General features: G+C 65.2%; 47 protein-coding genes (1 of these 47 cut by a window edge). 18 read left to right on the forward strand and 29 right to left on the reverse strand.

Annotated features, from left to right (window positions below):
* Nucleotides 1-29 precede the first annotated feature (29 nt).
* The 3 genes from IVB40_RS27245 to IVB40_RS27255 all read right to left on the reverse strand — a co-directional run bounded on the left by IVB40_RS27245 (nucleotide 30) and on the right by IVB40_RS27255 (nucleotide 3204).
* A complete protein-coding gene (locus IVB40_RS27245) occupies nucleotides 30-734 on the reverse strand; it encodes an RNA polymerase sigma factor (RefSeq protein ID WP_247816840.1) in 705 nt (234 codons plus the stop codon).
* Between the two features lie 87 nt (nucleotides 735-821).
* On the reverse strand, nucleotides 822-1691 hold the full coding sequence (locus IVB40_RS27250; RefSeq protein WP_247816841.1) for a sulfurtransferase: 870 nt from the start codon (nucleotides 1689-1691) through the stop codon (nucleotides 822-824).
* Nucleotides 1692-1869: 178 nt separating this feature from the next.
* Complete coding sequence (locus IVB40_RS27255) at nucleotides 1870-3204, reverse strand: dihydroorotase (protein WP_247356977.1); 1335 nt, start codon at nucleotides 3202-3204, stop codon at nucleotides 1870-1872.
* A 101-nt stretch (nucleotides 3205-3305) separates the two neighbouring features.
* On the opposite strand from IVB40_RS27255, the gene IVB40_RS27260 reads away from it, so the two are divergent.
* From IVB40_RS27260 to IVB40_RS27285, 6 genes are all read left to right on the forward strand, one after another.
* Nucleotides 3306-4187 carry a folate-binding protein gene (locus IVB40_RS27260; protein ID WP_247816842.1) on the forward strand — a complete coding sequence of 294 codons (882 nt, stop codon included), beginning with the start codon at nucleotides 3306-3308 and terminating at the stop codon, nucleotides 4185-4187.
* Entirely contained in the window at nucleotides 4184-4810 is a 627-nt protein-coding gene (locus IVB40_RS27265; protein WP_247816843.1) for a DNA-3-methyladenine glycosylase I, read from the forward strand. The genes IVB40_RS27260 and IVB40_RS27265 overlap by 4 nt, the downstream gene beginning before the upstream one ends.
* The gene (locus tag IVB40_RS27270) at nucleotides 4807-5421 is read left to right on the forward strand and encodes an HD family hydrolase (protein WP_027568634.1); all 615 of its coding nucleotides are present in this window, start codon (nucleotides 4807-4809) and stop codon (nucleotides 5419-5421) included. The genes IVB40_RS27265 and IVB40_RS27270 overlap by 4 nt, the downstream gene beginning before the upstream one ends.
* A 131-nt stretch (nucleotides 5422-5552) precedes the next feature.
* Nucleotides 5553-6059 carry a protein-tyrosine phosphatase family protein gene (locus IVB40_RS27275; protein WP_027568633.1) on the forward strand — a complete coding sequence of 169 codons (507 nt, stop codon included), beginning with the start codon at nucleotides 5553-5555 and terminating at the stop codon, nucleotides 6057-6059.
* A gap of 19 nt (nucleotides 6060-6078) precedes the next feature.
* Nucleotides 6079-7047, forward strand: a complete 969-nt coding sequence (locus tag IVB40_RS27280) for an NAD regulator (protein ID WP_027568632.1) — start codon at nucleotides 6079-6081, stop codon at nucleotides 7045-7047.
* Between the two features lie 49 nt (nucleotides 7048-7096).
* Complete coding sequence (locus tag IVB40_RS27285) at nucleotides 7097-9802, forward strand: DUF2339 domain-containing protein (protein ID WP_247816844.1); 2706 nt, start codon at nucleotides 7097-7099, stop codon at nucleotides 9800-9802.
* Nucleotides 9803-9805: 3 nt separating this feature from the next.
* Here IVB40_RS27285 and IVB40_RS27290 read toward each other — a convergent pair whose 3' ends face one another.
* From IVB40_RS27290 to IVB40_RS27330, 9 genes are all read right to left on the reverse strand, one after another.
* A complete protein-coding gene (locus IVB40_RS27290; protein ID WP_247438904.1) occupies nucleotides 9806-11494 on the reverse strand; it encodes a methyl-accepting chemotaxis protein in 1689 nt (562 codons plus the stop codon).
* A 288-nt stretch (nucleotides 11495-11782) separates the two neighbouring features.
* Nucleotides 11783-13753 (reverse strand): HAMP domain-containing methyl-accepting chemotaxis protein, encoded by a 1971-nt coding sequence (locus IVB40_RS27295; protein ID WP_247816845.1) that lies wholly within the window; start codon nucleotides 13751-13753, stop codon nucleotides 11783-11785.
* Nucleotides 13754-13946: 193 nt separating this feature from the next.
* Nucleotides 13947-15689, reverse strand: coding sequence for a methyl-accepting chemotaxis protein (locus IVB40_RS27300; RefSeq protein ID WP_247438899.1), 1743 nt, complete (start codon nucleotides 15687-15689; stop codon nucleotides 13947-13949).
* A gap of 280 nt (nucleotides 15690-15969) precedes the next feature.
* Nucleotides 15970-18126: a methyl-accepting chemotaxis protein gene (locus IVB40_RS27305; RefSeq protein ID WP_247816846.1), complete on the reverse strand. Its 2157-nt coding sequence runs from the start codon at nucleotides 18124-18126 to the stop codon at nucleotides 15970-15972.
* Between the two features lie 329 nt (nucleotides 18127-18455).
* A complete protein-coding gene (locus tag IVB40_RS27310; protein WP_027568627.1) occupies nucleotides 18456-20189 on the reverse strand; it encodes a HAMP domain-containing methyl-accepting chemotaxis protein in 1734 nt (577 codons plus the stop codon).
* Nucleotides 20190-20396: 207 nt separating this feature from the next.
* Nucleotides 20397-20648 (reverse strand): hypothetical protein, encoded by a 252-nt coding sequence (locus tag IVB40_RS27315; RefSeq protein ID WP_247291160.1) that lies wholly within the window; start codon nucleotides 20646-20648, stop codon nucleotides 20397-20399.
* Nucleotides 20649-20810: 162 nt separating this feature from the next.
* Nucleotides 20811-21410, reverse strand: coding sequence for a hypothetical protein (locus IVB40_RS27320; protein WP_247291162.1), 600 nt, complete (start codon nucleotides 21408-21410; stop codon nucleotides 20811-20813).
* Between the two features lie 112 nt (nucleotides 21411-21522).
* Complete coding sequence (locus IVB40_RS27325) at nucleotides 21523-22509, reverse strand: MDR family oxidoreductase (RefSeq protein ID WP_247356991.1); 987 nt, start codon at nucleotides 22507-22509, stop codon at nucleotides 21523-21525.
* 40 nt (nucleotides 22510-22549) lie between these two features.
* Complete coding sequence (locus IVB40_RS27330; RefSeq protein ID WP_247291166.1) at nucleotides 22550-23803, reverse strand: MFS transporter; 1254 nt, start codon at nucleotides 23801-23803, stop codon at nucleotides 22550-22552.
* 330 nt (nucleotides 23804-24133) lie between these two features.
* Between IVB40_RS27330 and nadA the strand changes: the two genes are divergently transcribed.
* Genes nadA through nadC form a run of 3 tightly spaced genes read left to right on the forward strand, consistent with a single transcriptional unit; the run spans nucleotide 24134 to nucleotide 27741 of the window.
* Nucleotides 24134-25240 carry a quinolinate synthase NadA gene (gene nadA / locus IVB40_RS27335; RefSeq protein ID WP_247291168.1) on the forward strand — a complete coding sequence of 369 codons (1107 nt, stop codon included), beginning with the start codon at nucleotides 24134-24136 and terminating at the stop codon, nucleotides 25238-25240.
* Between the two features lie 9 nt (nucleotides 25241-25249).
* Entirely contained in the window at nucleotides 25250-26851 is a 1602-nt protein-coding gene (locus IVB40_RS27340) for an L-aspartate oxidase (RefSeq protein WP_247816847.1), read from the forward strand.
* An 11-nt stretch (nucleotides 26852-26862) separates the two neighbouring features.
* On the forward strand, nucleotides 26863-27741 hold the full coding sequence (gene nadC, locus IVB40_RS27345) for a carboxylating nicotinate-nucleotide diphosphorylase (RefSeq protein WP_247816848.1): 879 nt from the start codon (nucleotides 26863-26865) through the stop codon (nucleotides 27739-27741).
* Nucleotides 27742-27897: 156 nt separating this feature from the next.
* On the opposite strand, the gene IVB40_RS27350 is transcribed toward nadC, so the two are convergent.
* The 3 genes from IVB40_RS27350 to IVB40_RS27360 form a co-directional block, all read right to left on the reverse strand.
* Nucleotides 27898-29352, reverse strand: coding sequence for a cell wall hydrolase (locus IVB40_RS27350; RefSeq protein ID WP_247816849.1), 1455 nt, complete (start codon nucleotides 29350-29352; stop codon nucleotides 27898-27900).
* 479 nt (nucleotides 29353-29831) lie between these two features.
* On the reverse strand, nucleotides 29832-32810 hold the full coding sequence (gene ppdK / locus IVB40_RS27355; RefSeq protein ID WP_247816850.1) for a pyruvate, phosphate dikinase: 2979 nt from the start codon (nucleotides 32808-32810) through the stop codon (nucleotides 29832-29834).
* 96 nt (nucleotides 32811-32906) lie between these two features.
* Complete coding sequence (locus IVB40_RS27360; protein WP_007594951.1) at nucleotides 32907-33062, reverse strand: DUF3096 domain-containing protein; 156 nt, start codon at nucleotides 33060-33062, stop codon at nucleotides 32907-32909.
* 222 nt (nucleotides 33063-33284) lie between these two features.
* Between IVB40_RS27360 and IVB40_RS27365 the strand changes: the two genes are divergently transcribed.
* On the forward strand, nucleotides 33285-33638 hold the full coding sequence (locus tag IVB40_RS27365; RefSeq protein WP_027568617.1) for a DUF1236 domain-containing protein: 354 nt from the start codon (nucleotides 33285-33287) through the stop codon (nucleotides 33636-33638).
* Nucleotides 33639-33905: 267 nt separating this feature from the next.
* Here the strand turns inward: IVB40_RS27365 and glyS are convergent, their stop codons facing one another.
* The 6 genes from glyS to IVB40_RS27395 form a co-directional block, all read right to left on the reverse strand.
* Nucleotides 33906-36005, reverse strand: a complete 2100-nt coding sequence (gene glyS, locus IVB40_RS27370; RefSeq protein ID WP_247816851.1) for a glycine--tRNA ligase subunit beta — start codon at nucleotides 36003-36005, stop codon at nucleotides 33906-33908.
* Nucleotides 36005-36940: a glycine--tRNA ligase subunit alpha gene (locus tag IVB40_RS27375; RefSeq protein ID WP_027568615.1), complete on the reverse strand. Its 936-nt coding sequence runs from the start codon at nucleotides 36938-36940 to the stop codon at nucleotides 36005-36007. The genes glyS and IVB40_RS27375 overlap by 1 nt, the downstream gene beginning before the upstream one ends.
* Before the next feature lie 170 nt (nucleotides 36941-37110).
* The gene (locus IVB40_RS27380) at nucleotides 37111-37302 is read right to left on the reverse strand and encodes a hypothetical protein (protein ID WP_007607173.1); all 192 of its coding nucleotides are present in this window, start codon (nucleotides 37300-37302) and stop codon (nucleotides 37111-37113) included.
* A gap of 118 nt (nucleotides 37303-37420) precedes the next feature.
* Entirely contained in the window at nucleotides 37421-38329 is a 909-nt protein-coding gene (locus tag IVB40_RS27385) for a S49 family peptidase (protein ID WP_247816852.1), read from the reverse strand.
* A 211-nt stretch (nucleotides 38330-38540) separates the two neighbouring features.
* Nucleotides 38541-39311, reverse strand: a complete 771-nt coding sequence (locus IVB40_RS27390) for a methyltransferase (protein WP_247816853.1) — start codon at nucleotides 39309-39311, stop codon at nucleotides 38541-38543.
* Complete coding sequence (locus IVB40_RS27395) at nucleotides 39304-39531, reverse strand: DUF2007 domain-containing protein (protein WP_247816854.1); 228 nt, start codon at nucleotides 39529-39531, stop codon at nucleotides 39304-39306. Before IVB40_RS27395 ends, IVB40_RS27390 begins: the two co-directional genes overlap by 8 nt.
* Before the next feature lie 132 nt (nucleotides 39532-39663).
* Between IVB40_RS27395 and IVB40_RS27400 the strand changes: the two genes are divergently transcribed.
* The 5 genes from IVB40_RS27400 to IVB40_RS27420 all read left to right on the forward strand — a co-directional run bounded on the left by IVB40_RS27400 (nucleotide 39664) and on the right by IVB40_RS27420 (nucleotide 44451).
* Nucleotides 39664-40671 carry a polyprenyl synthetase family protein gene (locus IVB40_RS27400; RefSeq protein WP_007594965.1) on the forward strand — a complete coding sequence of 336 codons (1008 nt, stop codon included), beginning with the start codon at nucleotides 39664-39666 and terminating at the stop codon, nucleotides 40669-40671.
* Between the two features lie 413 nt (nucleotides 40672-41084).
* Complete coding sequence (locus IVB40_RS27405; RefSeq protein ID WP_247816855.1) at nucleotides 41085-41600, forward strand: helix-turn-helix domain-containing protein; 516 nt, start codon at nucleotides 41085-41087, stop codon at nucleotides 41598-41600.
* A gap of 1 nt (nucleotide 41601) precedes the next feature.
* The gene (gene fabF, locus IVB40_RS27410) at nucleotides 41602-42858 is read left to right on the forward strand and encodes a beta-ketoacyl-ACP synthase II (RefSeq protein ID WP_247816856.1); all 1257 of its coding nucleotides are present in this window, start codon (nucleotides 41602-41604) and stop codon (nucleotides 42856-42858) included.
* Nucleotides 42859-42950: 92 nt separating this feature from the next.
* The gene (locus IVB40_RS27415; RefSeq protein ID WP_247816857.1) at nucleotides 42951-43583 is read left to right on the forward strand and encodes a LysE family translocator; all 633 of its coding nucleotides are present in this window, start codon (nucleotides 42951-42953) and stop codon (nucleotides 43581-43583) included.
* Between the two features lie 7 nt (nucleotides 43584-43590).
* Nucleotides 43591-44451, forward strand: coding sequence for an alpha/beta hydrolase (locus IVB40_RS27420; RefSeq protein ID WP_247291430.1), 861 nt, complete (start codon nucleotides 43591-43593; stop codon nucleotides 44449-44451).
* Here IVB40_RS27420 and IVB40_RS27425 read toward each other — a convergent pair.
* The 3 genes from IVB40_RS27425 to IVB40_RS27435 form a co-directional block, all read right to left on the reverse strand.
* The gene (locus tag IVB40_RS27425) at nucleotides 44448-45332 is read right to left on the reverse strand and encodes a 4-(cytidine 5'-diphospho)-2-C-methyl-D-erythritol kinase (RefSeq protein ID WP_247399848.1); all 885 of its coding nucleotides are present in this window, start codon (nucleotides 45330-45332) and stop codon (nucleotides 44448-44450) included. The genes IVB40_RS27420 and IVB40_RS27425 overlap by 4 nt on opposite strands.
* Nucleotides 45333-45360: 28 nt before the next feature.
* Entirely contained in the window at nucleotides 45361-47163 is a 1803-nt protein-coding gene (locus IVB40_RS27430; RefSeq protein WP_027568607.1) for a tetratricopeptide repeat protein, read from the reverse strand.
* Nucleotides 47164-47497: 334 nt separating this feature from the next.
* Nucleotides 47498-49159 (reverse strand): electron transfer flavoprotein-ubiquinone oxidoreductase, encoded by a 1662-nt coding sequence (locus IVB40_RS27435; protein WP_247816858.1) that lies wholly within the window; start codon nucleotides 49157-49159, stop codon nucleotides 47498-47500.
* Nucleotides 49160-49294: 135 nt separating this feature from the next.
* Here IVB40_RS27435 and IVB40_RS27440 point away from each other — a divergent pair, with 135 nt between their 5' ends.
* Nucleotides 49295-50104 (forward strand): uracil-DNA glycosylase, encoded by an 810-nt coding sequence (locus IVB40_RS27440; protein WP_247438862.1) that lies wholly within the window; start codon nucleotides 49295-49297, stop codon nucleotides 50102-50104.
* A gap of 124 nt (nucleotides 50105-50228) precedes the next feature.
* On the opposite strand, the gene IVB40_RS27445 is transcribed toward IVB40_RS27440, so the two are convergent.
* From IVB40_RS27445 to IVB40_RS27465, 5 genes are all read right to left on the reverse strand, one after another.
* Nucleotides 50229-51737 carry a glycosyltransferase family 39 protein gene (locus tag IVB40_RS27445; RefSeq protein WP_247816859.1) on the reverse strand — a complete coding sequence of 503 codons (1509 nt, stop codon included), beginning with the start codon at nucleotides 51735-51737 and terminating at the stop codon, nucleotides 50229-50231.
* Nucleotides 51738-51835: 98 nt separating this feature from the next.
* The gene (locus IVB40_RS27450) at nucleotides 51836-52693 is read right to left on the reverse strand and encodes a ribonuclease HII (RefSeq protein ID WP_247816860.1); all 858 of its coding nucleotides are present in this window, start codon (nucleotides 52691-52693) and stop codon (nucleotides 51836-51838) included.
* Between the two features lie 77 nt (nucleotides 52694-52770).
* Nucleotides 52771-53226, reverse strand: a complete 456-nt coding sequence (locus IVB40_RS27455) for a VOC family protein (RefSeq protein ID WP_247816861.1) — start codon at nucleotides 53224-53226, stop codon at nucleotides 52771-52773.
* Between the two features lie 24 nt (nucleotides 53227-53250).
* On the reverse strand, nucleotides 53251-54414 hold the full coding sequence (locus IVB40_RS27460) for a PA0069 family radical SAM protein (protein ID WP_247438855.1): 1164 nt from the start codon (nucleotides 54412-54414) through the stop codon (nucleotides 53251-53253).
* 30 nt (nucleotides 54415-54444) lie between these two features.
* Complete coding sequence (locus IVB40_RS27465) at nucleotides 54445-54627, reverse strand: hypothetical protein (RefSeq protein WP_197031178.1); 183 nt, start codon at nucleotides 54625-54627, stop codon at nucleotides 54445-54447.
* Between IVB40_RS27465 and IVB40_RS27470 the strand changes: the two genes are divergently transcribed.
* Nucleotides 54626-57040: a phosphoketolase family protein gene (locus IVB40_RS27470; protein WP_247816862.1), complete on the forward strand. Its 2415-nt coding sequence runs from the start codon at nucleotides 54626-54628 to the stop codon at nucleotides 57038-57040. The genes IVB40_RS27465 and IVB40_RS27470 overlap by 2 nt on opposite strands.
* 8 nt (nucleotides 57041-57048) lie before the next feature.
* Nucleotides 57049-57671 carry the 5' portion of an acetate/propionate family kinase gene (locus tag IVB40_RS27475; RefSeq protein ID WP_247816863.1) on the forward strand. Its footprint extends 562 nt past the window's final position, so only the first 623 of its 1185 coding nucleotides appear in the window; its start codon is at nucleotides 57049-57051; its stop codon lies off the right edge, out of view.

The raw sequence follows: 57671 nt of genomic DNA on the forward strand, positions 1-57671 counted from the left end.
AATTCTCGCGCGAACGTTCCCGAAAAACTTCAGCCGCCGATGCCGAGCCGCTTCAGCACCGACACGGTCAGTCGCTCGCAGCGCCACCCGGCGAACGGGAACGCATCCATCACCACCGGACCGATCTCCTTCTCGACGTTCTCGCGCAGCATGGTCCGCGCACGGTGCAGCCGCGTCTTCACGGTCTCGGGCTTGACGCCGAGCAGCTCGGCGGTCTCCTCGATGTTCATGCCTTCCATGACGCGTGCGACGAAGACCATCCGGAAGACATCCGGCAACTCATCGATGGCGCGCTCGACGACGCGCTGGATTTCACGTTGGGCCATGGTCCTTTCCGGATCGCCTGCGGGAGAAGCGGGAAATTTGATGATTTGCCCCTCGAGCATCGCTTCGGGCACCGAGCCGAGTTCGACATGCGGCCTGGCGCTTCGCGCCCGGCCAAGCGCCTCGTTGATGGCGATGCGCGACAGCCAGGTCGACAGCCCGGACTCGCCGCGGAAGCCGTCGAGATGGGTGAAGGCGCGGACATAGGTTTCCTGAACGACATCCTCGGCTTCGCTGTCGCTGCGCAGAATTCCGCGCGCCAGACGATAGAGCCTGCGATTGTTGGCCTGCATGATCTCGCGTAACGCGGCCTCGTCACGGCCCCGCGCCCGCTCGACCAGTTCGGCTTCCAAGGTCCGGATTTCCGATGTTTTGGCGCCGGCGGATAGGCCGGCTGCGGTCCGTGGCATGGCGGTCACCTGCTCGTTTAGCTTCGTCCGGACATTGGATGCCGCCCCAAGGGAAAGGTTCCCAACTTTCTAGCCTCCCCCGAAGGCCTAATCCGTCTCGATCGGGAGCGCCGGATCCCTCGCCCACTCGCCCATCGAGGCATCGTACAGCGTCAGCTTGTCGTAGCCGAGTTGCGTCAGCAACAGCAGGTCGATCGTCGCCGAGATGCCGCCGCCACAATAGCAGATCACATTCTTGTCGCGGGTGACGCCTGCCGCGGCGAATTTGGCTTCGGCATCGGCGAGCGAGGTCAGAGTCTTGTCGGCATTGACGAGCGTTGCCGCTGATACGTTGACGCTGCCGGGAATGCGGCCGGGCCGCCCGTAGCGACTCGGCTCGAGGCCGCGATGAAATTGTGGACCGAGCGCGTTGACGATAACAGTCGCGGAATCGCCGAGCCGTGCCTTCACTGCATTCTTGTCGACGAAGAAGCCAGCGCGCGGTGTGGCCTTGAAGGTCGTCGCCGGATAGCCCTTCGGGGCGCCTGTTACGACCGGCCGTCCCTCGTCCTTCCATTTGTCGAGGCCGCCGTCGAGCACCCGCGCGTCGACGCCGAGCGAGCGCAGCATCCACCAGACCCGCGTCGACCACATCATGGTGCCGATGCTGTAGAGGACGACCGACTTCGATGCATCGAGGCCGTGGCGGCCGAAGGCGGCCTCCAGCTGGGCCACATCAGCCATCATGAAGAATTGCTGCGCGGAGGCGTCAGAGAACTCGCCCTGCAGGTCGAGAAAATCGGCGCCCGGAATATGGCCCGCCTCGAACGTCTTGTCGCCGGGCACCGCGCGATAGGGCACGTCGCTGCCCGGCGGCACCGGCTCGTTGTAGGTCGTGCAGTCGTAGAGGCGCAGGTTGGGATCGCCGAGCTGGGCTGCGAGTTGCTCGGTGGTGATGAGGGGTGTTGGTTGGGTCATTCATTCCTCCCTCAGCGTCGTCCTGGCGAAAGCCAGAACCCATTGCCACAAGATCAAATTGTGGCGCACACGTGTAGCCACCCATCTTCGCAACAAAATGCAGTCGGGATAATGGGTCCTGGCTTTCGCCAGGGCGACACCGGATGTGTAGGAAGTTTGTGCCGCTTACCTGCAATCCCTACTGCTTCAACGTCTCCAGAAACCGCACCGGCTCACCTTGCGAGGCCGTCACGAGCTCGCCCTGCCACATCACGCGGCGGCCGCGGACGAAGGTGCCGACGGGCCAGCCGGTGACGCGGACGCCGTCATAGGGGGTCCAGCCGGCCTTGGACGCGACCCATTTGTTGGTGATGGTCTCGCTGCGCTTGAGATCGACGACAGTGAAGTCGGCATCGTAGCCGGCGGCGATGCGGCCCTTGCAGGCCATATTGTAGAGGCGCGCGGGGCCGGTGCTGGTGAGATCGACGAACCTTGCCAGCGACAGGCGGCCGGCATTGACGTGGTCGAGCATGAGCGGCACCAGCGTCTGCACACCGGTCATGCCGGAGGGCGAGGCCGGATAGGTCTTCTGTTTCTCTTCAAGCGTATGCGGGGCGTGGTCGGAGCCGAGCACGTCGATGATGCCCTGCTCGATGCCGCGCCAGATCCCGGCGCGGTGATCGGCGCCGCGCACGGGCGGGTTCATCTGCGCCAGCGTGCCGAGCCGCTCGTAGCATTCGGGCGCGACCAGCGTGAGATGATGCGGCGTCGCCTCGCAGGACGCGACATCCTTGTGGTCGCGCAAAAATTCGATCTCTTCCTTGGTCGAGATGTGCAGCACGTGGATGCGCTTGCCGGTCTCGTGCGCGAGCTTGACCAGCCGCTGCGTCGCCATCAGCGCCGCGGTCTCGTCGCGCCACACCGGGTGCGAACGCGTGTCGCCCTCGATGCGCAGCGGCTTGCGTTCATTAAGACGGTATTCGTCCTCGGCGTGGAACGCGGCGCGGCGGCGGATCACCTGGAAGATGCGGCGCAGGCTCTCGTCGTCCTCCACCAAGAGCGCGCCGGTCGAGGAGCCGATGAACACTTTGACGCCGGCGCAACCTGGCGCCCGCTCCAGCACCGGCAGATCCTGCACATTCTCGCGGGTGCCGCCGATGAAGAAGGCGAAGTCGCAATGCATGCGGTGATGGGCGCGCTTCACCTTGTCGGTGAAGGTGGCCTCGGTCACGGTCAATGGCGAGGTGTTCGGCATCTCGAACACGGCGGTGACGCCGCCCATCACGGCGCTGCGCGAGCCGGTCTCGAGGTCTTCCTTCTGCTCCAGCCCGGGCTCGCGGAAGTGCACCTGCGTGTCCATCACGCCGGGCAGGATATGCAGGCCCTTGCAGTCGATCACCTCCGCGGCGGAAGCCTGCGACAGCGCGCCGATCTCGGCAATGCGACCGTTGACGACGCCGATATCGCGGGCTCCCTCGCCGTCCTGGTTGACGACAGTGCCGCCCTTGAGGATCACGTCGAAACGCTGGGTCATGGCTGAAGGCCTCTCTCGTCCCCAAGCGCAGGGCTTGAGGTCTTGTCGTTTTTGCCTTGCGGGCTTACGTTCCAGAGCAACATGTCGCAAGAGATTTTCGTATGAAATCAGCGTTTCTTCCGGACCGGGGCGTGATCAAGGTCGCGGGCGAGGATGCGCGCAACTTCCTCAATGGCCTCGTCACGACCGATGTCGACAAGCTGAAACCGGGCCTCGGCCGATTCGGCGCGCTGCTGACGCCGCAGGGCAAGATCATTGTGGATTTCCTGATCACGGAAGCACCTGCCGGCCATGGCGGCGGGTTCCTGATCGATTGCCCGAAGCCGCTTGCCGACGGCCTCGCCACCAAGCTGAAATTCTACAAGCTGCGCGCCAAGGTCACGGTGGAAAACCTGTCTGAGGATCTCGGCGTGCTCGCGGCCTGGGGCGGCAAGCCCGCGGCCCAGCCCGACCTCGCCTTCGCCGATCCGCGCAATGAGGACCTCGGCACCCGCATCCTGATCCCCCAAGATCTCAAACAGAAGCTGTCCGATCTGATCGGCGCCGAGATGGTCGACGCCGCCGCCTACGAGGCCCACCGCATCGCGCTCGGCGTGCCGCGCGGCGGGCTCGATTTCACGTACAGCGATGCGTTCCCGCACGAGACCAACATGGACCGCCTTTCCGGCGTCGATTTCGATAAGGGCTGCTATGTCGGCCAGGAGGTCGTCTCGCGCATGCAGCATCGCGGCACCGCGCGCACCCGTAGCGTCAAGGTGCTGCTCGAGGACTCCTCGCCGGAGCCCGGCGTCAGCGTTCTCGCCGGCGACAAGCCCGTCGGCACGATGGGCTCGTCGGCGAAAGGAAAGGGCATCGCGTTGGTGCGCATCGACCGCGTTGCCGACGCGCTCGATGCCGGCCAGGCGCTGACTGCCGGTGGCCTCGCTGTGAGGCTTGCGGAACCAGACGTCGTGCGCATTCCAACGAAGCAACCCATCGCATGAGCCGTGCTCCCCGCCTGCATCCCGACGGAAAGACGCGTTGCCCCTGGCCCGGCGAAGATCCGCTCTACGTCGCCTATCACGACACCGAATGGGGCGTGCCGGAATACGACGACCGCGCGCTCTATGAGAAGCTGATCCTCGACGGTTTCCAGGCCGGCCTGTCCTGGATCACGATCCTGCGCAAGCGCGACAATTTCCGCAAAGCCTTCGACGATTTCCAGCCGGAAAAGATCGCACGCTACAACGAGAAGAAAGTTCACGCGCTGATGAACGATGCCGGCATCGTGCGCAACAAGGCCAAGATCGACGGCGCGATATCGAGCGCGAAATCCTATCTCGACATTATGGAGAAGGGCCCCGGCTTCTCGAGATTCCTGTGGGACTTCATGGACGGAAAGCCCAAGGTCAATCATTTCAAGACCACCGCGAGCGTGCCGGCCTCGACGCCGCTCTCCATGCAGATCTCCAAGGAGCTGTCCTCGCGCGGCTTCAAGTTCGTCGGCCCGACCATCGTCTATGCCTTCATGGAGGCGACCGGCATGGTCAACGATCATCTCGTCGACTGCCATTGTCACGCGAGCTGCGGCAAGTCGCAGCGCAAGCCGCGCCTCAAGGCCAGATGACGGCCAGGAAATCGTCACGCGATGTGGCGTCTCGTGCCTGGCAGCGCATGCTGTCGGGCCGGCGGCTCGATTTGCTCGATCCCTCCCCGCTCGACATCGAGATTGCCGACGTCGCGCATGGGCTGGCGCGTGTCGCCCGCTGGAATGGCCAAACCATCGGCGCACACATCTTCTCGGTCGCGCAGCATACGCTGCTGGTCGAAACCGTGATGCGGCACGAGAACCCCCGCGTGGATCAGCGCATGCGGCTTGCCGCGCTGCTGCATGACGCGCCCGAATATGTGATCGGCGACATGATTTCACCGTTCAAGGCCGTGCTCGACGGTCATTACAAAGCGGTCGAGAAACGCCTGCTCGGCGCCATCCACATCCGCTTTGGCCTGCCGCCGGTGCTGCCGGACGAGATCACGCTGGCGATCAAGGCAGCGGATCATGGCGCGGCCTATCTGGAGGCGACCGCGCTTGCCGGATTCAGTGAAAGCGAGGCCAAGCGCCTGTTCGGCAAGGACCCCGGCCTGTCCGACAGCGTCCGGCGCGACTATCTCACCCCCTGGACGGCTGCCCGGGCCGAGAAGCAGTTTCTGGAGCGGTTTGGCGCCGTATTTGCGTAGATCCTGCAGGGCGGGCAATAGGGCCCTTGCGCCGCCCCCACTGATTTTGCGCAATGAGACGAAAGTGGTGGGAACGCTTCGCTTTGCCCACCCCGCCAACGCTCGCTATAATCCGCGGAAAAAGGTCCGCCATGATCCATGTCTGTTCTCTCGCCGCCCTTCCCGAAACCGTCCGCCTCACCAAGGCCAGCCACGTGCTGACCGTGATGGCCAATGTCGAGCAGGTGGCCCGGCCGGTGTCGGTGCTGCCGGCCAACCATCTCAAGGTATCGATGGACGACATCACCGAGGAGATGGACGGCTTCGTCGCGCCATCGGAAACGCATATCGAGCAGGTGCTGAACTTCGTGCGCGGCTGGGACCGCGACGCGCCGCTGGTGGTGCATTGCTATGCTGGCATCAGCCGCTCCACCGCGAGCGCCTTTGCCGCCGTGTGCGCACTCAATCCGGATCGCGACGAGACCGAGATCGCGAAGAAGATCCGGGCAGCTTCCCCGATCGCCTCGCCGAACCGCCGCATCGTCGGCCTTGCCGACCGTGCGCTGGGCCGCAACGGCCGCATGCTGCGCGCACTCGACGAGATGGGCCCGGGCGCGATGATGGTCGAGGGCCGCCCCTTCGTGATCGAGCTCGAATGACAGTTGCGATCGCCATCGCATGAGCGAAAAGCTGCTGACGCCGATCGAGATCGGCCTGACTGCCGCGATCGTCGCGATCGAGGATCACGAGCCGCTGATCCTCACCGCGCGCGACAGTGACGGACTGGCGGGCCTGCCGTTCGGCCCGTTCGATGCGCCGAGCCATCGCACTTTCGAGATCGGCCTGCGGGCCTGGGTCGAGGAACAGACGGGGCTGCGGCTCGGCTATGTCGAACAGCTCTACACGTTTGGCGATCGCGGCCGGCATGCCGAGGCCGGCGACACCGGCGCGCACATGGTGTCGATCGGCTATCTCGCACTGACGCGCGCCATCGGCGGCGAACTGGCAGCCACGAGTGCGAGCTTCGCGCCATGGTATCGCTTCCTGCCTTGGGAGGACCGGCGAGAGGGCCCGCCCGCGATCATCGCGGACGACATCATCCCGGCATTGACCGAGTGGGCCGAAGAGGAGACGCCGGAGACGACGCGCGCATTGCCGCGCAAGGATCGGGTGCGGTTCTATTTCGGTCTGGACGGCGCGTCCTGGGACGAGGAGCGCGTGCTCGACCGCTACGAGCTCCTGTACGAGGCCGGGCTGGTCGAAGAAGCGCGGCGCGACGGTCGCCCTGCGGCATTAGCGCGCAAGGCCCTGTCCGCGCTCGGTACATCCATGCGCTTCGACCACCGCCGGATTCTTGCGACAGCGATCGCGCGACTGCGTGCCAAACTGAAGTATCGTCCTGTGGTCTTTGAACTTTTGCCCGCCGAGTTCACACTCACGGAATTGCAGTATACGGTGGAGGCGATCTCCGGCCGACACCTGCACAAACAAAATTTCCGCCGCCTGGTCGAAATGGAAGCCCTGGTCGAACCGACCGGGGTGATGTCGACACAGACGGGCGGACGTCCGGCGGCGCTCTACCGCTTCCGTCGCGACGTGCTCCAGGAGCGGCCCGCGCCGGGCTTGCGCGTACGCTCCCGGCGCTAACCCGATATATGTGTGATCGGCCCCTGCCCGCCGATTGCCTGGAGGCTTTATGTCTGACGGCCCGTTTGACGTCTTCGCGCTGATCATTGCGGTCATCGCTTTCATCATCGCGATTAAGGCCTCCAGCCAAGCGTCTGAGCTGCGACGACGGCTAAGCTCGCTCGAAGAGACGTTCCACGCGCAACGGCCCGTGCAGCCGCCGCGGATCCCGGCAGATGTGTGGGCTGAAGCGTCCGCGACGACTTCCGCAGCGCCGCCGCCACTTGTGCCCCAAGCCGAACCGGGAGCCGAGGCGCCGCCCCCGCTCGTCACCGAGGATGTTTCGCCGCCACCGCTCGCAGCGAACACCGAGGCCGACGCGCCGCCGCTGCCCGCACCCGCGCCCGGCTTCGAGGAACGGCTCGGCACGCGCTGGGTGGTGTGGATCGGCGGCCTTGCGCTCGCGCTCGGCGGCTTCTTCATGGTGCGCTATTCGATCGAGGCCGGCCTCGTCGGCCCCGGCGTGCGCGTGTTCCTTAGCGGCGTATTCGCGCTGGCGCTGCTGGGGGCCGGCGAATGGTCACGCCGCAAAGAGAGCATCTCCAATATCGCCGCGCTGCCGATCGCCAACATTCCCGCGATCCTCACCGCTGCCGGTACGGCGGTGGCATTTGCGACCATCTACGCGGCTTACGCGCTCTATGGCTTCCTCGTCCCCGCGACCGCCTTCGTGCTGCTCGGCCTCGTTGCGCTCGGCACGCTGGCCGCGGCGCTCTTGCACGGGCCCGCGCTCGCGGGCCTCGGCGTGGTCGGCGCGTTCGTGACGCCGATCCTCGTCTCCAGCGGCAAGCCGGACTATTGGGCGCTCTACATCTATCTCGCGATCGTCACCGCCGCGAGCTTCGGCCTCGCCCGTATCCGGTTGTGGCGCTGGCTTGCAGTCACCACCATCGCCTTCGCCGTGCTCTGGATCTTCCCGGGGCTCGATACCAGCGACTTGCAGGTCGCGCCGCACGCTTTCCATGTGATCGCAGGCTTCGTTCTTGCCGCTCTTCTCGTGGTCTGCGGCTTCATGTTCGGCCCGACGATCGAGGACGGCGAGATCGAACCGGTCTCGTCGGGCTCGCTCGGCGCCTATCTGTTCGGCGCGATGCTGATCGTGCTGTCGAGCGCGCATGCGGACCTGGCGCTGATCGCCTTCGCGCTGCTGGTCGGCGCGACGCTGCTTGTCGCCTGGCGCGCGCCGGCGGCCACCGGCGCGCTCGGCGCAGCCGCCGCGACCGTCTTCGTCGTGTTCGCCGAATGGGCGGTGCGCGCCAATCCCGACATGCTGGTGCTGCCGGGCGGCCCCATCGCCGGCATCGCACCGACGGCGACCGATAGCGCGGTGACGCTGCATCTGGTGATGGCTGCGATCTTCGCCGCCGGCTTCGGCATCGCGGGCTTTCTCGCGCAGGGCCGTTCGAACTCGGCGATCATTCCAGTGGTGTGGTCGGTCGCGGCTGTCGCGACGCCGATCGCGATCCTGGTCGCGCTCTACGCACGCATCGCGCATCTCGACCGCTCGATTCCGTTCGCCATCCTCGCGGTGCTGCTCGCCGCCGCCTTCGGCGCTGCCACCGAGGCGCTGGCGCGCCGCGAGACCCGGCCGGGCGCCATGATCTCCACGGCCTTGTTCGCGACCGGCACGCTCGGTGCGCTGGCGCTGGCGCTGACATTTGCGCTGGAGAAGGGCTGGCTCACGATAGCACTCGCGCTGATGTCGCTCGGCACCGCCTGGATCTCGATGCAGCGGCCGATCCCGTTCCTGCGCTGGCTGGCCGCGATCTTCGCAGGCCTCGTCACCGCACGGATCGGCTATGACCCCCGCATCGTCGGCGACGCCGTCGGAACCACGCCGATCTTCAACTGGCTGTTGTGGGGCTACGGACTGCCGGCGGCATCGTTCTGGGCGGCGAGCCTGTTCCTGCGCCGACGCGCCGACGACGCCCCGCTGCGCATGGTCGAGAGCGCCGCGATCCTGTTCACCGCGCTGCTTGCCTTCATGGAGATCCGCCATTTTGCGACCGGCGGCGACGTGACGTCGGCACCGTTGCTGCTCGAATGCGCGCTGCAGGCCTGCGTCGCGCTCGCCATGGCGATCGGGCTGGAGCGTCTGCGGCAGCGCAGCCGCAGCATCGTGCACAATGTCGGCGCGGTCGTGCTCACGGTGATCGGCGGGCTCGTCGGTGTGTTCGGCCTCCTGATCCTGGAGAACCCGCTGCTGTGGCGCACTGACGTTGGCGGCGCCGTGTTCAACCTGCTGCTGCTCGGCTACGCACTGCCAGCGGTGTTGATGCTGCTGCTGTCCTATGCCGTGGTTGGCGAACGCGGCAAGGCCTACGCCAACACGATTGCGGGCGGCGCGCTGCTGTTTGCGCTTGCCTATGTCACGCTGGAGATCCGCCGTTTCTATCACGGCCCGATCCTCTCCGCCGGGGCGACGACGGGCGCCGAGCAATATACCTATTCGATCGGCTGGCTCGGCTTCGGCGTGGTGCTGCTCGGCGTCGGCATTCTCGTCAATTCCGAGCGGGCGCGGCTGGCATCGGCCGTCGTGATCGCGTTGACGATCCTGAAGGCGTTCGTCATCGACATGTCGACGCTGACAGGCGTCTACCGCGCGCTGTCGTTCATGTGCCTCGGCATCGTGCTGGTCGCGATCGGCTGGCTCTACCAGCGCATCCTGTTCCGGCGGCAGGTCGCACCGCCGCCGGCTCCGCAGACGAGCATGTGAGAATCAGGCCGCGCGAACCGATTCCAGGAATTGCGCGACCTCGACCTTGAGACGGGTGCTGTCCGTCGCCAGCGATTTCGCCGCCGACAGCACCTCAGTCGAAGCCTCGCCGGTCTCGATCGCGCCGCGCTGCACGTTGGTAATGTTCGACGAGACCTCCTGCGTGCCGACCGAGGCCTGCTGCACGTTACGCGAGATTTCCTGCGTGGCCGCGCCCTGCTCCTCGACTGCGGCAGCGATGGCTGCAGCGACCTCGGACAGCCGCTCGATGGTGCCGCCGATCTCCTGGATGGCACTGACCGATTCCTGCGTCGCCGCCTGGATGCCCGCGACCTGCGCCCCGATCTCACCGGTCGCTTTCGCGGTCTGCTCGGCCAATGCCTTGACCTCGGACGCGACGACGGCGAATCCGCGGCCCGCTTCGCCGGCACGTGCGGCCTCGATGGTCGCATTCAGCGCCAGCAGATTGGTCTGGCCCGCGATGGTGTTGATGAGCTCGACGACATCGCCGATGCGGGAGGCAGCCTGCGACAGCGCATTGACGCGGTCGTTGGTCCGCGTCGCCTGCTCGACGGCCTCAGCGGCCATTCGCGCCGAGTCCTGCACGCGACGGCTGATCTCGGTGATGGAGGACGACAGCTCCTCCGAAGCGGATGCCACCGCCTGGACGTTGGTCGAGGCTTCCTCGGAGGCGGCCGCGACGACGGTCGCGAGTTCCTGTCCGCGCTGCGCGGTGTTGGTCAGCGTCGAGGCGGAGGCCTCGAGCTCGGTGGAGGCCGAGGACACGGTCCCGACCACCTCGCCGATCATGGCTTCGAATTTGCGGGTGATGGCGTCGACGCGGCGGCCGCGTTCGATCTTGGCTTCGGCATCGCGCGCAGCGGCCTCGTCGGCGGCCTTCTTGGCGATCAGCGCCTCCTTGAAGATCTGCAGTGCATCCGCCATCGATCCGATCTCGGTCTTCTCGCCGCGATGCGGCACCTCGGCCGAAAGGTCGCCCTCGCCGAGCGACTGCATCGGGCGGATGATTGAGGCAATGCCACGAGAAACGTCGCGCACGAGATAATAGGCGGCGCCGATCGCGATCACGACCGAGAGCACGATGATGCCGACCAGCACGCGGAAGATCATCGCGTAGCTATCGGCGGCCTGCTTCGTCTCAAGCTCGGCGCCGCGGTTGTTGAGCTCGATGCCCTTCTGAAGCAGGGGGTCGGCGGCCTGGGCCATCTTCGCAACCTTGGTCTGCAGTAGCTCGTTGGCGTCGGCCGGGAAGCGGCCGACATTCTTGCGCGACAGCGCCATCACGTCCTGCACGCCGTTCAGATACTCGGCCCACGCCGTGCTCCATTGCCCATAGAGCGAGCGCTCTTCGGCGGAGGTGATCAGCGGCTCGTAGACCTTGCGCGTCTGGTCGATACGCGCCCGGAGCGAGGCGAGGCGCTTCTCGGCGGCGTCCTTGCCCTCAACGGTGTCCTGCATCAGATGCAGACGCAGCGCGACGCGCAGCTCGTTGATGTCGGCGCGAAGCGAGCCGAGCGCGCGCACGCTGGGCAGCCAGCTCTCCGCGATCTCGACCGTATGGGAATTGATGTTCTGCATGGTGCCGATCGCCGTCACGCCGACACCGGCGAGCGAAAGGACGAGGACCGACAGCACGGCCAGAAGCTTGAAGACGATGGACAATTTCGACATCACGACAAATCCCGATGTTACCTCGCAATACGCAAACCACCTGCGCCGCAAATCGCCACGAAGATGGCGAGACGGAGGTCAGTTCAACAATGCTGGCTGGTTCTTATCCCGTGAGATTGCACCTATAGTCGCAAGTAGGCGTTAACAGGGACCTACGTAAAATTACGGGACACTTCCGACAGTCGCAATTTCTCTTGCAACCATCTGTTGCAGCTCGCAGCCACCTCATGCTGCCACGCGCAGCCGGTCCGCTTGCGCCGCAACATGCGACCAACGCGGCAGCGGCTCTCACGCCGCCCGTACCGATTCAAGGAAGCGCGCGACCTCGCTCTTCAGCCGGTTGCTCTCCTGCGACAGCGATTGCGCAGCCGAATGCACCTGCGCCGAGGCGGCCCCGGTTTCGCCTGCGCCGCGCTGAACGTCGCCGATATTTGCCGAGACCTCCGAGGTGCCGTGCGCGGCGTGCTGGATGTTGCGGGAGATCTCCTGGGTAGCGGCGCCCTGCTCCTCGACCGCGGCGGCGATGGTCGACGAGATCTCCGACATCCGTGCGATGGTGTCGCCAATCTCCTTGATCGCACCGACCGAGTCTTGCGTCGCGGTCTGGATCGCACCGATGTGCTGGCTGATCTCGCCGGTCGCCTTCGCAGTCTGCTCGGCGAGCGCCTTCACTTCGGTCGCGACCACGGCAAAGCCCTTGCCGGCTTCGCCCGCCCGCGCCGCCTCGATCGTTGCATTCAGCGCCAGCAGATTGGTCTGGCTGGCGATGGTGTTGATCAGCTCGACCACGTCGCCGATGCGGGAGGCGGCCTTGGTCAGCTCGGCGACGCGCGCATTGGTGCGCTGGGCCTGCTCGACCGCGACATCGGCGACACGCGCCGATTCCTGCACCTGGCGGCTGATCTCGGAGATCGAGGAGGTCATTTCCTCGCTCGCTGAAGACACCGACTGCACGTTCGCGGAGGCCTCTTCGGAGGCGGCCGCCACGACGGTGGCAAGCCCGTTGCCGCGCTCGGCGGCCTGCGTCAGCGTGTTCGAAGATGCTTCGAGCTCGGTTGCAGCCGACGAAACAGTATCGATGATCTCGCCAACCGCGCCTTCGAAATTATCCGCGAGCCGGTGCATGTCGGCCTTGCGCTGCTGGTGCCCGCGCGCCTCGGCCTCGATCTGCTCGATGCGCAGCCGCTCGGCCTCCGCCATGCTGGTCCTGAACACCTCGACGGCGCCGGCCATCTCGCCGATCTCGTCCCTGCGCCCGACGCCGGGGACGGAAATCGAAAGCTCGCCGCGCGCAAGCCGCGTCATCGCACCGACCATGCCGGCAAGCGACTTCGAGATCGAACGCCCCAGAAGGAAGCCGACCGCGGCGAGCACGACGACGGTAACGCCGAAGGCGACCATCATCCACATGCGCACGGCATCGCGGGTCGCAGCTTCCGCGACGTCGGCCTTCCTGTAGAGGTCTTCGACTGTGTTGCGCACCTCGATCATGCTCGGTTCTAACCCACGGAACGTTTTCATCATGCTGGCGTCGAGGGCCGCAGTTTGCTGCGCCGTCTCCACCCACGCCGTGAACTCGGACTGGTATTTCTGCAGCTTGGCTGTGATGTCGTTCATCACTGCCGTAGGGATTGCGACGACCTCTATCGCCTTGGAGAACTCGACTGCGGCCTTCTTCATCTCGGCGATGTATTTTGGGTCGCGCCGCAGCATGAAGTCCTTCTCGTGCCGGCGCATCATCAGCATCCAGCTGGTGGACCTGGGATCGTCGATCTCCTTGAGCTTGGCCTCGATGTCGTGCACGGCGGCGCGGAGCGAGCCGGAGAGGCCCAGAGTCTCGTTTAGGCCGAGCCGGGTCTCCGCGGCCACCAATGCGCCGAAGTCCGACGCGTATCGCTTGAAGCCGTCCTGGGCCTGCTTCATCCGGTCGGACAGCGCGCCCAAGCCGCCGGCCGACATCAGCCGCTCCACCTCGTCGAAATCGCGATTGATCGGCCCGATCAATTCGGCATGGGCCTTGGCGTAGCTCTCGTTGCGGCGCTGCTGAAAGTTCTTCTCGTTGCGGCGGGCCTCCAGCATCTCGATGGAGAGCTGCTTGTCGAGGTCAGCGATCGCGCGAGCGCGGTTGGCGACGGCACGGGAGGCATCCTGGGAGAGGCTGCCGATCTGGTAGATCGAGCCAAAAGCGACGAGGCCGACGAGACCGAAAAGTCCGATCGCCATGACCTTGTGGGTGAGACGGATGGAAAGGCCGCTCATGAGTGTGCTCCAATACGTCGTTACGCAATACGGGAGGGCGACTCAGCGCCCGGAATATTGCGGGCATCATGACTGCATCGGTTTTCCGGAAGGTTAACCCTGCGCGGTCTTCGTCGCGGCTCCGCAATATGCACGCGCGCAAACGCCGCGCTTCTACGCGCGGCGGTTGCAGTTCTCTCATGATATGCGCCCGTCAGGCGGCGCGCACGGTGTCGAGGAACTTGCCGACCTCGAGCTTGAGGCGGTTGCTGTCGCCGGACAGCGACTGCGCGGCTGCCAGCACCTGCGACGATGCCGAGCCGGTTTCGCCTGCACCGCGCTGCACGTCGGTGATGTTGGACGAGACCTGATGAGTGCCTTCGGCCGCCTGCTGCACGTTGCGCGAGATCTCCTGCGTTGCCGCGCCCTGCTCCTCGACGGCCGCAGCGATCGTGGACGATATCTCGGACAGCTTTTCAATGGTGTTGCTGATGGCGCTGATGGCGGCGACCGAGTCCTGCGTCGCCGCCTGAATGCCGGAAATCTGCTGGCCGATTTCGCCGGTCGCCTTCGCGGTCTGCTCCGCCAGCGCCTTCACTTCGGAAGCCACCACGGCAAAGCCGCGACCAGCTTCGCCGGCGCGTGCCGCCTCGATGGTGGCATTGAGCGCCAGCAGATTGGTCTGGCCGGCGATCGTGTTGATCAGCTCGACCACGTCGCCAATGCGCGCCGCCGCCTTGGACAATTCGCCGACACGGTCGGTCGTGGTTCGGGCCTGGGTTACCGCCTCGCTCGCGACCCGCGCCGATTCCTGCACCTGGCGGCTGATCTCGGTGATCGAGGACGACAGCTCTTCGGTCGCAGAGGCAACCGACTGCACGTTGGTCGAGGCCTCCTCGGAGGCCGCAGCAACCACTATCGTCAGCTCCTGTGCCCGCTCCGCCGTCGAGGTCAGCGTCGAGGCCGAAGCCTCGAGCTCTGTCGCGGCGGAGGAGACCGTATCGACGATCTCGCCGACGGCGCCTTCGAAACTGTCGGCAAGCCTGCGCATATCGGCCTTGCGCTGCTCGGCCGCCACCTGGTCCTGTCGCATCTTGGCTTCCGCTTCTTCGCGCGCCTTCTGCTCGGATACGGTCTTGAATTTCTCGACGGCACCGGCAACGCCGCCGACCTCGTCCTTGCGGCCGAGGCCCGGCAGCACCACGGCGAAGTCGCCGCCGGCGAGCTTCTCCATTGCGGCAGTCAGGGCGCGCATCGGACGGGCAATGCTGAAGATCGAGAAGACGCAGGCGCCGATCAGGACGAGCGCGACCAGCACGCCTGCGATCAATGACGTCCGCGCAACGGACGCAGCCTGCGCTTCCGCCGCCGTGCGCGCCTCCTCACTCCTGTGCTTGGCGAAGTTCGTGATTTCGTCGGCGAGCTCCGATATTTCCGCGTTGATCGGCGCCAACGTTTCCTTGCGGATGCGGTCGATCTCGGCGGTCAGCTTTGCCAACTGCGTCGCCGCTTCGCCGTCCTTCTTCGACTCGAGTGCGAGCTCCTGCTTGCGGATCGCCTCGATTTGCTGCTCGCCCTTCTGGAAATTTCCGATCAACACGGTCAGGCGGTCGATACGCTTGTGGTTCTCCGGCGATTGCGAAAGCCTTGCCATTTCACCCGAGAACTTCAGGGCCGACGTCTGCCGGTCATTGAAATAGCTGGCGGCTTTCTGCATCTCGGTCGGTGAGCTCGACATCAGGATGTCGCGAATGCCGATCTGCATGCCCCGCACCGACGATTTCGCTTCCGCGGCATTGAGCGCGATCGCCTGCTGTCTCGATGCGCCATCGCCGAACTTCTGGACCTCGGCGCCTCCGCTCATCTGGAGGAGGATCATCACGGCGACGAGCGCGAGGGTCAGCGCCGAGGTGATGGCGAGCTTGGTGCCAATTCGCAGGTTCTGAATGATCATCATCGAAAAATATCCTTGGGATACGCATTGTCGCGACCAAGCGCGTGAACAGCTGGGAAGGATATCTGACGAGCCCTCCATTAACGTTAAGCGCGAGAGCGGCGCCGCTTAGGTAGAAATACTGAATGCGCCGCTCGAATTGCCGGGTTACCGCAACTATCCCGCGCAATCGGAACATGCTTCGCGAATTTGCGAGGTCCGCGTGCGTTAACGTCTACCCCCTACGAGGTCGCTCCGCAGACGCAACCGATTTCGGATTCGGTTGCGACTGCGCGATGCCGCGTCACGCTGCGCGCACGGTATCGAGGAAGTTGCCGACCTCGAGCTTAAGGCGGTTGCTGTCTCCGGAGAGCGACTGGGCCGCCGCCAGCACCTGCGACGACGCCGAGCCGGTCTCGCTCGCCCCGCGCTGCACGTCGGTGATGTTGGCCGAGACCTGATGGGTGCCTTCCGCCGCCTGCTGCACGTTGCGGGAGATTTCCTGTGTCGCCGCGCCCTGCTCTTCCACGGCAGCCGCGATGGTGGAGGAAATCTCCGAGAGCTTCTCGATAGTGCCGCTGATGTCCTTGATTGCGTCGACCGAATGCTCGGTCGCGGTCTGGATGCTGGCGATCTGCTGCCCGATCTCGCCGGTGGCCTTCGCGGTCTGTTCGGCGAGTGCCTTGACCTCGGAGGCGACGACCGCAAAGCCGCGACCGGCTTCGCCGGCGCGCGCGGCCTCGATGGTCGCGTTGAGCGCCAGGAGATTGGTCTGACCCGCGATGGTGTTGATCAGCTCGACCACGTCGCCGATCCGCGTCGCCGCCCTGGACAATTCGCTGACACGCTCGGTGGTGACACGCGCCTGGCCGACAGCTTCGTTGGCCACGCGGGCCGATTCCTGCACCTGCCTGCTGATCTCGGTGATAGAGGACGATAGCTCCTCGGTCGCCGACGCCACCGCCTGCACGTTGGTCGACGCCTCCTCGGAGGCCGCAGCAACCATGGTCGTGAGCTGCTGCCCGCGCTCCGCGGTCGATGTGAGCGTCGACGCCGAGGCTTCGAGTTCGGTCGCTGCCGAGGACACGGTATCGACAATCTCCCCGATGGCGGCTTCGAAGCCGTCGGCCAGCTTCCGCATATCCGCCTTGCGCTGCTCGTCTGCCCGCCGCTCGGCCGCAGCGTGATCGCCGCGCATGCGTTCGACTTCGAGGCCGTTTTGCTTGAAGACTTCGACGGTCCGCGCCATCTCGCCGACCTCGTCACCTCGGCGGGTGCCTGGCACGACTGTCGTGAAGTCGCCATTGGCGAGCCCACCCATCGCAACCGAAATGGCTGATAGCGGCTTGAGGATCCGGCCAAAGGTGATCCAGAAACTGAGGCCAGCGAGCATCACCGAGGCGCAGAGCAACACGGCCGTGAAAGCGAAATTACGAGTGCTGCCTTCTGCCTGCATCGTGGCTTCGCGGTCAGCGGCCGCGCCAATGACTTCACCGAGCTTCAGCACCGCATTGATGCCGGCAGTGGCCCGCGTGAAGTATTCGGGTCCGGTGATCTTGTAGTCCCCGCCTTCGCCACCGGCGAGCACAATTGCCCGCGTTTCGCCGTAGGCTCCAAAATAGGACTTCTCGACCTCCGTCATCGCCTCGCCGATCTGCACGGCGAGGTCGGAGCGCAGCCGCACCGGCAATACCGTGTCCCATGCGAGTTCGACCTTGGCTCGCAGCGCCGAAAGGCGCTCATAGCCCTCCATCCCGAGCTTCGCGCGCGCACCGACGACCCCAGCCAGCAGGGCCCGCTCCCTTCCGGCATTCTCGGCCATCTGAGCTGTCAGATGTCGCAAGCCGATGAGCTGAGCCAGCCTTGCCACGGGCGGGCTGGTGAGCGTTTCGAGCGTCAGCCGCAAGCGGTTGCTCGCGACGTCGATCACCTCCGTAATTGTCGGCGCGAAGCCATCTACGAGGTCAGGCTCGCGTTCGACGCGCGGGCGCGACATTCCCGCATCGGCCTTCTCACGCAAGAGACGCAGCGCCTCAAATTTCGCCGCGGCGTCCGCAATCTGTCTTTGCCCCGCCGTCATTTCGGGAATCGCGCTGATATCGAGGGCGGCTTGGCGAAAGGCCTCGTCGGCCGTCGCGCGCGCCTTGGCGATTTCGGCACGGCGCTCGGGGCTGACGACATCAGGAGACTTCAGCACGGCGTTGGTCAGCCCGCGTTCAATCGCCCAATGTCCTGCGCTGCGCAGCAGCAGATGGGCAACTGCATTGACCTTCAGGAATGCCTCTGACTCTCGCCTCTTGAGGATGGCCTCATAGGCGATGAATCCAGCCGAGGCCAACCCCAGCAAGACCAGGGCAGAGATGATGATCGGCAAGATCGTGCCGATCCGAACATTTCCAAGCCGACTCCACGCGCTGGCGGCCTGAGTTCGGACCTGCTGATGATGAGCAGGGCTCAACATGCTAAGTTTCCCCCAAAGGAAACACGCAGCCAAGTCCTTGCCGGCTGCATGGACGTTGATCGCCCTTGCCGGAGAATCTAGTCCTCGAGTTTCGCATTCTGGTTAACGGGAGGGCCCGGAGAAATACCGAGATTTCAGCCCAAATAATTGAAATGGAAGAGATAATTTCGCGAGTAAGTTGTAAATTTCAGCTGGAGGTCGCCGCCGTTTGCTTTTGCAGCCGATGTTCGCCGAAGGCATGCGCGAGACGTTCGCGGCGGCGATCGGATGCAAAAACGCCCCGCCTGAGAGAGGCAGGGCGTCTCTACTAACTGTCTGGAACGAGGTTCTTAGGCGGCGCGCACGGTGTCGAGGAACTTGCCGACCTCGAGCTTGAGGCGGTTGCTGTCGCCGGACAGCGACTGCGCGGCTGCCAGCACCTGCGACGATGCCGAGCCGGTTTCGCCTGCACCGCGCTGCACGTCGGTGATGTTGGACGAGACCTGATGAGTGCCTTCGGCCGCCTGCTGCACGTTGCGCGAGATCTCCTGCGTCGCCGCGCCCTGCTCCTCGACGGCCGCAGCGATCGTGGACGATATCTCGGACAGCTTTTCAATGGTGTTGCTGATGGCGCTGATGGCGGCGACCGAGTCCTGCGTCGCCGCCTGGATGCCCGAAATCTGCTGGCCGATTTCGCCGGTCGCCTTCGCGGTCTGCTCCGCCAGCGCCTTCACTTCGGAAGCCACCACGGCAAAGCCGCGGCCGGCCTCGCCGGCGCGTGCCGCCTCGATCGTGGCATTGAGTGCCAGCAGATTGGTCTGGCCGGCGATCGTGTTGATCAGCTCGACCACGTCGCCAATGCGCGCCGCCGCCTTGGACAATTCGCCGACACGGTCGGTCGTGGTTCGGGCCTGGGTAACCGCCTCGCTCGCGACCCGCGCCGATTCCTGCACCTGGCGGCTGATCTCGGTGATCGAGGACGACAGCTCCTCCGTGGCCGACGCGACCGACTGCACGTTGGTCGAGGCTTCCTCCGAGGCTGCGGCCACCACTATCGTCAACTCCTGTGCCCGCTCCGCCGTCGAGGTCAACGTCGAGGCCGAAGCCTCGAGCTCTGTCGCGGCCGACGACACCGTATCGACGATCTCGCCGACGGCGCCTTCGAAACTGTCGGCAAGCCTGCGCATATCGGCCTTGCGCTGCTCGGCCGCCACCTGGTCCTGTCGCATCTTGGCTTCCGCTTCTTCGCGCGCCTTCTGCTCCGACACGATCTTGAATTTCTCGACGGCACCGGCAACGCCGCCGACCTCGTCCTTGCGGCCGAGACCCGGCAGGACAACAGAGAAGTCACCACCAGCGAGCTTGTCCATGGCAACCGTGAGCGCGCGGATCGGCCGCGCGATGGTCAGGAAGGACATCAACCACGAACCGATGAGGACGAGCACGGCGCACGCACCGACCACCATGCCGAGACGCTCGCTCGCGGCCATCTCCTGGCTCGCGGCAGCGATTTCTTCATCGCTCTTGTGCTTGGCGAAATCGGCAATCTCGCTGGTCAAATTGTCCAGCTGTGTGGCAAGCGGCAGCGTCACCTCGCGGATCTGGCGCGCGCCTTCCTCGGAAATCTTGGCGGCGCGGACGGGGTCCGTGGCCGCAACCGCAATGGCCTCGCTGCGAACAGAGGCGTTCTGCTGCGCGCCCTTCAGGTAATCGGCCGACGTAGACTTGAGCTTCTCCATCCGCGCGCGGTTTTCCGGGGCGTGCGACAACCTGAGCATGGAATCGACAACGCCGTTCAGTGCTTTCGACCGCTCCAGCAGAAGCTCGCTCGCCTTTTGCAAGTCACCCTGATTGTTGGCGAGACGCATGTCTCGTACGGCGAGTTGCAAGCCGCGTATCCCAAGCTTGGCTTCGGTGGCCTCGCGCACCAATTCCTGCTGCGCAATCGCGGCCTGGTTGGAATGACGCACGGTGTTGTTGCCCATGACCTGGCTCGCGATCATGGCGCCGACGAGAATAACGCCGAACGCCGAAGCGAGCGCGAGCTTGGTACCGATTTGCAGATTCTGGATGAGTCTCGACATGAGGGCGTTTCCCGGGTTGCGCGGCCAAGTCATTGTCGGCCGCCCTCGGCGTTGATCGCCCTTGCCTAAAAACTGAGCTTCAGGTGTGGTGATCCGGTTAACGATCGCCCCCGGACAAATACCGGACTTACCGGAAAATCCCTTGAAAACCGGCACGGTCTGCGCGCTTAACAGGTTAACCACACGCGGCGGTAGGATGCCCGATTTCTAACCAGTGCGACCAAGGGCCTTTTGGCCCTCGCCGATCAGGCTAATCCGGAACACCGGCTCCTTGTTCTCGTCGAGCAGCTCCATGCGCCATTCGGCGTTCGGCTTCAGGCTGCGCGAGATGCCGCCGAGCAGATTGGCACAGACTTCGGTCATCTCGGTCCAGGCCGCGGCGCGGTCCTCGAACTCATATGGCTGGTCGGCAGCACCGGAATAGCGGCCCGTGCTGATACGGAAGAAGTACAGCGACATCGTTGAACCCTTTTATCGGGCCGCGCCCCCGGCCGTACGCAAACTGGGGCGCGAACAGCTACCAACGCATGAAAGCCGCCGTCCGTATGACTACGGCGCGGCGGCTTCGTGTCTGATGGCAGCTCTCAACGACAAAGTGCGCGGACTGTCCCGCGCACCAATTCACTGGGTGGAGCGGCGCAGCTCCAGCGGGGCCTCGTCCCTGGCGGGCTCCGATTTGACTTGCGGCTTCACCGGCTCGAGCCGGCTACTCTCGACGCGCGGGGTCTCGACACGCGCGGCGACTTCGGTGTTGGGCGTGCCGACCGAACCCGTGTGTTCCGAAGTGCGCAGCGAGCGCGGCCGCGCCACGGCGCGCGCCATCAGCATCTGGTTGCCGCCCTGATGATGGAAGTCGCAATAGGCGAAGCCCATCCCCGATACCGAGCCGCGGAAACTGCGATCGTCGGTCTTTTCAAGGTTGAAACAGGGCTCGAACGGAATGCCCTTGATGGAGGCGCAGACGTTCTGGCCGCGGATCTGAAGCGTGTTGCCGGGCAGGCGGAGATGTTTCACCGGACCTGCACCCGAGAACTGCACGGCGCCGGCGGCGCCGAGGTCGTCCATGATGCGGCCAGCGCCGCGGGTGCCGTCAAAGCAGGTGAAAGCAAACACCTTCCCGGCGACGAAGCGGCGCGCCTCATCGGCGTTCATGCTTCCAGCAATGGCCGGCGCAAGCGTCGCTACCGCCGTGACCGCCCCCAACACAATACGCGCAAGCATGCTCAACTCCGAACCAACCCCGCAGCGGGCTATGCCTTATCTCTTTACCCGCTGCTTACCATACTAACCATGGCGACATTGAAGCAGCATGGTTGGTAAAGTCTGAACGCCGTTAGACAATTTTTACAACGGTGCGACCGCGGACATGGCCGGCCAGGATTTTCGCGCCCCACTCCGGAACGTCGGAAAGCGAAATTTCGTGAGTAATTTCAGCTAGTTTTGTCCGATCCAGATCGGACGCCAGGCGCTGCCAGGCGGCTTTCCGCGGCTCGATCGGACACATCACGGAATCGATGCCGAGAAGGCACACCCCGCGCAAAATGAAGGGAGCGACGGAAGACGGCAGGTCCATGCCGGCAGCCAAGCCGCACGCCGCGATCGCGCCGCCGTACTTCGTCATCGACAACAGGTTTGCGAGCGTGGTCGAGCCGACGCTGTCGACGCCACCCGCCCAGCGCTCCCTCGCAATGGGCTTGGCGGCCGCCGACAATTCGTTGCGGTCGATCACCTCCGTCGCGCCGATCTCTTTCAGATAGTCCGCTTCGGACGCACGGCCGGTGGACGCGATGACGTGATAGCCGAGCTTTGAGAGCACGGCGGTCGCAACCGAGCCAACGCCGCCCGCCGCGCCGGTCACCACGACCGGACCGCTCTTCGGCGATACTCCGTGCTTCTCCAGCGCAAGCACGGACAGCATCGCGGTGAAGCCGGCGGTGCCGATCGCCATGGCGTCGCGCGCCGACAGGCCCTGCGGAAGAGCGACCAGCCAGTCGCCTTTCACCCGCGCCTTCTCGGCATAGGCCCCGAGATGCGTCTCGCCCATGCCCCAGCCGGTGCAGACGACCTTGTCGCCCGCCTTCCATTGCGGATGCGAGGACTGCTCGACCGTGCCGGCGAAATCGATGCCGGCAATCATCGGGAAGCGGCGCACCACCGGCGCCTTGCCGGTGAGCGCAAGGCCGTCCTTGTAGTTCAAGGTCGACCATTCCACGCGGACGGTTACGTCGCCCTCCATCAGCTCGGCTTCGTCGAACTGCGTGAGCTGCGCGGTGGTGCCCTTGTCCGCCTTGTCGATCCGGATCGCCTTGAACGTCGCCACAGCAAAACTCCCTGACTTGTTTCAGGGGATGTTTAGCCGATCAGGCAGGCTGCGCAACCGCCCGCTGGACCGGTTTCTCCACGATCGGAAGATTGATCAGCGCCGAGAGCACGCCGAACAGGATCGAGAGCCACCAGATCGGCGTGTAGGAACCGAACCGCTCGAACACGATGCCGCCGAGCCAGACGCCGAGGAAGCCGCCGACCTGATGGCTGACGAAGGCGAAGCCATAGAGGGTGGCAAACCAGCGCGTGCCGAACATGATCGCGACCAGCGCCGAGGTCGGCGGGACGGTCGACAGCCAGGTCAGGCCGGAGACCGCGCCGAACGCAATCGCCGAGAACGGCGTGATCGGGAACGAGATGAAGGCAAGCGTCGCAAGCGCGCGCGTTAAATAAATGGTCGAGAGGATGTAGCGCTTGGGCAGGCTGTTCTGGAGATAGCCGACGCTCAGCGATCCCATGATGTTGAACAGGCCGATCGCGGCGATCACCCAGCCGCCGATTTGCGTGGAGATGCCGCTGTCGACCAGAAAGGCCGGCAGATGCACCGTGATGAAGGCAAGCTGGAAGCCGCAGGTGAAGAAGCCGAGCACCAGCAGCACGTAGGAGCGATGGCCGAAGGCTTCCGCGAGCGCTTTGGTGAAGGTCTGCTGGTCCGCAGGCGGCGCGTTTGCGGTGCTTGCGACCGGCGGCGTCGAGAGCGCCAGCGCCAGCGGGATGATCAGCAGCATCAGGAAGCCGAACACGGTGAGCGCCTGCTGCCAGCCGAAATTGTCGATCAGGGCCACACCGATCGGCGCGAACAGGAATTGCCCGAACGATCCCGCCGCAGTGCCGGCGCCGAGCGCAAGGCCGCGCTTCTCGGCCGGCAAGAGCTTGGTAAAGGCTGACAGCACCAGATTGAACGAGCAGCCGGCGAGACCGAAGCCGACCATGACGCCAGCGCCGATGTTGAGGGACAGCGGCGTCGAGGAATAGCGCATCAGGAGCAAGCCGCCGGCATAGAGCAGAGCGCCGACGCACATCACCCGGAACAGGCCGAAGCGATCGGCGACCGCACCGGCGACGGGTTGGCCCAGTCCCCACAGCAAATTCTGAAAGGCAATCGCGAGGCCGAACACGTCGCGGCCCCAGGCATATTCATGACTCATCGGCTGCACGAAGAAGCCCAGCGCCGAGCGCGGGCCGAAGCCGAGCATCCCGATCGCGCAGCCGCAGAGAATGATGATCGCCGGCGTGCGCCAGGAGGAGGAACGGGAGACCGAACCGAGCTCACCCATCTGTGTCGACATGCTGTTCCTCGTGCGTCGGCGCGGTTTCGCAAATGGCAGCCGCGAGCGAGCTCGTTTAATGCATCTGCATGAAAACCCCAAGTCAAAAACGATTGCATTCCGCGAAGAGCTGGCGCGGGAGCATTGCATTTCTTCGCGGCCTCGTCGGACGCGCCAGGCGCCCGACCTGACGGAAATGTGTGCGGCGAGATCTGGCGGCTCCCAACACGACGTGTTATTTACTATTTGCTCATATCGAGCATATCGAATGGGATTCCGGCCCGTCGGCCGGATTTCTCAGGCTCTATATATACTCATGATGAGTATAAATAGACATGCACGGAGGCTTCGATGCCGCTAACTGGAATTTACGGCCCCGACGACTTTGCGAACCGGCCGCAGGGCCACGTCATCACCCCGGCACGGGCCGAGCAGGCGCGAACCGGACCTCCGCTGCCGATGCCTTCGCTGGAATGGACGCCGGAGGTCGAGCGAGCCACCGCGCCGCTTTACGAGCGCGTGAAACACGTTATCCCGCCAATCGAATGGCCGCTGATGGCCCCGACGATCAAGGCGATCAACGAGCTGAAGCAGGCCCGGGGCGCGGTGATCCTCGCGCACAATTACCAGGCGCCGGAGATCTTCCACTGCGTCGCCGACATCGGCGGTGATTCGCTCCAGCTCGCGGTCGAAGCCACCAGGGTGAAGGCCGGCATCATCGTCCAGTGCGGCGTGCACTTCATGGCGGAGACGTCGAAACTGCTCAATCCGGACAAGACGGTGCTGATTCCTGACACGCGCGCCGGCTGCTCGCTCGCTGCCAGCATCACCGGCGCCGACGTCCGCCTGCTCCGTGACAAATTTCCCGGCGTGCCTGTCGTTGCCTATGTCAACACCTCCGCGGAGGTGAAGGCCGAGGTCGATATCTGCTGCACCTCGTCGAATGCGGTCCAGGTGGTCGAGAGCCTCGGCGCGCCCAGCGTGATCTTCCTGCCCGACCGCTATCTCGCCACCTACGTGGCCTCGAAGACCGACGTGAAGATCATTGCCTGGAAGGGCGCCTGCGAGGTGCACGAGCGTTTCACTGGCGCCGAGCTGCGCAGCTACCGCGAGGCCGATCCCTCCGTGCAGATCATCGCTCATCCCGAATGCCCGCCGGACGTGCTGGCCGAGGCCGATTTCACGGGCTCGACCGCGCACATGATCAACTGGGTGCGTGAGCGGCGGCCGCGGCGGCTGGTGATGATCACGGAATGCTCGATGGCCGACAATGTCCGCGCCGAGCTGCCCGATGTCGAGATGCTGCGTCCCTGCAATATCTGCCCGCACATGAAGCGCATCACGCTCGCCAACATTCTGGAGAGCCTGCTGACGCTTCGCGAGGAAGTGACGATCGATCCCGCACTTGCGGACCGCGCAAGGCGCTCGGTCGAGCGGATGATCAATTTAAAGAATTGAGATAAAGCCATGACAAACAACATCAACACGCTCCCCCGCTCCGAAGACGTTATCATCGTCGGCGGCGGCCTTGCCGGATTGTTCTGCGCGCTCAAGCTCGCGCCGCGGCCCGTGACATTGATCTCGGCCGCGCCGCTCGGACAGGGCGCGTCGTCCGCATGGGCGCAAGGCGGCATCGCCGCGGCAATGGCTGAAGGCGATACGCCGGAAGCGCACGCCGCGGACACGGTTGCAGTTGGCGGCGGCATCGTCGACGAAGCTGTCGCTCTCGGGATCGCGCGCGAGGCCGCACCGCGGATTCACGACCTTCTCGCCTATGGCGTGCCGTTCGACCGCGATCTCGAAGGCAGGCTCGCAGTCGGGCGCGAAGCCGCACATTCGGCGCGCCGCATCGTGCATGTGCGTGGCGATGGCGCGGGCGCCGCCATCATCGCGGCGCTGAGCGATGCCGTGCGGCGCACGCCGTCGATCCGACTGATCGAAGGTTTCGTCGCCGAGGCGCTGTTGACCGAGGACGGCGCCGTCACCGGCCTTCAGTTGCGCGAAGCCGACAATTTCGCCGCACGGCCGGTCCTGCTCGCCGCGCGGACGGTGGTGCTGGCCACGGGTGGCATCGGCCATCTCTATGCCGTCACCACCAATCCGTGCGAGGCTAGCGGATCCGGCCTTGCGATTGCTGCACGCGCAGGCGCGGTCATCGCGGATTCCGAGTTCGTGCAGTTTCACCCGACCGCCATCATGGTCGGCCGCGATCCCGCGCCGCTCGCCACGGAAGCGCTGCGCGGCGAAGGCGCGACACTAATCAACGGCCGTGGCGAGCGTTTCATGGCGGCGCGTCATCCGCTCGCCGAGCTTGCATCGCGCGACATCGTGGCCCGCGGCGTGTCCGCGGAGATATCGGCAGGGCGCGGCGCCTTCCTCGATGCGCGGCAAGCGCTGGGCGCATGTTTTGCCGACAGATTCCCGACCGTTCATGCAAGCTGCATCGCCGCCGGCATCGATCCCGCCACGCAGGTCATCCCGATCGCACCTGCGGCGCACTATCACATGGGCGGCATCGCGGTCGACCATCGCGGACGCAGCTCGATCGAAGGGCTCTGGGCCGGTGGCGAAGTGTCGTCCACCGGCGCGCATGGCGCCAATCGCCTCGCCTCGAATTCTCTGCTGGAGGCCGTGGTCTACGCCGCGCGCATCGCCGACGACATCGCCGGCCGCGCGATTCCCTCGCCCGCCCACCTTTCGGACGTGGCGACGCCGCGGGGCGGCGCGCCGGATGCTGCGGCCGTGAAGCGGCTGCGGACGCGGATGAGCGCGCATGTCGGCGTGATCCGCGATGGTGACGGGCTTGCGGACGCGGTTCGCAGCTTCACCACGCTCGAACGCGAGGCCACGAGCATCGCGGTGCGCAACATGGCAACGGCAGCCCTGCTCGTGGCGGCGTCGGCCTGGAACCGGTGCGAGAGCCGCGGCGCGCATTTCCGCTCCGACCATTCCGCGGACGTTCCCGCACTCGCGCAACGCACAATGACGACGCTCGCAGCAGTGCGCGAGATCGCAGATGGCCTGACCGAACGCCCGACACCGCGCACCGCGCAACCCATGATCGCCTGACGGAGTCTGCCATGATCACCTCAACCTCTCTGCTCTATCCCGACGCCTTTCTCTCCCCGCTCGCGATCGACGAGGCCGTGCTCCGCGCGCTCGATGAGGATCTCGGCCGCGCCGGCGACATCACCGCGCTTGCGACGATCCCCGAGGCAACGAAGGCGCAAGCGATCCTGGTCGCACGGCAGTCCGGCGTGATCGCCGGCTTGCCGCTGGCCCTCGCCACGTTGCAAAAACTCTCGCCCGACATCGAGATACGCGCACATGTTCGCGACGCCGCGCGCGTCGCCCGCGGGCAGCAGGTGCTGACGATCTCGGGGCCGGCACGCGCCATCCTCACGGCGGAGCGGACCGCGCTGAATTTCGTCGGCCGCCTGTCAGGCGTTGCGACGCTCACGGCGGACTATGTTGCGCGCACCGAGGGCACCCGGATGCGAATCTGCTGCACGCGAAAGACCACGCCCGGGCTGCGCGCGTTGGAGAAATACGCGGTACGTTGCGGCGGCGGCTTCAATCACCGCTTCGGGCTCGACGACGCGATCCTGATCAAGGACAACCACATCGCGATCGCCGGCGGCATCCGGCCCGTGCTGGAGCGCGCCCGCGCCCATGCCGGCCATCTCGTCAAGATCGAGATCGAGGTCGACACGCTGCCGCAGTTGCGCGAGGTGCTCGACACCGGCCTTGCCGATGCCGTGCTGCTCGACAACATGGACATTGCGACGCTGCGCGAAGCCGTTGGGATCAACGAGGGACGTCTCAAGCTGGAGGCATCCGGCGGTGTCACCCTGGATTCGATCGCAGCCATCGCGGCGACCGGCGTCGACTACGCCTCATCCGGCGCGCTGACGCATTCCGCGCCGAATTTCGACTGCGCGCTGGATATCGAGGCGTGATGCGGGGTTCCCTCTCCGTCATGGCCGGGCTTGTCCCGGCCGTCCACGCCTTGCAACTCGGTGCAAACAACGTGGATGCCCGGGCCTTCGCCTCGCCGAAGCGGCTTCGGCCGCGCAGGCGGGACAAGCCAGGGCATGACGAATTCTTGTGAACAGCTACCTTCGCTCGCTTGCGCCCATCTCGGCGGAGCTCTTGGCTTCCTGGGTGAGCTCGGCGGAGAGCGCGGCGGTCTGCGCTGGCGTCCCCCAGCTCGGTTCCTCGCTGCCGTCGCCCCAGGCGCGGGGTCGATAGAAGGTGTGGACGCCGGTCTTGTACATCTTCTTCATCTCGGCCACCCAGGACGGGCGCACCCAATAGGCGTGGTAGTGCGTGGACTTGCCGACCTCGGGTAGCCAGATCTGGCCGTCGAGCATTGCCTTCGAGATTTTTTTCGCACGCTCCCACATCTCGGGCTCGCGGATCACGTCGGTATTGTTGTCGCAGGCAAAGGTGAACTGGCAGGCGAGATGGCGGTGCTTGTTCTGATAGACGGCGCCGCACACCGTGTCCGGATATTTGCCGGAGAACACGCGGTTCATCACCACCTGCGCGACCGCCATCTGACCACGCACGGCCTCGCCGCGGGACTCAAAATAGACGGCCTCCGCAAGGCATTTTTCGGACTTCGCGCGCGACTTGTCGTCGAGCGCGAGCCGTTCCGCCGGCGATCTGGCGCGCTGGTTGTCGACGTTGACCTCACCCTTCGGCGCGACGCTCTCGCCGCTTTCGATATCCTTCGCAATTTCCTCCGACGGCGGCGACAGCGAGGCCGTCACCTTCATGTCGGGGTCGGGCATCACGATCAGCGGCTCGGCACCCGGCTGCCAGCTCTCGATGCTCTCGACATTGCCACCAAGCGAGGAGCTGCCGAAGAACAGGTTCGAGGTCTTGACGCGGAATGGATCGCGCGGCGGTGCGGCCGGCATGGTGGCCTGCTTCAGCGCTTCGAGCGGCTGGAGCGCGAGCGAGCGCGCAGCGTCACTGGCTTGTGGTGCATTGGTGTATTGCGGCAGCGGCGGCGCGCGCAGCGCTTCCGCGAGTTCGGGATCGAGCGCGGCCGCGGACTCCGGCGACATCGCCTCTGGCAGCGCGACGGTTTTGGCGCCGAACACCGAGCTGTTCGACGTCGCGGGATCTTCCTGCGTCGGCGCTGCCGTTGGCGCGCCCGCTTCGGGAGCCTGCGTCGGTGTGACCGTTGCGAGGCGATCACCCTTCATGGAGCGATCGACCTTGGGAAAATCGGCGGCCTGGTAGCGCGGCGGCGCCTGAAGCGCCGGATTGCGGCTGATCGCGCCGGTGACGTCACGGCCGTCGAGGCTCGCGAGACGAACCATCGCGCTCTGCGGAGCCGAAGTGCCGATCGGCCGGGAAAAACTGTAAGTGGCGAGCTGGATGGAAGACGCAGCAGAGAACACCTGCTTCTGCCAACGCTCCGCGACGCCGGGTTGGCGCGCCAGCAGCGAGGCAATGTCCTGATAGCCGGTCTCTCTCGGCATCAATGCGAAGATGCAGAGACCGATGCCGAAGGACGCGAACCGCGCGCCCTTCGGATGGGTACGCAACAAAAACATCGATACGCTCACGCTACGCTTACGCTAGAAAAATCGAGCCGCAGTACATCCGTGCAATTCGATCTTTATCGTGAGTATCTAATTTAGGTTGCCGGGGCGTTAATCGGCGTTGCGCATGCGGCACACGCAAGCAATCGCAGGTGTTTTCACGGGGTGATGATGCACCTTGGTAAATGCGCTCTCACGCGGCGAGGTAAACAATTGGTCAACGCAAATGGTGAAGGAACTCTTGCGCGCACGTCTCGTACGGGACGCACGCTGAGTTCCCGCTACTGCGATGTGCTCACACGCACGCGCCTCAAGCGCGTCAATGCGAGGAGCTCTCGCGACGAAGCAATCCAGACTGCTGCCGCGGAAAGATGCTGGGTTGCTTCGCTGCGCTCGCAATGACGATGTGGAAGCAGTCGAGCCTCAAAATGAAAAGAGGCGGGGTTTTGCCCCGCCTCTTTCGCTCTCAATATTTCAAGTCGCCGCTCCGCTTATGCCTGGCTCGCCACCGCCTTGCCGAGCGCGGCTTGCGCGGCGGCGAGGCGGGCGATCGGGACGCGGTAGGGCGAGCAGGAGACGTAGTCGAGGCCGATCGCATGGCAGAAGGCGACGGAGGCGGGATCGCCGCCGTGCTCGCCGCAGATGCCGACCTTGAGCGAGGCGCGCGTCTTACGACCGCGTGCGACGCCGATCTTGACGAGCTCGCCGACGCCTTCCTGGTCGAGCGCGACAAAGGGATCGATCGGCAGGATGCCCTTGGACACGTAGGTGCCGAGGAAGCTCGCGGCATCGTCACGGCTGATGCCGTACGTCGTCTGCGTGAGGTCGTTGGTACCGAACGAGAAGAACTCGGCGCTCTCCGCGATCTCGGCCGCGAGCAGGCAAGCGCGCGGCAGCTCGATCATTGTGCCGACCTGATAGGTCAGCTTGGTGTTGGTGTCGCGCATCACCGCCTTCGCGGTGGAATCGATGCGCGCCTTGACGAGGTCGAGCTCCATCTTGGTGGCGATCAGCGGCACCATCACCTCGAGGCCGACGGCCTTGCCGGTGCGCTTCTCGGCCTCGACCGCCGCCTCGAAGATCGCACGCGCCTGCATCTCGGCGATCTCGGGATAGGCGATCGCGATACGGCAGCCGCGGAAGCCGAGCATCGGATTGAACTCCGACAGCTCGCGCGCGCGGTCGGCCAGGCGCCGCGGGTCGGTGTTCATGGCGCGCGCCACTTCCTCGACCTCGGCATGGGTGTGCGGCAGGAACTCGTGCAGCGGCGGATCAAGCAAACGGATCGTGACGGGCAGGCCCTTCATGATCTCGAACAGCTCGACGAAGTCGGCGCGCTGCATCGGCAGCAGCTTTGCCAGCGCAGCGCGGCGCGACTGCTCGTCCTCGGAGAGGATCATCTCGCGCACCGTGCGGATGCGCGTCTCCTCGAAGAACATGTGCTCGGTACGGCAGAGACCGATGCCTTCCGCGCCGAACTTGATCGCGGTGTGCGCGTCCTCCGGCGTGTCCGCGTTGACGCGCACGCCGATCTTGCGGACCTGGTCGGCCCATTTCATCAGCGTGCCGAACTCGCCGGACAGCTCGGGCTCGATCATCGGCATGCGGCCGGCAAGCACCTGGCCGAGCGAGCCGTCGATGGTGATGACGTCGCCGGTCTTGAAGGTGCGCGAGCCGATGCTCATGGTGCCGCGGCCGTAATCGACCCGGATGGTGCCGCAGCCGGAGACGCAGGGCTTGCCCATGCCGCGCGCGACCACCGCAGCGTGCGAGGTCATGCCGCCGCGGGTGGTCAAGATGCCTTCGGCGGCGTGCATGCCGTGGATGTCTTCGGGGCTGGTCTCAATCCGGACCAGAATCACCTTGCGTCCGTCGGCCTGAAGCTTGGCCGCTTCGTCCGAGGAGAACACGATCTCGCCGGAGGCCGCACCCGGCGAGGCCGGCAGGCCGGTCGCGATCACGTCGCGCTTGGCGTTGGGGTCGATGGTCGGATGCAGCAGCTGGTCGAGCGAGGCCGGGTCGATCCGCGTCACCGCTTCCTTCTTGGTGATCAGGCCTTCATTGGCGAGTTCGACCGCGATGCGGAGCGCCGCTTTCGCGGTGCGCTTGCCGCCACGGGTCTGCAGCATCCAGAGCTTGCCCTGTTCGACCGTGAACTCCATGTCCTGCATGTCGCGGTAGTGCTTCTCGAGCAGCGTGTAGATCCGCGTCAGCTCCTTGAAGGCCTCCGGCATCGCCGATTCCATCGACGCCTTGTCGGAGCCCGAGTCCTTCCGCGCTTCCTCGGTGATGTCCTGCGGCGTGCGGATGCCGGCGACCACGTCCTCGCCTTGCGCGTTGATCAGGAACTCGCCGTAGAGCTTGCTCTCGCCGGTCGAGGGATTGCGCGTGAAGGCAACGCCGGTCGCCGAGGTCTCGCCCATGTTGCCGAACACCATGGCCTGCACGTTGACCGCGGTGCCCCAGGATTCCGGAATGTCGTGCAGCCTGCGGTAGGTCACCGCTCGGGCGTTCATCCAGGATGAAAACACGGCGCCAATCGCGCCCCAGAGCTGGTCGTGCGGATCCTGCGGAAAATCCTTGCCGGTTTCGCGAGCGACCGCGTCCTTGTACTTGCCGACCAGATCGACCCAGTCGTCGGCGGTGAGATCCGTGTCGAGCGTGTAGCCCTGGCTGTCCTTGAAGGTGTCGAGGATTTCCTCGAAATGATGATGCTCGAAGCCGAGCACCACGTCCGAATACATGGTGATGAAGCGGCGATAGCTGTCATAGGCGAAGCGGCGATCGCCCGACAGTTCCGAGAGCGCTTCCACGGTTTCGTCGTTGAGGCCGAGATTGAGCACGGTGTCCATCATGCCCGGCATCGAGGCGCGGCCGCCGGAACGCACGGAGACGAGCAGCGGGTTCCTGGAATCGCCGAAGATCTTGCCGGTCAACTTGCCGACATGATCGAGCGCCTTCTCAACCTGCGACCGCAGTTCCTTGGGGTAGGATTTGTCGTGCGCGTAGAAATAGGTGCAGACCGAGGTCGGGATGGTGAAGCCCGGAGGCACCGGCAGGCCGAGATTGGCCATCTCGGCGAGGTTGGCGCCCTTGCCGCCGAGCAGGTCGCGCATCTCCGCTTTGCCCTCGGCCTTGCCGTCGCCGAACGTGAACACCCACTTGCCGGCCTTGGCCGCAGCCTTGGCCGCAACAGGCGCGGCCTTGCTTGAAGCAGCCTTGCTCGGTGCCGGCTTCACGGCAACCTTCGGCGCAACCGGTTTCGTCGGTGCCTTTGCAACAGCCTTGGAAACCGACTTGGCGGCAGGCTTCACAGCCGGCTTGGCCAGCGGCTTAACAGCGGCTTTGGCCACGGGCTTCGGGGCGCGCTTGGCAAGTGCCTTGCGGGCCGCCGGCGCGGCTTTCGCCTTGGCGGAGGACTTTGATTTCGCTGGCATTTTCGCTGGAGTTTTCGAGGCGGCTTTGGCCATAGCTTGCACACAACCTGCGAGAGGAATGGGTAATTGCGGGCCTTACACCACTTTGGGCAGGTCCGCGCAAGTCGAAGAGTTCCGTAGAATGAAGGCCTAGAGATGGAGCCACTTCAACAATCCGAGCCCGATCGCACCATTTATAATGAGAAAAATCGCGACGATCAGGTTCAGGAGGCGCGGCATGATCAGGATGAGCACACCCGCAAGCAGCGACAGGATCGGCGAGATATGGGCGACGGTGATGTGCATGAATTTTCTTTCCGTGGGGTAGGGGCGAATCGCGGCGGGATCATAGCGGACTGGGTTCCGCGGGTAGAGACGCATCGGGCGCGCGCGAGTTCCCAGATCCGCGAAAACAGCCCGAAAATGCCGCGAATGCGGCGGGCGTTTTCCGGAACATCGCCGAGACGCATGCATTGGCAACCGGTCGCGCCATTGGCGCTTCCCGAAACCTTCTCGAAGGAGTTGCCCATGCGGAACAGGATTCTTGCTCTTGCAGCGCTCGCGGCCGCGATCGGCTCGCCCCTTGCGGCGCAGGCGCAAAGCGGCGTCACAGTGGGACGCGCGCCCGTCGTCGTCGACAGCGGCCCGACCATTGCCGTCGAGCAGCGGCCGGCTTTCCGCGACTATGTCGTCGAACAACGCGTACCGGCTTTCCGCATCCCGGATCGCGTGGTGGTCGGTGCCACGTTACCTGAAAGCGGCGTCACCTATTATGACGTGCCGCAGCGTTTCGGCGCCACCACCTATCGCTACACCGTCGTGAACGGCGAGACCGTGCTGGTCGAGCCGCGCTCGCGACGCATCGTCGAGGTGATGGACTAGCACTTTCACGGGATCGACTAGGTGTCCGGCGCGTCACATCAATCAGGCTGACGCGAGCAGTAGAGTCGGACATCAGGCCCCGCCCGGTCCTCCCCCCGCCGGGCGGGGCTTTTTTGTGTGGACACTCTTCGCGCACAGTAATGCGGCCAGCAACTCCGTCGTCATGGCCGGGCTTGTCCCGGCCATCCACGCGTCTCCACGAGAAGCAGGACGTGAATGCCCGGGACAAGCCCGGGCATGACGGTGTTCATTGCGCCCAAACCGCGCTCAATCCTGGATCTTCGAGAAATCCGCCACCGCACGCGTGGCGCTGCGGATCTCGTTGAGCAGCTTCAGGCGGTTCTCGCGCACCTTCGCATCGTCGTCGTTGACGCGAACTTTCTCGAAGAACGCATCGACCGGCGGACGTAGCTTGGCCATCGCACTCATTGCGGCCGCGAAATCTTCCTTCGCGACAGCAGCGCTTGCCTCCGCCGTCACCTCGCCGATCGCCTTGGCCAGCGCCTTCTCCTCGCCGAGACCGTAGAGCGCGGCATCCGGCGCCCCGTCGAACGTGCGCTTGTCCTTCTTCTCCTCGATGCCGAGGATATTGCTGGCGCGCTTGATGCCGGCGAGCAAATTCTTGCCGTCCTCGGACTCGAGGAATTTGCCGAGCGCCTCGACGCGGCGGACGATCATCAGAAGGTCATCCTGGCCACCGAGCGCGAACACGGCGTCGACGAGATCGTGCCGCGCGCCCTGCTCGCGGAGCTGAACTTTCAGGCGATCTGCGAAGAAGGCGAGCAGGTCGCTCGGAAGCTTCTGCGCATCGGCAGGCTTCAAGGACAAGGCGGCGAGTGCGGATGCCGCCATCTTCATAAGCGACAGACGCAGTCCGTTCTCGGTGATCAGCCTGATCACGCCCAGCGCCGCACGACGCAGCGCATACGGGTCCTTGCTTCCCGTCGGCTTCTCGTCGATTGCCCAGAAGCCCACCAGCGTATCGAGCTTGTCCGCGAGCGCCACTGCGACGCTGACCGGATCGGTCGGCACGCGATCCGCGGGCCCCTGCGGCTTGTAGTGCTCCTCGCAAGCGGCGGCCACCGAGGCATCCTCGCCCTGGGCCAGCGCGTAGTACTTGCCGATCAGGCCCTGCACCTCGGGGAATTCGCCGACGACTTCGGTCAGCAAATCCGCCTTCGCCAGATGCGCGGCCCGCGTGGCCTTTGCGACATCGGCGCCGACCAGCGGTGCGATCTCGGCGACGAGACGCTCGATGCGCTTGATGCGTTCAGCCTGGGTGCCGAGCTTCTCGTGAAACACGATCTGCTCGAACTTCGGCAGGCGATCCTCGAGCTTCGTCTTCAGGTCCGTTTCATAGAAGAACTTCGCATCCGCCAGGCGCGGACGGATCACGCGCTCGTTGCCGGCGACGATGGTCTTGCCGCCGTCGGCCGCCTCGATGTTCGCCGTGAGGACGAACTTGTTGGTCAGCTTGCCCGTCTTGGAATCCCTGACTACGAAGCACTTCTGGTTGTTGCGGATGGTGGCGCGGATCACCTCTTCGGGGATCGCGAGATATTCCGCTTCGAACGATCCCATCATGACGACGGGCCATTCGACGAGGCCCGAAACCTCATCGAGCAGCACCTGGTCCTCGACCAGTTCGAACCCTTGGGCGAACGTCAGCTCCTTGGCGTCGGCAAAGATGATGTCCTTGCGCGCCTGCGGATCGAGGATGACCTTGGCAGCCTTCAGCTTCGCTTCGTAATCCTCGAAGCGGCGCACGGAAATCGCGCTAGGTGCCATGAAACGATGGCCGTAGGTGGTCTGGCCGGCCTCAATGCCGTCCACCGAGAATTTGATGACATCGGGCTCTTCGGTTTCGAGCCCGAACGTCGCGGTGATCGCGTGCAGCGGACGCACCCAGCTCAGCGAGCCCGGCTTGCCGGAGCGCGCACCCCAGCGCATCGATTTCGGCCAGGGGAAGGTGCGGATGATCACGGGAAGGATTTCCGCGAGCACGTCGATCGCGTCGCGGCCGAGCTTCTCGATCAGCGCGATGTAGAAGTCGCCCTTCGGATCGCGCTGGATCTTGGCCTCATCCAGAGACGTCAAACCGGTCGCTTTCAGAAAACCCTGCACGGCCGCATCGGCCGCGCCGATCTTCGGTCCGCGGCGTTCGGTCTTCAGGTCAGGCTGGCGCGCAGGGATGCCGTGCACGGTAAGCGCAAGGCGGCGCGGCGTCGCGAACGCCTTCGCGCCCTCGTAGACGAGACCTTCGGCGACGAGCTTGTCGGTGACCATGCGGCGCAGATCGTCGGCCGCCTTGGCCTGCATGCGCGCGGGGATCTCTTCGGAGAATAGTTCAAGCAAAAGATCGGGCATCAGGCCGCTCCGCCCGCTTCAGTATGTATCCAGGCCTCGCCGCAAGCCTTTGCCAATTCGCGCACGCGAAGAATGTAGCTCTGCCGCTCCGTCACCGAGATCACGCCGCGCGCGTCGAGCAGGTTGAACACGTGGCTCGCCTTGATGCATTGGTCATAGGCCGGCAGCGACATCAAATGCGCCTCGCGCTTGCCATCTTTCCAGCCGGCCTCGAGATATTTCCTGCAAGCCGCTTCGGCCATCTTGAACTGCTCGAACAGCATCGCGGTGTCGGCGATCTCAAAATTGTGCTTCGAATATTCCCGCTCGGCCTGGAGGAAGACATCGCCATAGGTGACCTTGGCGTCACCGTCGCGGCCGTTGAAGTTGAGGTCGTAGACGCGATCGACGCCCTGCACATACATCGCGAGGCGCTCGAGCCCGTAGGTGAGCTCGCCCGCGACCGGCGCGCATTCGACACCCGCAACCTGCTGGAAATAGGTGAACTGGCTGACTTCCATGCCGTCGCACCAGCACTCCCAGCCGAGGCCCCAGGCACCCAGCGTCGGGCTCTCCCAGTCGTCCTCGACGAAGCGAATGTCGTGCACGGCGGAATCGATGCCGATCGCGGCTAGCGACTTCAGATACAGCTCCTGAAGGTTCGGTGGCGACGGCTTCATGATCACCTGGAACTGGTAGTAGTGCTGCATCCGGTTCGGATTCTCGCCGTAGCGGCCGTCCTTGGGCCGGCGCGAGGGCTGCACATAGGCCGCATTCCAGGGCTTTGGCCCGAGTGCGCGCAGCGTGGTCGCCGGATGGAAGGTACCCGCACCCATTTCCATGTCGTAGGGCTGCAGGATCACGCAGCCCTGCTCGGCCCAGAACCGCTGGAGCGCGAGGATGAAGCCCTGGAACGAGCGTTCCGGGCGCATATGGGCGGGCAAGGAGGCGTCCATCGTCAGATCGAGCTCTCGCGGGGGGTTGAATCGCGCGGGACCGTATCGACGGCAGGGGTGGGAATCAAGGCAAAGGGGGCCAATCCCGTCATGCCCGGGCATCCACGTTCTTCGTGCGTCAGGCAAGGCGTGGATGGCCGGGACAAGCCCGGCCATGACGAGCGCAGCAGCTAACCCGGCCGATAGGCTCCGGTCACCGGATCCTGTTTCAGCGTCTGGACGGCCCCCCTATGGGCGGCCTCGGCGACGCGCGAGAGGCGCATCTCCTCCAGCTCCTGGTTGATCCTGACAGCGGTCTTGTAGGCCCAGCGGACCACGGCAAGCCCGCCCAGGACGCCCGCGAATGCGACGAACGGCGGCATCGGTCGTTCCTTGTTCACAATGCTCAGCCCCCACGCGCATTCTTGCGCAGACCGGGCCGCGCCGCAATTGGCACGGCTTCAAGTCTCCTTGGGGCCAAATGGCGCGGCAGGGCTCCGTCTAGAATCCGAATTTCGCCCAAATCGCCCGCGTCTCGACCGCGGAGATCAGCTCGTCCGGCAGGCTGGCCATTGATTCCATGGCCGAAAGCTGCCCCGCGCCGGGCGATTTCCGACCCAAAACGCCGGAGAGCAGACCGGTCGGCTGGGCAATCACGGGGGTGAGAACCTTCTCGCCAAAGCGGGCACGAAGAGTTGAGCGGAGATCGCCGATGCTGTCGGCGAGCCCCAGCGCGATCGAACTCTCGCCGGCCCAGTATTCGCCTGTGAACAGGGTGTCGTCGGAGCCCTTCAACCGCGCGCCGCGGCTTTCCTTCACCAGCGCGATGAAGATCTGGTGGATCTCGCGCTGGAGCGCCTTCAGCTTGGCGACGTCGTCGGGGTTTTCAGGGAGAAACGGGTCGAGCATCGCCTTGTGCGCGCCGGCGGTGTAGAGGCGCCGCTCGATGCCGAGCCGCTTGATCGCCTCCTGGAAACCAAAGCTGCCGCCGACCACGCCGATCGAACCGAGGATCGAGGACGGATCGCAGATGATCTCGTCGCCGGCGCAGGCGATCATGTAGCCGCCGGAGGCCGCGACGTCCTCGACGAACACCAGCACCGGCAGCTTCTTCTCCGCCGCGAGCTGCTTGATGCGCAGGTAGATCTGGCGCGACTGCACCGGCGAGCCGCCGGGCGAATTGATCACCAGCGCCACCGCCTTGGCGTTGCGCGTCGAAAACGCCCGCTCCAGCACCCGCGAAACGGTCGCGAGCGTCATGCCCGGGCGCAGCGGCGTCACTGCACCGATCACACCGGACAGCCGCACCACCGGCACCACGGCCGTGCCGGGACGGAAGCGCGCCGGCAGATATTGCATGAGCTTGTCGGCCAGGCCGGAACTCTCACGATCGTTCAATTGTTCGGCCATGCCGTTACCTCTGATTAACTATTTCTTATCACGCGACTGTCATTGGAGGGGCCCGGAACGTGTTTTGCAGAAACCCCGTTGAGAGGCTGCAATGGGCCAGCGGAGAACGCCATGAAAATCTATCTGCTGATGCTGCTGATCGGTGCGCTGTTCATGGCGATCCGCCTGACGACTCCGCAAGAGCAGCAGTCGGAATCGCTTCCGCAATAGCTCAGCACGGCTCCACCAGGGGTAGAACCGCCCTTCCCTCCAGAATATCCATCACCTCTTTTTTAGGCACGCGTGATTCCTCGTTGAGCACGAGGCCCGGCAACAATCGTGCCGGGGCCCTCCCGCCCTTGACCGCGCGCACCAGCACGCGGATCGCGGGCCGCTCGGCTTCAGCGTGAACCGGCAGAATCGCGAGACTGCCGAAGCCGCGAGACAGTCCCGCCAAAACCTCCGCGATCCCATCTGCGCGCCAAATCAATGTCAGCGCGCCATTCGAGCGGAGGATGCGCCGCGCCGCGTGCACCCAGGCATTCAGCGTCTCATCCGTCGCCACATGCGCGATCTGGCGCGCCTGATCGGGCGAGCCGCGATGGCGAGCGGGATCGTTGAAGGGCGGGTTCATCAGCACCACGTCGACGCTGTCCGGCACGAGCCCGCTGGCCGCGAAGGCCTGCGCGTCCGCGGTGACGTCGAGCACGATCGTCTCGGCGGCAATCGCATTCGCTGCCGCATTGGCGCGCGCAAGCTCCGCCAGCTCGGGATCGATCTCGACCAGGCCGAGCCTGATCCCGGCAACGCGCCGCGCCAACGCAAGCCCGGCCGTGCCGATGCCGGCGCCGAGATCGACGACACGGTCGCCCGCGCTCGCCTGCGTCGCCGCCGCGAGCAGAATGGCGTCGTGCCCCGCGCGATGGCCGGACCGCTTCTGCTTCAGCCGCAATTGCCCGCCGAGAAAGGCGTCCTCGGTGAGGTCTGCCAGTGCTTCACTCATCGCCGCGCAGTTCGTGGCTGAGGCCGGCCTCGGTCAGAAGCTGCCGGGCTTCGAGGGCGTCGTCATCATGGACCAGGATCCGCCGCGGCAAAATGCCAAGCGAGCCCTCGATGATGCTCATGTTCTGGTCCAGCACCAGATGATGGATGTTGGCGCCGTCGAGCAGCGCGCCGATCGCCGACACCAGCACCATATCGTTGGTCCGAACCAGTTCTCGCAAAACACAGGCCTCCTGCCTGACGGGGATTAAGCGCCAAATGTCAATGGTTCCACGGCCCTTGCCGCATCCCCGTCCAGTTTCTATTGTCTTTCCATCAGAATAGCCCTTCCGGGGCAAATATTGGAGACCGGCGTGGCCGTCATCGTACCTTTCGAAACTCCCGGCGCGTCGATCGAAGAGCTGGTTGCCCTTGTCGCCGGTGACATGGAGCGCGTCAACGCCACGATCCTGTCGCGGACCGGTTCGGACGTGACCATGATCCCGGAGGTCGCCAACCATTTGATCTCCTCCGGGGGCAAGCGCCTGCGGCCGATGCTGACGCTGGCCATGGCCAACCTCGCCGGCTACACCGGCGACGGCCATATCAAGCTCGCCGCCAGCGTCGAGTTCATGCATACCGCCACCCTGCTCCATGACGACGTCGTCGACGAAAGCGAGATGCGCCGCGGCAAGCTGTCGGCACGGATGCTCTGGGGCAATGAGGCGAGCGTGCTGGTCGGCGACTTCCTGCTCGGCCAGGCCTTCCGCATGATGGTCGAAGTCGGCTCGCTCCGCGCGCTCGACATTCTCTCCGCGGCCGCCGCCACCATCGCCGAGGGCGAGGTGATGCAGCTTGCCGCCGCCAAGAACACCGCGACCACCGAGGACGAATATCTCGCCGTGATCCGCGGCAAGACGGCCGAGCTGTTCGCGGCCGCCTGCGAGGTCGGACCCGTGATCGCCAATCGCCCGAAGGCGGAGCAGACCGCCTGTCGCTCGGTCGGCATGAATCTCGGCATCGCCTTCCAGCTCGTCGACGACGTGCTCGACTATGGCGGAAAGAGCGCCAAGCTCGGCAAGAATACCGGCGACGATTTCCGCGAGGGCAAGATCACGCTGCCCGTCGTGCTTGCCTTCCGCCGCGGCAACGACACCGAGCGCGCCTTCTGGATCCGCGCGCTCGAGCGCGGCGAGATCGGCGACACCGACCTCGACCACGCCATCGGGTTGATGAACAAGCATCGTGCGCTCGAAGACACGCGCAGCCGCGCCCAGCACTACGGCGCCATGGCGGTGGACGCGCTGGCGCTATTCCCGTCCTCGCCGATGAAGAGCGCGCTGGAGCAGGTCGTGGCGTTCTGTCTGGCACGGTCTCATTAGCTACTTGCATCCTTATCGCTTGCTGGTAGCCACACCCTCAGTGCCGTCCCGGCGAAGGCCGGGACCTATTACCCCGATCAGCGTTGTCTTAGCGTCTGTGGCAACGATCGTGCACCACAACAACAGTCGTGGCTATGGGTCCCGGCCTTCGCCGGGACGACATCGTTGAGGTAGCGCCACCACTGCATCAACAGCGTCACTGCGAACGCAGCGAAGCAATCTAGAATCTTTTCGCAGAGGGACTCTAGATTGCTTCGCTCCGCTCGCAATGACGGAGCAAGGAGCGCAGGCGTCGCTCGCCAACTCGCATCCGGATCGCAGAGACAGTTTTGCAGTCCCGCACCTCGTCCTCCCGCGCGGGGAAGTTGCCCTCGTCACTTGCATTTTGAAAGTTACATGCCTACTTTCGAACCATGCAGCCCAAATTCGCCTCCATCCAGGAATGTCCCGTCGGCCGCGCCGTGGAGACGGTCGGCGAATGGTGGAGCATCTTGATCCTGCGGGATGCCTTCCAGGGCGCAACGAAGTTCGACGAGTTTTCGCAAAGCCTCGGGATCGCGCCGAACATCCTGTCGCGGCGGTTGGCCCATCTCACCGAAAGCGGCATGTTCGTCCGCCGCCGCTACAATGAACGGCCGCCGCGCTATGAATATGTGCTGACGGACAAGGCGCGGGACTTCTTCCCCGTGGTCGCAACCCTACTCGCCTGGGGCAACAAGCATCTCGCACCGAAGGGCGAAGCGATCCTGCTCGCGAACCGGCACGATCGTCGTCCATTCAATCCGGTCGTGGTCGATGCCGCCGGCATGCAGCCGATCACGCTCACCAATGCGGTCATCATCGCCGGTCCCCGCGCCAGCCGTGTCATGCGCAAACGGCTGACCTCGCTCAAAGCCATGAACCCGGCCGTCGCGCCGGCTGGAGACTGACATGCGTCGTATCGTCGTGACGGGAATAGGCGCGGTGTCGCCGCTTGGCTGCGGTGTCGAGCTGTCCTGGCGCCGGCTCCTGGCCGGTCAAAGCGGGCTGCGCCCGCTGCCGGAATGGTCGCAGGCGCTGCCCGCACGCATTGCCGGCCTCGTGCCCGACAAGGCCGATGACGTGGACGGCGGCTTCGATCCCGCGCAGGCCGCCGCGCCGAAAGACCAGCGCAAGATGGACCGCTTCATCCTGTTCGCGCTGCTCGCCACCGCAGAGGCGGTTGCGCAGGCCGGCTGGACGCCGCAGGACGCGGCGGCTTTGGAGAGGACTGCGACGATCATCGCCTCCGGCGTCGGCGGCTTTCCGGCGATGGCGGAAGCGGTGCGCATCACCGAACAACGCGGCCCGCGCCGGCTGTCGCCGTTCACGATCCCCTCCTTCCTCGCCAATCTCGCGGCCGGCCACGTCTCGATCAAATACGGCTACAAGGGAGCGCTGGGCACACCGGTCACGGCGTGCGCCGCCGGCGTTCAGGCGATCGGCGATGCCGCGCGCATGATCCGCGCGGGCGAGGCTGATGTGGCGATCTGCGGCGGTGCGGAAGCCTGCATCGACATCGTCAGCCTCGGCGGCTTTGCCGCGGCCCGCGCACTATCGAGCGGGTTCAATGACGCGCGCGCCTCGCGCCCGTTCGATCGCGACCGCGACGGTTTTGTCATGGGCGAAGGCGCCGGCATCCTGGTGATCGAGGAGCTGGAGCATGCATTGGCGCGCGGCGCGACGCCGATCGCGGAGATCGTCGGATACGGCACGACTGCCGACGCCTATCACATGACATCGGGTCCGCCTGACGGCGACGGCGCCCGGCGCGCCATGGAGATCGCGCTCCGGCAGGCGAAGCTTGCGCCTGCCGATTTGCAGCATCTGAACGCGCATGCAACGTCAACGCCGGCCGGCGACGAGAGCGAGCTTGGCGCAATTGCCGCGCTGTTCGGTCGTCACCGCGGCATCGCCGTGAGCGCGACCAAATCGGCCACCGGCCATCTGCTCGGCGCCGCCGGAGGGCTCGAGGCCATCTTCACCGTGCTCGCTCTGCGCGACCAGATCGCGCCGCCGACCCTCAACCTCGAGAACCTTGATCCGGGCGCGGACGGCATCGACATCGTCGCCGGTGTGGCGCGCCCGATGCCGATGCAGCACGCGATCTCGAACGGGTTCGGCTTCGGCGGGGTGAATGCCAGCGTGATCTTCCGCCGGATGGTCTGAACGACGGGCCTTGAAAACGACGGGCCTTGAAAACGACGGGCCTTGAAAACGACGGGCCTTGCAATCGCGGTAAGCATCGCTACCAAAGCAGGATGATCAACACGAATTTCTGGCTGTTCCTGGCCGCAGCTTGTCTCATCGCCGCCGTTCCCGGCCCAGGCATTTTCTACGTGGCGGCACGGACCCTGTCGGAAGGGCGCGCCAGCGGTTTTGCATCGACCGCGGGCACCGCGCTCGGCGGGCTGGTTCATGTGATCGCAGGCAGCCTCGGCATCTCTGCGATCATCCTTGCCAGCGCCGAGCTGTTTGCCGCCGTGAAATTTGTCGGCGCGCTCTATCTGGTCTGGCTCGGCATCAGGACTTTTCGCAACGCCGGCCGCGCGCTGTCATTCGACAGCGAGCCCATCGGCGACAAGCAAGCCTTTCGCGACGGCGTGCTGGTCGAGGCGCTGAACCCGAAGACCGCCGCCTTCTTCCTCGCCTTCATTCCGCAGTTCCTCGACCCGGCGGGACCGAACCCGACGCTGCAATTCATCATGTTGGGTGCGATTTCGGTGACGCTGAACACGCTCGCCGACATCGTGGTGGTGCTGATGGCCTTCGCGACACGCACGCAGTTGATCGGAAGGCCGCAGCTGATGCGGCGTCTCACCCAGGGTTCCGGCGTCTTCATCGCAGGGCTCGGGCTGTCGCTGGCGCTGGCGCGGCGGCCGGTGAATGGATAGCGCCACCATGCTCGCCCCGCAAAGCCGCATCTACGAGTCTCACGGCCTGCGGCTGCACTATGCCGACTGGGGCAACGATGGCGCGCCCGTCGCCATCCTGGTCCATGGCGGGCGCGATCACTGCCGGAGCTGGGACGTCATCGCCCGGTCGCTGCAGCCGCATTTTCACGTGCTCGCACCCGACCTGCGCGGGCACGGCGATTCCGACTGGACCAAAGGCGGCAGCTACGCGCTGACGGAGTATGTGTACGATCTCGCCCAGCTCGTCCGTGCCGTCGCGGCCCCTCAAGTCACTCTCATCGGCCATTCCATGGGCGGCATGGTCAGCCTGATCTTTACAGGGGCATTCCCCGAACAGGTCTCGAAGCTGGTCGTGCTCGACGGCGTGACGATGTTGCCGGATACACCAAAGCCGCCGGTACATGAGCGGATCGGCAAATGGGTCGGTCAGCTCGACAAGCTGCACGACCGCGCACCGCGCCGCTATTCGACCCTCGAAGACGCCGCGGCGCAGATGGTCCTTCACAACAAGCGGCTGTCCCGCGACCTCGCGCTGCATCTCGCCACCCACGGCGCGCGGCAGAACGAGGACGGCACCTATAGCTGGAAGTTCGATCCCTACCAGCGCGCCTCTGCGCCGCACCGGCTCTGGCCGGACGATCACATCGCGCTGTGGTCGCGCATCACCTGTCCGACGCTGCTCTTGAATGCCGGCGAAAGCTTTTTGGCTGGCGCGAGGGCCGCGGGCCTGGAGCGCTACTTTCCGCAGGCGCGTGTCGAGACCATCGCCGGCGCCGGACACTGGCTGCAACATGACAAGCCGCAAGAGGTGTTGGGCGAGATCCGGCGGTTTCTCGGGCTGGCCTAGCTCAGCGTCCCCGCGTGCACCCACCAACCCGAATGATCCCTGCGGATCTTCTCGGCGGCGGCATGCGCCTCGGCAAATGCGCCATAGATCGCAAAACACGTCGCACCCGAGCCGGACATGCGGGCGAGCTTGACGCCGGCGGAGCCACGCAAGGCTTCCAGCACGTCGCCGATGACAGGCTCGATGCGCATCGCGGGGGCTTCGAGATCGTTGGCGACGGTCTCGAGCGTGTCGACCCAATCGGCAATGGAGGCGCCCTCGCCCGGCCAGGCCGGACCGTCGAAGACGGACGTGGCGCCGACCAGGAGTTCGCCGTTGCGCAGGCCCAGCGCCTGAAACACATCCTTGGTCGCGACCGGCACGCGCGGATTGACCATCACGCAGGGCATGCTCGGCAACGCCAGCGGCAGCAGCTGTTCGCCGACACCGGTCATGTCACAGGCGCGCGAGAACAGACACACCGGCACGTCGGCACCGGTCGCAAGCGCAACCTTCTGGAGGCGGGCGTCGTCGAGCGACAGATCGTTGAGACGCGCCAGCAACCGCAGCGCCGCCGCGGCGTCGGCCGAGCCGCCGCCGATGCCGGCGGCGACCGGGAGCACCTTGTCGAGCGCGAAGGCGCCCAGCTTCAGGTTCGGGACGGCTTCGGCCAGGAGCTTGGCCGCCTTGAACACGAGATTGTCGGCCATATCGCCGCAGGCCGCCGCGAGCGGCCCCGTCGTGGTGAGCTTCAGCTCGCCGCCGGGCTCCAGCGTGAGCCGGTCGGCGCAGTCGGCAAAAGCGACCACGCTTTCGAGATCATGATAGCCGTCGGCACGACGGCCGACCACGCGAAGGCTCAGATTGACCTTCGCGCGCCCTTCTTCAATCAACGCCGGCATAGACGACACGCCCCCAACTTCAACTCGCTCAGCCGCCCTTGCCGTCGTCCTTCTTCTTCTCCTTCTCCGCCTGCGCAGCCGAGGAGTTCGAATTGTCGTCGGTCATTCCGTTTGCAATCTTGGCCTCGATCTTCGGAAGCTCATCCGCTTCGGGCTTGAGATCGCGGGCGTGCGCCCACTGGAACTTGGCTTCCAGCGTGCGGCCGACGCGCCAATAGGCGTCGCCGAGGTGATCGTTGATGGTGGGATCCTCGGGCTTGAGGTCGATGGCGCGCTCGAGATTCTTCACCGCGTCCTCGTAATTGCCGATGCGGTAATAGGCCCAGCCAAGGGAGTCGACGATGTAGCCGTCATCCGGGCGCTGCTCGACCGCCCGCTTGATCATCTTCATGCCTTCGTCGAGATTGATGCCCTGGTCGATCCAGGAATAGCCGAGATAGTTGAGGACGTGGGGCTGGTCGGGCTGCAGCTCGAGCGCCTTCTTCATGTCGGCTTCGGCCTTGCCCCACTGCTTGGAGCGCTCCTCGCAAATGCCGCGATAATAATACCAGACGCTGTTGGCCTTGTCGTTGCCGGCCGGCAGCACGTCGACGCCTTGCGAATAGGTCGCGCCGCATTCGCCAAACTTCTTGCGGCCGCGCTCGATGTTGCCGAGCGCCATGATGGCTTCGAGATCCTTGGAATCCTCAGTGGTGACGCCCTTGAGGATCTTGATCGCCTCGTCGGTGCGGTCGGCGGAATCCAGATCGATGGCGAGCTGAATCTGGGCGTTGCGCTTGAGCGGCGAGGACGCCGGCACGCGCTCGTAGACCTTGATCGCCATCTGCGGCCGCTTCACCGATTCATAGAGATCGGCGAGCGAGAGCAGCGCCAGGGGATGGGTGGGCTGGAGGTAGAGTGAGAGCTGGAGATAGACCAGCGCCAGATCCTCGCCGCCGCGGCGGGTCAGTGTGGCGCCGATGCCGTAGAGTGCTTCGGCGGCGCCGGCTTGCGCGCTATCAACCAGCGGCGGCATCTTCTTGCCGGCCTTGGTGTCGCGCAACCCTTCCACGATGAGCGGATGGCGGGCGAGCTTCTTGTCGAAAGCCTGGTAGACCGTGGTCGCGGCGGCCGAGTCCTTGTTACGCGACAGCCAGCGCGCATAGGCCTCGGTGACGCGCAACATGGAATCGTCGAGCTTGTAGGCACGCTCGAACCGGGTGCCCGCGTCCTTCTCCTTGCCGGCGAGCTCGAGGATCATGCCGGCGTGGAGATCCTTGAACAGCGGATACCATTCCGGACCGGCCAGCTTGTCGATGGTGGCGACGCCGCCCTTGGCATCGCCCGCGCCATAGGCGGCCCAGCCCGACAGCAGCGTGGCGACGAGATCGGTGATCGGACCGCGGATCGACTGGTTGATGTTGGTCTGCGCCGTCGCGTACTTCTTGAACTTGAGATCGTGCACCCCGACGACGAGGCGCGCAACGCGGTTGGTCTTGTCGATGGTCAGGATGCGCTCGGCGAGCTTGACGGCCTCGTCGATGTCACCGTCGGCAACCGAGGAGATGAAGGCGCGGTCGAGCAGCTCGTTGTTCTTGGGATCGGTGCGCAGGGCCGAGCGATAGAACGCGGCGGCGGAGGCCGCATCGCGCTCGACGCTGGCGTGGCGGGCGGCGAGATAGCTGCCGGAAGTGGTCAGCGCCTTCAGATCGTTTCGGGTCGGAAACTGCGCCGCCGTGTCGGACGGATGATCCGGCGTCTGCGCCAGGACCCTGCCGGGGACCGTCGCGATCGCTGTGCCCATGAGGGCGATGGCGGCAACAGTCCAGCGGTTGAAACGATTTGAAAACATCAGGGCTCGCCTTGAGTTGGTAGTGCCTGGGTCTGAAGAAGGCCGTATCGCATGCGAACGCGGCCGGTGGCATGGGGACCCGGAACCGTCGGGCCAACAATGCCGCTTTTGGCGCTTCACCGCAAGGATTCGGGCCGGGCGATCCCCTCCGCACGCCCCAAATCGGCCAAGTGACCGGTCAAGAGCGCCCCAAGACGCCGGCAGTATGGCCTTATCGTGACCACGGACCGCGACCGCGGCCGGGTTCTCACGCGAACGTGCGTCGCAGGGCCACGGTCACGCAATATTGGTCGCCTTGGCCTTGGTCACATGGATTGTGGCTTGCTGACCCCGCCTACATCGCCTCGTAGTTCGGACCGCCGCCGCCCTCCGGGGGAACCCAGGTGATATTGCCGTTGGGGTCCTTCACGTCGCAGGTTTTGCAGTGGACGCAGTTCTGGGCGTTGATCTGGAAGCGCGGACCCGATCCTTCCTCGATCCACTCATAGACGCCGGCCGGGCAATAGCGATTCGACGGACCTGCAAACACGTCATGCTCGGAGGTCTTCTGGAGGTTCATGTCCGTGACCTTGAGATGGACCGGCTGGTCCTCCTCATGATTGGTATTGGACAGGAACACCGACGAGAGCTTGTCGAAGGAAATCTTGCCGTCCGGCTTCGGGTAGGTTCTCGGCGCGTGGGTCTTGGCCGGATCGAGCGTCGCGCGATCGGGCTTCGCGTGCGACTGGGTGCCGAACAGTGAGCCGCCGAAGAGCGTGTTGCACCACATGTCGAAGCCGCCGAGCGCAACGCCGAGCACCGTGCCGAACTTCGACCACAACGGCTTGACGTTGCGGACCAGGAACAAATCCTTGCCGACCGAGGAGGAGCGCCAGGCGTTCTCGTAGTCGACGATCTCGTCATTGGCGCGATCGGCGGCAATGGCGGACGCAACGTGCTCGGCGGCGAGCATGCCCGTGCCCATCGCGTTGTGCACGCCCTTGATCCGGGGAACGTTGACGAAGCCGGCCGCGCAGCCGATCAGGGCGCCGCCGGGGAAGCTGAGTTTCGGGACCGACTGATAGCCGCCCTCGGTGATGGCGCGCGCGCCATAGGCGAGCCGCTTGGCACCTTCGAAGGTGGAGCGGATTGACGGATGGGTCTTGAAACGCTGGAACTCGTCGAACGGCGACAGATACGGGTCATCGTAGTTGAGATGCACGACGAAGCCGACGGCAACGAGGTTGTCGTCGTAGTGATAGAGGAACGAGCCACCGCCGGTCTTCAGATCGAGCGGCCAGCCGAACGAATGCTGGATCATGCCCTTCTGGTGCTTGGCGGGATCGATCTGCCAGACTTCCTTGAGCCCGATGCCGAATTTCGCCGGCTCGCTCTTGGTATCCAGCGCGAACTTCGCGATGAGCTGTTTGGTCAGGCTGCCGCGCGCGCCTTCCGCGAACAGCGTGTACTTGCCGAGCAATTCCATGCCACGGGTAAAGGAGTCCTTCGGCTTGCCGTCCCGGCCGATGCCCATGTCGCCGGTGGCAATGCCCTTCACCGCGCCCTGCTCGTCATAGAGCACCTCGGCCGCGGCAAAGCCCGGATAAATCTCGACGCCTAGCGCTTCCGCTTTGCGTGCCAGCCAGCGGCAGACATTGCCAAGCGAGCCGATATAGCAGTGATGATTGTCCATCAGCGGCGGCATGATGAAGTTAGGCAGCCTGATCGCGCCGCCGCCCGTCATCCAGTAGAAGCGGTCGTCCTTCACCTGGGTCTTCAGAGGACAATCGGAATCTTCGCGCCAGTCCGGCATCAGCTTGTCGAGCCCGGCCGGGTCGATCACGGCGCCGGAGAGAATATGCGCACCGACCTCGGAGCCCTTCTCCACCACGACGACGTTGAGATCGGCATTGATCTGCTTCAGCCGGATCGCCGCAGCCAGGCCCGAGGGGCCTGCGCCGACGATGACGACGTCGAATTCCATGGATTCGCGCGCGGGAAGTTCTTCGGTGCTCATCTGATCTCAGCCCTTGAGACGGTCCTTGGTCGATTGCGCCCTCTTGTTTCCGATTTTTCCGGGTAGGACAACCTCGGAAATGCGTTTCGCCGGGGTGCAAGGCGCCCCAAACTGGACTAATAGTCAGACTTTCCGATGATCCCAGAACCCGCACCCACGGTCCGAGAGCTTCTCGCCTTCTATCTGGAGGCCGGAGTCGATTGCACGCTCGCGGAGGAACCGATCGACCGCTTGGCGGAATTGGATGTTCCACCTCCGGCCCCGCGCGCGCCACCTCCGGTCGAGGCCCCACGGCCGGCCGCCGCCCCGGCAGTGTTGCGCGGCGAGGCGGCCCCCGCGCCCGACATCGCGATCGCCTCGGCGCGCGAGGCCGCACGCACCGCGCCGACCTTGGAGGCGCTGCGCGAGTTGATGCAAAACTTTGACGGCTGCGCGCTGAAGCACACGGCGACACGGTTGGTTTTCGCCGACGGTAATCCGCAGGCGCGCATCATGTTCGTCGGCGAGGCACCGGGCCGCGACGAGGACATCGAGGGGCTGCCCTTCGTCGGGCGCAGCGGCAAGCTGCTCGACTTGATGATCGGAGCCATAGGCCTCAACCGCACCACCGCATACATCGCCAACGTGATTCCCTGGCGCCCGCCCGGCAACCGCACGCCGACGCCGCAGGAGACGCAAATCTGCCTGCCCTTCATCCAGCGCCAGATCGAGCTGGTGAATCCGGATGTGCTGGTGACGCTCGGCAATCCCTCGACGCAGACGCTGCTGTCGACCCGCGAAGGCATCATGCGCACCCGCGGCCGCTGGTTCGATTACGAGACGGGCGGGCGCACCATTCGCGCGCTGCCGACCTTCCACCCCGCCTATCTGTTGCGCTCGCCGTCGTACAAGCGGCTCGCCTGGCAGGATCTGCGCGCGATCGCGAAGGTGCTGGCGGGCGCGTGAGGAGGCGTACGACCTCTCCCCGTCATTGCGAGCGCAGCGAAGCAATCCAGAATCTTTCCGCGGAGGGACTCTGGATTGCTTCGTCGCAAGGGCTCCTCGCAATGACGACGGAAAGAGCGAGCGACTAAGTCCCCTTCGGCCGCACGATGGCCCAGCCGATGCGCAGCAGTTGCTGACGGCCGGTCACCAGCCATTCGAAGGCGCGCGGCACTTCCGGCACGATACCCGGGAAGCGCGCGAGAATGTCCGGCGGCGGGGTGCCCGCGGTGTCGGAGGCACGCCAGACCACGACGCCGCCGGTCTCGTTGAATTTGGCCTGATTGATCCACGGCGTGCGTGAAGGCTGGGCATCGATGAACAGATGCGGCCGGCCGGAATGCAGCGTGATCAGGCTCGCAAGCTGGGTCTCGCCGGCCACCGCGCGCAGGCGATGATTGGTGCGGCGGGCAAAGCTCTCGTCGAAGAAGTCCGAAATCGCGCGCGCCGGCATCGACGTCGCGATCTCGTTGGCACCGGTCCACGGCAGGAGCAGGACGGCGAGCACGACGCCGATTGCGGGCGCGATGACGGCGGCCGCCCAGACCATCCGCAGCATCCTCGCGCGGCGCATCGCGATGAGATCGCCGGCCCCCACGACCACGGCGAGCCCCGACAACACCAGCACGACGCCGGCTCCGCCCACGACGGCGTCGAGGCCCAGCAGGCCGGAGATCAGCACCGCGCCGAGCGCCGGCGCCAACGCGAAGAAATAGACGAAATTGCGCGCGAGCGGCTCGACCGGCGGGCGGTAGATGATCGGCGCCTCCTCGCTCTTGGGAACGAACAGGCCGGTGTTGAGCACGGTCAGCGCCGGGATCGCCGCCGCGCCGAGCAGGAATCCCCCGAGCAGCCAGGCCGCGTGCAGCGCGCGGGCATTGAGTTCGGCAACCTGCGGCAAGGCCGGCAGGACGAACGCCTCGGCGCGCATCAGCCAGACGGCATAGGGCAATGCCAGCACGGCGACCACTACGAGCGCAAACAGCGGGTCGAATGCGCGTAGCGTGCGGCGGCCATCCCCGGTTGCGAGCGCGAAGACGACGATCAGCAGCAGCAGGAAGATCGCAGCCGGCGTCGTCAGCAGCAGGAGGCCCGCCTCGATCGACCAGGCAAACCAGGCGTTGCCGCGGCGCTGTCCGATGATCTGCCAGGAATGCAGCAGCAGCAGCGCCCAGAGCGGCCGCGCCAGCACCAGCGGGCCGAAGTCGAGTGCGGGCGAGGAGAAGGCCAGCAGCGTCATGGTCAGCAGCACGGCCAGCACTGCCTGCTGGGCGCCGACCACCGCGCGGGACAGATGATAGAGCGCGATGAAGGTCGCGACCCCACAGAGCTCCGCCAGGACGTAGACGCCGAACACGTGGCCGCCGGCAGCGCGATAGGCGATGTCGGCGAGCCAGACCGGCAAGGGCGGGCCCAAATCAGTGCCGACCTGGTATTCGCGGCCGAAGGCCAGCAGAGTCGCGAGGCTGCCGGGCGGGCTGCGATAAAACACCAGCGCCACGAACAGCCACATCGCGGCCTGGAGCAGCACGGCGATCCAGACGATCAGCCGCGGCCGCGCGCGAATGAGCTCGATGACCAGGGAGGTAAACCGCATGCAACGTCCGAAAGATGCAGCCAACCCGTGAAGCCGGCCCTATTCGCTCACGACTATTTTGATAGAGGGCGCGACGCGTCGTGGCAACCGAGTCTCGTCTAGAGATTTGCCGACGCGTCGATTTCCGAGCTCGTGTCCACCTGCAGCTCGATCTCGGTCACCGCAAACAGATCCTGCGCCGGCTCGACCGTCCAGGGCATGTGCTTGGCGCGTGCAGCGGCGACGGGGGCGAAGAAGCTGCGGTGGTGGACGGTGGGGCCGAGGCGGTTGAGCGCATCGAGGTGCTCGGGCACGGCGTAGCCCTTATGCTGCTCGAAACCGTACCCGGGACAGTCCTGAGCCAGCGCGCACATCAGGCGGTCCCGCGTCACCTTGGCGACGATCGAGGCCGCTGCGATCGACAGGACGATGCCGTCGCCGCCGATCACGGCCTCGCAATCGCATGCCGTGTCGAGCCGGTCGCGGCCGTCGACGAAGACGTGCCGGGGCTGCTGGGGCAACGCCACGACGGCGCGCTTCAGCGCCCACAGCGAGGCACGCAGGATGTTGTCGCGGTCGATGCGGGCGCGCGAGGCGACGGCCACCGAGACCTGGGCGGTGGCGCAGATCTTGTCGAACAGCCTTTCGCGCTCCTCGGCGGTCAGGCGCTTGGAATCGTCGATGCCGCGCGGGATGCGGTCGGGATCGAGAATCACCGCCGCCGCCACCACCGGACCGGCCAGCGGCCCGCGGCCGGCCTCATCGCAGCCCGCCACCGGCCAGACGCCGCGCTTGATCAGCGCGCGCTCGCGGCGGAAGCTTGGGGCGACGATGATGGCGCTCTTGGTGCCGGCCAGCGCCTTGGCGATTTTTTTGGGCGCAGCCTTCTCGTTCTTAGGCGCTGCCTTCTTGTTCTCAGGCGCAACCTTCTTGGGCGCGCCTTTGGCCGGCTTCTTGGCGGATTGATCCCGAATCATGGCCGGGATCGTGCGCAAGCGGCATGACCTGCGCAACCGGGAACCTCGGACAATTCCCGTTATTCAAGTCAGCCGCCCTATTCCGCCAGATGCACCCGTCGGTCCTCGCCGACTTCGACGCCGGGCGCGGCCACGACTTCCCAGGGATGGCCGTCAGGATCGGCGAAATAGCCGGAATAACCGCCGTAGTCGGTCTCATGCGCGGCCTTCAGCAGCGCGGCGCCCTTGCTGACGGCGAAGGCCAGCACCGCGTCCACCTCCTCAGGCGCGCGGCAGTTCCATGCGAGCGTCATGCCGCGAAACGTCGATGGCCTCGGATGATCCGGCAATTTGGCGTCGACCGCGAGCTGATCCCAGGGAAATAGCGCGAGCACCGGACCGCCGGTGTCATAGAACGCCACGGCCTCGCCGGTCACCTTGAGCCGGCGCGAGAAACCAAGCGCGTCGTAAAAGGCAATACTGGCGCGGATGTCGCTTACGCCCAGCGTGATGACGGTGAGCCGCGGGATTGGAGCTGGCAGTTCCTTACTCATGCGAAGCCTCTCCCACTTCGTCCCTCAGAACAGGCTGAGCTGATCGCCGTTCCGCTTCGGCTTGGCAAAATGATCCGTCGTCAGCTTGGAGCGCCTCTTGTTCAGGCCCAGCCTGTCGCAGGCGATCTCGAAGCGGCGTCCGATGGTCCAGGCCATCGGGCCGGTGCCCTTCATGCGCTCGCCCCATTTCGCGTCGTAGTCGCGGCCGCCGCGCATGTCGCGGATCAGCGTGAAGACGTGGCGATAGCGGTCCGGATAGTTCGCCATCAGCCATTCACGAAAGAGATCGCGCACCTCGAGTGGCAACCGCAGCAGCACGTAGGAGGCTTCCTTGACGCCGGCATGGGCGGCAGCATCCAGGATGCGTTCGATCTCGGAATCGTTCAGCGCGGGAATGACGGGCGCGACCATGACGGTGGTCGGAATGCCGGCCTCGGAAAGCTGCTTCAGCGCCTCCAGTCGCTTCGGCGGCGTGGACGCCCGCGGCTCCATGGTGCGCGCCAGCTTCGGATCGAGCGAGGTCACGGAGATCCCGACCTTGGCGAGGTTGCGCTTGGCCATGCGCGCGAGAATGTCGATGTCACGGGTCACCAGCGCCGACTTGGTGACGATCCCGACGGGATGGCCGGCGCGCTCCAGCACCTCCAGAATGCCGCGCATGATTTTGCGCTCGCGCTCGATCGGCTGATAGGGATCGGTGTTGGTGCCGATCGCGATCATCCGCGGCTCGTAGCCCGGCGCCGCCAGCTCTTTCTCGAGCAAAGCCGGCGCCTCGGGCTTCACGAACAGCTTCGACTCGAAGTCGAGCCCCGGCGACAGGCCGAGATAGGCATGCGTCGGCCGCGCGAAGCAATAGACGCAGCCGTGCTCGCAGCCGCGGTAGGGATTGATCGAACGGTCGAAGCCGATGTCGGGAGATTCGTTGCGGGTAATCACCTTGCGCGAGGTGTCGATCCCGACCGTGGTCTTGAACGGAGGCAGTTCTTCAAGGCTCTGCCAGCCGTCGTCGAATGCGACGCGCGCCTCGGCCTCAAAGCGGCCGCTGGCGTTGGACTGCGCGCCCCGGCCTCGCCTGCGCTGGCGGTCGATGGCGACCGCCAGCTCAGGGAAGTCAGAAGGCGCACCCGCCGGCTCGGAGGGCGCCGTGACCGGCGGGTGCTTGAGAGCATGAGAGGATGCTGGACTCATGAAGCCAAGATAGCACGTCGAAGGAACAAATCAAGAACACAAACCAAAAACGTGAAAACAACCCCATGCACAGTAGAGCTGCCCAAACTTCGCGCGCCCGCTTTTGACCTCACGCAACAGTGGCGTCACGGCGATCTCGTTTGATGCTGCCGAAGGATCGATCTCGCCGGAACTCGGTTGGTGACGATCCCGGGTGAAGGTCGGCAGGAACATGACAAATCAACAACAATTGGCCGCAGCGAGCAGCGACCTCAATCTGCTCGACCGCTATTGGCGCGCCGCGAACTATCTCTCCGTCGGGCAGATTTACCTGCTCGACAATCCGCTGCTGCGCGAGCCGTTACGGCCCGAGCACATCAAGCCGCGTTTGCTCGGCCATTGGGGCACGACGCCCGGTTTGAACTTCATTTATGCCCATCTCAACCGCGTCATCCGCGCGCTGGACCTGAGCGTGATCTATGTGTGCGGTCCCGGCCACGGCGGCCCCGGCATGGTCGCCAACACCTATCTCGAAGGCAGCTACAGCGAGATCTATCCCGATATCGCGCGCGATACCGACGGGTTACGCAAACTGTTCAGGCAATTCTCCTTCCCCGGCGGCATCCCGAGTCACGCGGCGCCGGAGACGCCGGGCTCGATTCACGAAGGCGGTGAGCTCGGTTACGCGCTGGTGCATGCCTATGGCGCGGCATTCGACAATCCCGACCTGATCGTCGCCTGTGTCGTCGGAGACGGCGAGGCCGAGACCGGCCCGCTCGCGGCGTCCTGGCACTCCAACAAGTTCCTCAATCCTGCCCATGACGGCGCGGTGCTGCCGATCCTGCATCTCAACGGTTACAAGATTGCCAACCCAACCGTGCTCGGGCGGATGCGCGACGACGAGATCCGCGATCTCTTCCGCGGGCTCGGCCACGAGCCGCTATTCGTCGAGGGCGACGATCCGAAATTGATGCACCAGGCCATGGCGGACGCGCTCGACGTCGCGTTCGCCAGCATCCGGTCGATCCAGCAGCACGCCCGCGACGGCCGCAAGAGCGTCGAACGCCCGCGCTGGCCGATGATCGTGCTACGCAGCCCGAAGGGCTGGACCGGCCCCAAGGAAGTCGACGGCAAGAAGGTCGAGGGTTTTTGGCGTGCACATCAGGTGCCGGTCGCGAACTGCCGCGACAACCCGGCGCATCTGAAGATTCTCGAAGACTGGATGCGCAGCTACGAGCCGGAAAAGCTATTCGACGCGAACGGCGCGCTCGTTGCCGAGCTCCAGGCGCTCGCGCCCGAAGGCAATCGCCGCATGGGCGCCAATCCGCACGCCAATGGCGGCCTTCTGAAGAAGGAGCTGAAGCTGCCGGACTTCCGCAGCTTCGCCGTCAAGGTCCCTCAGCCGGGCGGCATCGTGGCGGAGGCAACCCGCGAGCTCGGCAAATTCCTGCGCGACGTCATCCGCCTCAACGCCGAGGCCCGCAACTTCCGCATCATGGGCCCGGACGAAACCGCCTCAAACCGGCTCGATGCGGTGTTCGAGGCCACCGAACGCGTCTGGATGGAGCCGACAAAACCTTACGACGTGCATCTCGCCCAGGACGGACGCGTGATGGAAGTCCTGAGCGAACATCTCTGCCAGGGCTGGTTAGAGGGCTACCTGCTCACGGGCCGGCACGGCTTCTTCTCCTGCTACGAGGCGTTCATCCACATCGTGGATTCCATGTTCAACCAGCATGCCAAATGGCTGAAAGTGACGCGGCATCTGCCGTGGCGACGCCCGATCGCCTCGCTCAACTATCTGCTGACATCGCATGTCTGGCGCCAGGACCACAACGGCTTCAGCCATCAGGACCCCGGATTCGTCGATCTCGTCGCCAACAAGAAGGCCGATATCGTCCGCATTTACTTCCCACCGGACGCCAACACGCTGCTGTGGATCGCCGATCACTGCCTGCGCACCTATGACCGCATCAACGTCATCGTGGCCGGCAAGCAGCCGGCGCCGCAATGGCTGTCGATGCAGGAGGCAGCCACGCACTGCGATGCCGGCATCGGCATCTGGAGCTGGGCCGGCACGGAAGACGCGAATGGCGAGCCCGATGTCGTGATGGCCTGCGCCGGCGACGTGCCGACACTGGAAACGCTCGCCGCCGTCGACCTGCTGCGCAAGGCGCTGCCCGAGCTGAAGATCCGCGTCGTCAACGTCGTCGACCTCATGACGCTGCAACCCAGGGAACAGCACCCGCACGGCTTGTCCGACCGCGACTTCGACGGCCTGTTCACGCGCGACAAGCCGGTGATCTTCGCCTATCACGGCTATCCCTATCTGATCCACCGGCTGACCTATAACCGGACCAACCACGCCGGCATGCACGTCCGCGGCTTTGCCGAGGAAGGCACCACGACGACGCCGTTCGACATGGTCGTGCTCAACGAGCTCGACCGCTATCACCTCGCGATCGAGGCGATCGAGCGCGTGCCGGGGCTCGCGACCAAAGCGGCGCAGGTGAAGCAGCAATTCCGCGACAAGCTGATCGAGCATTCGCGCTATGTGCGCGAATACGGCGAGGACATGCCGGAAATCCAGGAATGGGTCTGGCAGAACAGCGCCGGCGGCAACACGCCGGCGGAGGCAGGCGACTGACAGCAGCCATGTTGAACACCGTTCTCGTTCTCAACTCGGGATCGTCGAGCATCAAATTCGGCCTGTTCGAGATCTCGGCGGCCGAGCCCACCCCGCTCTGCAAGGGCCTGCTCGACGAGCACGAGACGAAGCCGCGGCTCGTCGTGAAGAGCCCCGCGGGCGAAGACCTGTTCCAGCAAGGGAGGGAATCATCGGATGCGGATAGCGATCATCTGTTCGCCGACATGCTCGGCTTCATCGAGGATCGTTTCGGCGACCATCGCTTGAGCGCCGTCGGCCATCGCGTCGTCCATGGCGGTCCGGACTATTCCGCTCCGGTCGAGCTGACAGACGCTGTCACCGCAAAGCTGGAGGCGTTGACACTGCTGGCGCCGCTGCACCAGCCGCGGTGTCTGGCGCCGGTCCGCGCCATCAGCGCGATCAGGCCCGACCTGACGCAGATCGCCTGCTTCGACACCGCTTTCCACCACGGCATTGCGCCGCCCGCCAGCCGCTTCGCCATTCCGCGACGTTATGAAGAGCGCGGAGTCCGACGCTACGGATTTCATGGCCTCTCGTTCGAATATGTCGCGGGACGGCTCGCCCGAATCGCGCCGCAGCTCGTGGCGAAGCGCACTGTGATCGCGCATCT

This window comes from Bradyrhizobium sp. 40, assembly GCF_023100925.1.
Lineage (GTDB): Bacteria > Pseudomonadota > Alphaproteobacteria > Rhizobiales > Xanthobacteraceae > Bradyrhizobium.

Bases quoted from the DNA above. Each gene is read 5' to 3' on its own strand.
- IVB40_RS27420 (WP_247291430.1), top strand. From the start codon at position 43,591: ATGCTCGCCCCGCAAAGCCGCATCTACGAGTCTCACGGCCTGCGGCTG.
- IVB40_RS27385 (WP_247816852.1), bottom strand. From the start codon at position 38,329: ATGGCCGAACAATTGAACGATCGTGAGAGTTCCGGCCTGGCCGACAAG.
- IVB40_RS27390 (WP_247816853.1), bottom strand. From the start codon at position 39,311: ATGAGTGAAGCACTGGCAGACCTCACCGAGGACGCCTTTCTCGGCGGG.
- IVB40_RS27300 (WP_247438899.1), bottom strand. From the start codon at position 15,689: ATGATGATCATTCAGAACCTGCGAATTGGCACCAAGCTCGCCATCACC.
- IVB40_RS27255 (WP_247356977.1), bottom strand. From the start codon at position 3,204: ATGACCCAGCGTTTCGACGTGATCCTCAAGGGCGGCACTGTCGTCAAC.
- IVB40_RS27280 (WP_027568632.1), top strand. From the start codon at position 6,079: ATGAGCGAAAAGCTGCTGACGCCGATCGAGATCGGCCTGACTGCCGCG.
- IVB40_RS27360 (WP_007594951.1), bottom strand. From the start codon at position 33,062: ATGCACATCACCGTCGCCCATATCTCGCCGATCCTGTCGCTGCTTGCG.
- IVB40_RS27365 (WP_027568617.1), top strand. From the start codon at position 33,285: ATGCGGAACAGGATTCTTGCTCTTGCAGCGCTCGCGGCCGCGATCGGC.
- IVB40_RS27250 (WP_247816841.1), bottom strand. From the start codon at position 1,691: ATGACCCAACCAACACCCCTCATCACCACCGAGCAACTCGCAGCCCAG.
- IVB40_RS27455 (WP_247816861.1), bottom strand. From the start codon at position 53,226: ATGAGTAAGGAACTGCCAGCTCCAATCCCGCGGCTCACCGTCATCACG.
- IVB40_RS27330 (WP_247291166.1), bottom strand. From the start codon at position 23,803: ATGTCGACACAGATGGGTGAGCTCGGTTCGGTCTCCCGTTCCTCCTCC.
- IVB40_RS27290 (WP_247438904.1), bottom strand. From the start codon at position 11,494: ATGTCGAAATTGTCCATCGTCTTCAAGCTTCTGGCCGTGCTGTCGGTC.
- IVB40_RS27245 (WP_247816840.1), bottom strand. From the start codon at position 734: ATGCCACGGACCGCAGCCGGCCTATCCGCCGGCGCCAAAACATCGGAA.
- IVB40_RS27270 (WP_027568634.1), top strand. From the start codon at position 4,807: ATGACGGCCAGGAAATCGTCACGCGATGTGGCGTCTCGTGCCTGGCAG.
- IVB40_RS27310 (WP_027568627.1), bottom strand. From the start codon at position 20,189: ATGTCGAGACTCATCCAGAATCTGCAAATCGGTACCAAGCTCGCGCTC.
- IVB40_RS27415 (WP_247816857.1), top strand. From the start codon at position 42,951: ATGATCAACACGAATTTCTGGCTGTTCCTGGCCGCAGCTTGTCTCATC.
- IVB40_RS27425 (WP_247399848.1), bottom strand. From the start codon at position 45,332: ATGCCGGCGTTGATTGAAGAAGGGCGCGCGAAGGTCAATCTGAGCCTT.
- IVB40_RS27380 (WP_007607173.1), bottom strand. From the start codon at position 37,302: ATGCCGCCGTTCGTCGCATTCGCGGGCGTCCTGGGCGGGCTTGCCGTG.
- IVB40_RS27460 (WP_247438855.1), bottom strand. From the start codon at position 54,414: ATGAGTCCAGCATCCTCTCATGCTCTCAAGCACCCGCCGGTCACGGCG.
- IVB40_RS27450 (WP_247816860.1), bottom strand. From the start codon at position 52,693: ATGATTCGGGATCAATCCGCCAAGAAGCCGGCCAAAGGCGCGCCCAAG.
- IVB40_RS27350 (WP_247816849.1), bottom strand. From the start codon at position 29,352: ATGTTTTTGTTGCGTACCCATCCGAAGGGCGCGCGGTTCGCGTCCTTC.
- IVB40_RS27295 (WP_247816845.1), bottom strand. From the start codon at position 13,753: ATGAGCGGCCTTTCCATCCGTCTCACCCACAAGGTCATGGCGATCGGA.
- IVB40_RS27430 (WP_027568607.1), bottom strand. From the start codon at position 47,163: ATGTTTTCAAATCGTTTCAACCGCTGGACTGTTGCCGCCATCGCCCTC.
- nadA (WP_247291168.1), top strand. From the start codon at position 24,134: ATGCCGCTAACTGGAATTTACGGCCCCGACGACTTTGCGAACCGGCCG.
- nadC (WP_247816848.1), top strand. From the start codon at position 26,863: ATGATCACCTCAACCTCTCTGCTCTATCCCGACGCCTTTCTCTCCCCG.
- IVB40_RS27315 (WP_247291160.1), bottom strand. From the start codon at position 20,648: ATGTCGCTGTACTTCTTCCGTATCAGCACGGGCCGCTATTCCGGTGCT.
- IVB40_RS27265 (WP_247816843.1), top strand. From the start codon at position 4,184: ATGAGCCGTGCTCCCCGCCTGCATCCCGACGGAAAGACGCGTTGCCCC.
- fabF (WP_247816856.1), top strand. From the start codon at position 41,602: ATGCGTCGTATCGTCGTGACGGGAATAGGCGCGGTGTCGCCGCTTGGC.
- IVB40_RS27340 (WP_247816847.1), top strand. From the start codon at position 25,250: ATGACAAACAACATCAACACGCTCCCCCGCTCCGAAGACGTTATCATC.
- IVB40_RS27465 (WP_197031178.1), bottom strand. From the start codon at position 54,627: ATGTTCCTGCCGACCTTCACCCGGGATCGTCACCAACCGAGTTCCGGC.
- IVB40_RS27275 (WP_027568633.1), top strand. From the start codon at position 5,553: ATGATCCATGTCTGTTCTCTCGCCGCCCTTCCCGAAACCGTCCGCCTC.
- IVB40_RS27320 (WP_247291162.1), bottom strand. From the start codon at position 21,410: ATGCTTGCGCGTATTGTGTTGGGGGCGGTCACGGCGGTAGCGACGCTT.
- IVB40_RS27305 (WP_247816846.1), bottom strand. From the start codon at position 18,126: ATGTTGAGCCCTGCTCATCATCAGCAGGTCCGAACTCAGGCCGCCAGC.
- IVB40_RS27405 (WP_247816855.1), top strand. From the start codon at position 41,085: ATGCAGCCCAAATTCGCCTCCATCCAGGAATGTCCCGTCGGCCGCGCC.
- IVB40_RS27260 (WP_247816842.1), top strand. From the start codon at position 3,306: ATGAAATCAGCGTTTCTTCCGGACCGGGGCGTGATCAAGGTCGCGGGC.
- ppdK (WP_247816850.1), bottom strand. From the start codon at position 32,810: ATGGCCAAAGCCGCCTCGAAAACTCCAGCGAAAATGCCAGCGAAATCA.
- IVB40_RS27285 (WP_247816844.1), top strand. From the start codon at position 7,097: ATGTCTGACGGCCCGTTTGACGTCTTCGCGCTGATCATTGCGGTCATC.
- IVB40_RS27435 (WP_247816858.1), bottom strand. From the start codon at position 49,159: ATGAGCACCGAAGAACTTCCCGCGCGCGAATCCATGGAATTCGACGTC.
- IVB40_RS27375 (WP_027568615.1), bottom strand. From the start codon at position 36,940: ATGGACGCCTCCTTGCCCGCCCATATGCGCCCGGAACGCTCGTTCCAG.
- IVB40_RS27440 (WP_247438862.1), top strand. From the start codon at position 49,295: ATGATCCCAGAACCCGCACCCACGGTCCGAGAGCTTCTCGCCTTCTAT.
- glyS (WP_247816851.1), bottom strand. From the start codon at position 36,005: ATGCCCGATCTTTTGCTTGAACTATTCTCCGAAGAGATCCCCGCGCGC.
- IVB40_RS27470 (WP_247816862.1), top strand. From the start codon at position 54,626: ATGACAAATCAACAACAATTGGCCGCAGCGAGCAGCGACCTCAATCTG.
- IVB40_RS27445 (WP_247816859.1), bottom strand. From the start codon at position 51,737: ATGCGGTTTACCTCCCTGGTCATCGAGCTCATTCGCGCGCGGCCGCGG.